This window comes from Lentzea sp. HUAS12, from assembly GCF_024125735.1.
GTDB lineage: Bacteria > Actinomycetota > Actinomycetes > Mycobacteriales > Pseudonocardiaceae > Lentzea > Lentzea albida.
In genome coordinates this window covers 3600384-3658054 of record NZ_CP099738.1, presented here as the reverse complement: position 1 = coordinate 3658054, position 57671 = coordinate 3600384, and the positions used below count along the sequence as shown (strand labels likewise).

The following is a 57671-nucleotide window of genomic DNA, read 5'->3' as shown; positions in this document are numbered from 1 at the left end:
GGGTCGCCTCACCGCCGATCTTCAAGGGGCGTGGGCGCGGGTTCGAGTGGCGCCCGCGCAGCACGCAGCTGGAGATGCGCGCCGTCGCGCGGTGGGTGCGCGTCGACCAGGTCAGGGACAAGGTCAAGATCACCGAGCGGACGCACGCGCACTTCGAACACTCCGGCAAGTACGCCGTGAAGCGGAAGTTCGCGTTGTCCGGCTTCGTCGGCGGTGGCGGCGAGCCGATCCCCGGTGTCATGGCGGCGGGTGGCATCACGGGCAGCGCGAGCATCGAGCGGAACGCGTCCGGGAAGGTCTCCGGCTCGACCGCGGGCAAGCAGGCGCTGAAGATCACGGGCGACGCCGTCCGCTACGAGATGGTCTACGACATCGAGGTCCGCCAGGTCGGCAAGGAGGGGCAGCGGCCCTGGAAGCTGGACGGCAACGTCAGCGCACTGCACTGGGCCTCCCGGCGCAACGCGGAACGGGCCGGGCTCGTCGAGCCGAGCCAGGAGGACGGCGGGTTCCGCGGCGGTGCCGACCGGACCGTGCAGGGACCGCCGGAGTTCGAGCGCGGCAAGGCGATCCTCGGCGTGGTGGAGGAGGTCGACAGCGGCCGGCTGCTCGAACAGGCGCTGGCGCCGCTGCTGCACGACGTCCCGCTGCAGAGGCGGTGGTACGTCAGCAGTTCGATGTTCGTCCGGCAGTTCACCGACGGCGACGTCGAGGACGGGCGGCTCACCGCGAAGGCGGTCGAGGCGATCCAGCGGGGCCGATCCCTCGCGGAAGCGCTGGACGAGAACGAGATCGCCCGCCTTACCCGGCGCCTGACCGACGGCGGGCTGCTGATCCCGTTGCGGCGCAAGGGCTGGTTCCACGACTACCGCACGACGGTGACCGTGACGGCACGGGTCGGCGACATCGAGGAGGGTGACCCGCTCACCGCCGACGAGCTCGCGGAGGTCTACGTCGGCAAGGCCACCGGCGGCATCGAGAGCGGTGGTTCACGGTCGGCCGAGGTCGGCGGCGGCCCCCAGCTGCGGTTCATGGGCCTGCTCCCCGGCTCGGGGCCCTCGACCACCGCGTTCGGCGTTCTGCTGTTCGGCGTGCGCGGGGCGCGGAATTGGTCGGAGGAGACGACCTTCGGCTCGAAGGCCAAGCGCAGAGTCGAACGGCGCAAGGGCGACTCGCTCACCGAAGAGGGTAAGATCGGCGACCGGGCGGTCCGCCAGTTCAGGTCCACGCTCACGATCGACTTCAGGGTCGACTCGGAGCGCCGCCACGCCGAGGCCGTGCGCAGGATCATCCCTGGCCGCAGCGGTCGCCAGCTGCCCACGCACGCGGAGATGCCCCGCGTGCCCGGCGAGATCTCGGTCGAGATGCGCACGCTGGTCCCCGAAGCGTTGCTGGCACCGGGAAACCCGTTCGACGCCGAGCCCGACGCGCCGGTCGTGCCCACTCCCACGCGCACGCTGCCCGACCCGCCCGCACCGCACGCGTTGCGCCCGCCGATGTCGCACCGCTTCGACGACGTCGAGATCGTGTCGTTCCACGGCGCGGAGAGGCTCCAGCAGGCCGCGCTGGAGACGATGAGCATCGCGTCCGGTCACGACCCCGTGGTGCACAGCCGCACCGGCGTCATCGCGCAGACGGTCAGCGCGGAGCTCGCCTCCGAGAAGCTGGCGCAGGACCTGCGCCTGTTCAGCGACACCCTGGTGATCGACTCCGCCAAGAAGCTGCACGGCCGCCGGGTGCACGACCTGTTCGGCAGCTGGGGCGTCACCTTCGCACCCCGCCTGTCGGCGACACCCGTGACCGCGCACGAGTACCAGCAGGTCGTGCGTGAGGTCCAGGGCACGTCGAAGGTCACCGGTGTCAGCGGCCCCACGGACACCTTCGGCGGTTACGTCATCGGGGTCCCGGTGCTGACCGACAGGAGCCTGACGGCCGGCGAACAGGGCACGCACGCGATGCCCCGCGGCATCCTGGTCCTCCTCGGATCGCCGTACAGCGGCAGCGACGGCAGGTCGGACTCCGGCTACGTCGAGACCACGGAAAAGCTCTCGATCAGCGAGTTGCCGCAGAAGATGTTCCTGGTCCGCCTGGACGTCGACGCGACCGTCGTCGCGGAGGCCGTCCACAAGAACAACCTCACCTTCGGCCTGACCGCCCCGAAGCCGCTCACCAGGGCCGGTGAGGTCGTCCACCTGCCGGAGTCCGTGCTCGCCTGGGTGACGGCGGACCAGCTCGCGGAGCTCGCGACCGGCACCCCTCCTGCCGCGTCCCGCCCCGACGGGACGCTCGCCGTGCCGCCGGGGCTGAGCCCAGGACGGACCGAGGGCCAGTCGGTCGGCCTCGGCGGCATCAGCCGGCCGATCGACCTCCAGCAGCACGTCGACGCCCTGCGCGACGAGCTGGCACGCCACCCCGCCATCGGCGCGGACAAGGCCCGCCGGTTGCTGCCGGACTCCACCCTCGACCCGAACAACGTCAACATCGCGAGCGTCAAGCGGTTCCTGTCGGACGCCAACCGCATGGTCAACAGCCTGATCAACGGCGGGCAGGTGGCCCCGAACAGGCTGGAGGACCGCTTCCACGGCGAGACCTACGACCTCGTGATCGACGCGTCGTTCACCGAGGAACCCTCCCAGGGCGCGGTGCGGAACGTCGCGAAGCTCAAGGCCGGGGTGAGCGCGGAGCTGGGCGCGAAGGGCGTCACGAGCCGGGTGCGGACCCTGTTCACGGCCATCGCGTCGTCCCGCGCGGCCGTCGTCGTGCGCAACCCCGGCACGACCGACCCGGGCAGTGGGCAGGACGAGAACGCCAAACCCCGGCGGACCGAGGGCCAGGCGGGTGCGGGGCCCGGTCTGGAAGGGATCTTCGGCCGCAGGGAGCTGAAGAAGACCACGGACGAACGGACCAAGTACAGCCAGTCGGCCACCGTCGAGGGTCCTGTCGCCGTCCACACCGGACGCCTGGACGTCACGCTGCGGATCCAGCGCCACGGACGTGACTTCGGCTCGGTCGAGGTGACCGAGGAGGCCGAGGTCACCAAGCTCGCGGAGGAGGCGTTCCCCCCGCCGGTGCGGGGAGGCCGGTTCGGCTCGGCCGAGGCGGACAGCGGTGTCCGCACCGGCCCGCTGAGCGACGACGACATGGCGGCGTGGCGGACGACGTTGCCGGACGGCACGCCCGTTCCGCCGATGAAGGACCTCGGCGCCCACTGGGCGGAGCACTACTTCGGCGACATCGAGGTCCTGCGCCGCGACGTGGTGGACGTGCTGCGCGCCGCGGACGTCGACATCACCCCGAAGGTCCTGCGCGTGCTCCGGACCGCGATCACGCCCACGAGCGTGCGCGCCGCGTTCCAGGCCGCGCTGGACGGCCGGTTCGTGCTCTCCCTGCGCGACGGCCTCGACCACGACGTGGAGATCCACTTCCGGCCGTCGCGCACGCCGAGGTTCGCCAGCACGAGCGCGGGCGTGCGGATCGACGCCCAGCACGTGCGGTCCGAGGAGACCGAGGTCGGTTTCACCAGCGGCAACGAGGCGGAGCTGCTCAACACGGCCCCGTTCGGCGCGCTGGGCCAGGCGACCGCGACCGGCTCCGGCAAGGGCACCGAGTCCGGGACGAAGCCGTTCCGCAGCCCGTTCGACGCGAAGGGCGCTTCCACGACGAGGACCACGCACACCGCGCTCGGTCCCGAGCTGGAGGAGAGCGAGCTGTCCCGGACGGACGAGTCCAGGACCGCCGCGCCGATGAGCTCCGAGACCAGGACGGACGAGAAGCTCACCCGCGCCTTGGTCGCCAGCGTGGACACCCGTGTCGTCGCCCGTCTCCGCACGCAGCACGGCGAGACGGAAGCGGTCGCCTACAAGGACCGCCGCGTGCACGACGCGTTCGCCGTTCGGATGTACGACACGAATGCCGCGCAGCTGACGGGCAGGCAGCTGCCCGACCAACTGGTGGGCTCCACGACGGCGCTCGCGGAGAAGGCCGAGGCGTGGCTGAAGGCCGAGCAGGCCCGGATCGCCGCGTCCGACCGGGTGGAGATCGCCGCCCGGCCGCTGGAGGCCGCAGACCAGCGGCGCTCCACCGCGATCGTGGACCGGCAGGAGATCCGGCCCCTCGTCCAGGCCCAGCGGGAACTGGCGCGCGTGCGTCGCGACGAGTTCACGCGGGCGCGCGAGGAGTGGAAGAACGCACCCGCCGAGTCCAGGGAGCACCACCGCGAGGAGGTGAAGCGGCGGCGCGGCGAGTGGGCGGCCGCCGACGCGGCTCTGCGCAGGCTCGTCGACCGGGAAACGCGACTCGCCCGCGTCATCGCGCAGTCCGGCGCGCTCGCCGTCGCCCACGCCGCCACCGTCGAGGCGGAACGCGCGGCCGTCCGCGCGGAGGAGAAGGCGAAGCAGGAGTGGTGGGCCGCCAAGGCCGAGCACGACCGCGAGATCGCCGCCGAGCAACGCCGGGAAGCCGCTGACGAGGTCGTTGACGAGGAGGTCGCCCCCGATCCGTCACCGGAGGTCGAGGAGCAGGAGGCTCCCCGCACCGCGCTTCCGGACCTGCTCTCGCGCTTGGACCAGGTGGGAGAGGTCGACCACCGCTGGGGCAAGGCGTCGGAACGCGAGGTGGACGCGCTGTTGAAGGAGGCGCGCCGGATCGTCGACCGCCACGTGCGCAGGCCTCCGCTGTTCATCGAGGTCCCCACGCAGGAGAACCTCGACCACGACGCCATCGTCACGCTGGTGGCCTACCGCAGGTACCAGGAACTCCGCGGTCTGGTCGGCGACGGGGACAGGCCGGCGGACCTGGCGGCCCAGCTGGCGACCGCCACCGGGACCCAACTGGTCGAGCGTGAGCGCGAGGGACTGTACGGTGGCGCCCCTCCCGCCGGTACCGCCGGGAGCCCCTCGACACCCCCGTACGCCGTCGTCACCTACCCGCCGACGAAGAATGCACGTCACGCGATCGCCCTGGTGTCCGACGAGTCGGAATCGGACGGGTGGCCGCGGCGCGTGCACGAGTGGCTCGGGGAGGGCGACTGGACCGCGACCTCATCGGCGTTCGTCCTGCTGGAGTTCGAGGACGACCACGTCCTTGCCGGTGGCGACATGCTCGACGCGGACACCGCCGCCAGGGCAGTGCTCGACTCGGGCACCTTCACCTCGCTCGGACGGGACCTGCCCGTCCACGTCCTCCTGGTCAACCGGGGCAGCGAACTGGCGAACAGCCCGGCCAGCGATCTGAGCGGGACCGACGACCTGGTCGGCGACCAGCGCGCCGAGGAGTTCGTCCAGCGGTTCTCCGAGGTGGTGCAGGCGGGTGCGCCGAACCGGCCGATGTGGACCAGGGTCGAGGAGGACGATCCGGACGACCTCATCTCCACGCTGACGCCTGCTGAGCTCGTGTTCGACAGGCTGTACCCGGTCACCCCCGAGAACCTGGTCTCCCGTGCCATCACCAACTCGTCCGGCGACCTGATCGGGTTCGACGTCTCCAGGCGGCGCTGGTTCACCCCTCCACCGGGGAGCATCCGGACGGTGCTCGCCGAGCGGAGGTCGGAGGTGCGTCCGCCGGACGAGTTCGACGCGGAAGGACGCGAGCTGCCGCTCCCGTGGGCAGCGCTGACCGCACCGGGGCGGGTGCGACCCCTGGCCCTGGCGCTGTCGTCGACCGAGGATCCGCGGCACTTCAACCTCAGCGCCGGGCCGGACGGCAAGAGCCTCCTGCACACCCCGCGGGAGACCGCCGAGCTGCTGGTGAAGAGGCCGGACTTCCTCGCCGCGGTCACGGCACCCGAGCAACCGGCCCTGGTGCTGCTGAACCGGAGCCCCTGGGGGAGCGAGCAACGCCCGCTCGACCTCACCGCCGAACTGGCGGCCGAACTCTCCAGACTGGTCGGGAAGTCGTTCGAGACCTACACCGTCGCCGGCAAGCTGCGGATGAGGACGGACGGCGTCACGATCGTGGCGACGGACGCTCTCTTCGACCACCAGCCGGCGCCGGTCGACGCGACATCGGTGTTCCGCTCCGGTTCGGTGTTCGGTCTTCCCGGTGCGGAGCCGGTGGGTCCGTGGTCGCGAGCCACGGTGCAGGCGTTCTCCGACGCGGTGGAGAGCGGCCGTTTCGTGGTTCCTGGGCCGTGGGGCGCGGCACGGCCGTTCTTCGTGGTCGCTCCCGGTGACGCCGCGGGTGCCGCCCGCGCGGGTCTCGTCGGTGGCGGGCAGCTCGACGTGGACGGTGCCTGGGTCGGAGTGGCGCTGTCCGACCCCGCCTTCTCTTCGGCGCTGATGGCCGATCCCACCCGTCCCGTGGTGATCGTCAAACCGCACCCGTCCGGTGAGCAGGACTTCGGCACCTTCGCGTTCGACGTCGTCACGCGATTGCACGAGGCCGGCCTGTTCCCTCCGGTGTACGCGTTGCAGGGCAGCGGCGACCTCACGACCATCGGCGATCCGGCAACCGCCTACGCGGACGTGTCCGGGCTGCGGGCCGGCGACCTCGACGTGACATCGGTGCTCGACCGGGAGGGCAACCCCAGGGCCCTGGTCGTGCGCACCCTGGGCGACGACGACTACTTCGCCGAGGTCAAGGCGTGGGCCGAAGCCGCGGAGGAACATTCGCTGCGGTTCCCGAAGGGCACGGACGGCACCGAGGTCGACGCGAGCTGGTCGAGCGACCACACCACGCCGGTGTTCGTCCTCGTGCGAACCGGTCCGGCCGGCTACCGCGCCTCCTCGCGAGGACTGCTCGACCTCGACGTCACCCCGCAGGTGCTGATGACGGTGCTGCGGAACGACCTGAAGCTGCGGTTCGTCCTCGGCAGGGGGACCAGTGCTGCCGAGGACACGGGCGTGAGGGAACCGTCGGTCGTGTTCGCCGCAGTCGACGGTCCCGTGGTGGGGCAGGACGACCTGGCGACGGGCCTCGCCGGAGGCGGCTACTCACGCCGGATCCACTGGTCCGGTGGGCGGACGCGGTTCTCGCCCGACGGTTCGGTCGTCGTGGAGGTGCCCCGGTTCGGCAGTGCGGCCACGCCACCGGTCACGGCCTCCGACCTCGTGTCCCACCCCAAGGTGAACGACCTCCAGGGCCTGCACGGTGTGATGTTCCCGTCGTCTGACTTCGACCTGGTCGACGACGTGGACGACGCGCACAGGGCGGGCGCCAGCCACCGCGACTTCTACTTCTCCCGCCGCGAGGTCCCAGGTTCGTCGGGCACCGACACGACGACCCTGGTGCCGAAGCTCAGTCCCTTCTTCGGGCTCAAGACCTGGTATGCCGGAGCACACGGGTCTTGGTCGGCCATGTACGCGGCGCTGGCGGGAAACCGGCCCTACCTGCTGGGTGACGAGGTCAAGCTGGACCCGCGCGAGGCGGCTGCCGTCCTCAGCGGTCACCACCTGTTCGCACAGGCGCATCCGAACACCACTCCGGCACTGATGCTCGAGATGTGCTACCTGGGCGGGGTCGAACCCGGTCACAGCGGTGAGAGCGTGGCCGGCGCGATCCAGCGGGCGTGGCGGTCGGTCGCGCCGCAGCCAGCGGTCCCGAGGGTGTTCGCGTCCACCCGCGAACTGCTGGTGGGCAACGGCGACAACTACGTGGTCTACGACAGCGGCGACATCGTCGAGGTCGTCGCTCCCGGCAGCCGCATCCGCCCGCCCGTCGAACTGCGGGAACTGGCGGCCAACGACGTTCCCGCAGTCATCGCCGCGTTCGACCCGGCCGGAACGGACGTCCTCGCCGGTTCGGACGCCGACATCGAGACGACCGCTCGTGCCGTCGTGCGGGCCGCCGCGTGGCGGCAGCTGAGGCTTGCGCAGGAGCACTGGGTCACGGCGATGCCGGCCGTGACCATCGTGGGCGGGGGGACGAACCGCGGTCCGGTGCACCCGCAGACCGGTGGGCTGCTCTCGTCCGCGCGGGTGGTCGAGGTCGAGCGCCGGTTCCGCGCGGCGCTGGCCGACGAGGCGCAGGACATGGCCCACCGCGGTATGCCCGTGGACGTCGACCACGTCCGGATCACGACCCGGGGGCCGCAGGGCGACCACGGCGTCGGGCCGCACGAGGTCAGGATCGAGGTGGCGCTGGAGGCACGACCCGACTCGGACGTCGTCGGCACCGGGAACCAGGAGAGCATCCGGGAGCTGTTCCGCGACCGGCGGGGTACCGCGGTCGGCGCTGCTTTCCCCGCGATGAGCGGCTCCGGCAGCAGGCGGGCCACCGTCGCGTTCTCGCGCGCGGCCTTCGACAGTCCACAGAGGATGGTGGACCGCTCGTTCCGCGCCGTCGAGGCGGACGGTGTCCGCACGACGCGCGGAGGTGACACCGCGCAGCCGGTCGCCACCTTGCCCCGGCCCGCGACGCCGATTCCCGGTGTGGAGGACGACGACTCCGGTTCGGACACCGCGAGCGAAGCGGGCTCCATCCCGGCAGGGTTCGAACTGGTGCAGCCACCGGTCACGCCCGCGCTGCGCGACGTCGTCGAAGAGCAGCTGGCGCAGGCGAGCATCTTCCACGTCGACCCGGTGTCGAACCAGCTCTCCGACCCCGCCGAGCAGGCGGACCTGGCGGTGCTCAGGTCCAGGCTGGCCACCGCCGTGACGCTCCAGCAGAACTCCGGCTTGGCGATGCCGGTCGTCCTGATCTCCGGCAGGCCCGAGCAGACGACCGTCGTCGCGGCCACGCTGCGGGACGGCCAGGCGGTGGACCCCTCCCAGCCGGCGCCGGACGTGCTGCAACTGGCGGTTCCGTCGGCCGCGGTCAGCGTCGTCGTGGACCTGCCGGACTGGCCTGTGGGCCACGAGCACGCACCGACCGGTGCCGCGGCAGGAGGCCTGAGCTTCGGCTCCGGCTTGCCGGACGAGCCGCCCTGGGTGTTCCTGCACGCGCGGCAGCCGGTGAACCCGCGAGCGCGCAAGTCGTTCTACGTCTACGCGACGCTCGTGGGGGACCGGTTCCTCGTCCGGGGCGTGCCGGTCACGCCGGCGACCCTCGCGTCCCGCGTCCGGAACTCGCCCGCCTACCGGCACTGGGTCACCCCCGCCACGCCGATCCGGCTCGTCGGCGCCGACCCCGACCGTCCCGAGGCGTCCCGGCGCGCGGCGCAGGAGTTCGCGGAAGCGTTGTGGTACGCCGGATCGCGCCACCTCGTGAGCGCGGCCACCGGTCCGCTCGGGCTCGGCCCGTCCAACAGCACCGTGGTGCTCAACGACGGCTACTACGAGCCCGTCTCCCAGGTCCGGCCGGGCGATGTCGGCTGGGTTCCGCTCACGAGGAACGACGGCGGCCTGGTGGGCATCGGGTTCGCCACCCCCGACGTCCTCGACGGGGACGTGCTGCGGTCGATGGCCCTGTCCACCGACCAGTCCCAGCGACTGGTGGCCGAGGAGTTCGAGGACGCGGACGGTCACGTGGTGCACCACTACCGCGCCGGGAAGTGGGCTCCCGCGACGACGGGCGCCCGGACCCGCCCGGTGACCCTGGTGGGCGAACACGGTCAGAATGGGTACACCCTGCCGCTGGTGGACGGTTCCGCCCTGCCCGTGGACGCCGAGGTGGCGGCGTACATGCTGGCGGGGTCGGCGTTGTTCCGCCAGGCGACGGCCGGTCCGGTGCGCCCGCAGTTGCTGCTGTTCACCCACGACGAGTCGCTGCCGACCGGCTCGGTGAGCGGGGCGAACGCGAAGCTGCTGGACACCCTCCGCGACCTCACCGGACCCGTGCAGGGCCACGACTTCGCGGGCGAGCTCGGTTTCTCCGACGTGGGCGCGCTGGTGGTTCCCCGTGACGCACGGGTCGAGGAGAGCGGGACACCGACGGCCGCCGACGTGGTGAGTGTCGCGGGCGGTCCGGTGACCGGGTTCCCCGTGCCGGGCCTGGACGCCGCGACGATCCAGGACTTCGCCGACGCCGTGCGGACGGGCCGCACGGAAGGCCCGACGGGTCCGTGGGCACCCGATTCGCCCCTGGTCGTCGTGGTGGACTCTCCCGATGGCACGTTCGCGCGCGTGCGGTCCAGGGCCGGGGCGGTGCTGGAGCTCGGAGGCGGTGACCTGGGCCGGTTGTGGCTGTCCGACAGCGGTTCCCGGGCCGCGCTGGAAGCCGATCCGAGCCGTCCCGTGGTGCTGCTCGCGAACTTCGCCGGCACCGAGGCGAACTTCGGCCAGCTGGGCTTCGACTTCGCCGGAGCGTTGCACGAGGCGGGTTTCTTCACCGACGTCTACGCCCCCGACGGTGCGGTCGAGATCAGGGACGACTCGGTCAGCCACGACCCCGCCACCGAGTTCCCCCTCGTGTCCCCCCTGCGCGCCGGTGATCTCCAATCGGTGGTGTTGCGCAACCGCGCCAAGGTCGCTGTGGCCGTTTACCTCAGAGCTCCCGGCGACGAGACCGAGTTCGAACGGGCGAGCCAGTGGGCGGAGAACGTCACCGCGGACACCGTGCAGTCGTTCCTCGGGGTCCACGGCAGCGAGCAGTCACCGTGGCTGGACCGGCTCCCGGTCTTCCTGATCGCGAGCTCTGGCAGGCGCGGGGTCCAGGCGGTGCGCCGTGACAACGCGCCTGTGGACCTGACCCCCGCGGCTCTGGCCAAGGTCATGCGCGCGGACGACGAGCTGCGCGCCGCGCTGAGCACCGAGACCGGCGAGCAGAACGGCCGCGGTGTCGTGCTGATCGCGCTGAACGGCGTGGCCGGTGACTTCGACGCGTTCTCCAGCGTTTTCGCGGCCGGTGGGTACTCCAGGTGGACGTACTCGCCCAGCGGTGTCACCACGTTGCACCAGGACGGCACGATCTCCTTGCAGAACGGGGATCTCCTCTTCTCTGCGCCGGTCAAGGCGTCCTCCGCCGACGTGATCACCCGTCCCCTGGTGAGCGACCGGCTGGGCGAGCACGGCCAGTACTTCCCCCTCACCCTGACCGACGACCACCACATGTCCGCCGCCGCGCGGCGCAGCGACGAGGTGGAGCTGCAGTACTACCTCCGCGAGCTCATGACCGGACCGGGCGGCACCGCCGTGATGAAGGCCTACGTCGCACCGTGGGCGGGCTCCAGTCGTGTTCCGTGGCTCGTCGACGGACACGGTGGGCGGCGTGGGCTCATGTTCGGCCTTCGGACCGATCGTCCCTTCGTCTTCGGCGACACGCAGACGTTGGACGGAATCGACAGCGCCGCGGTGGTGGCGGGGACGACGCTCTTCGCCGAGGCGGCGCCGGATTCGGACACGCCGGTCGCGCTGGTGCAGTGCTGGCTCAACTCCTCGAACTCGTCCACGACCCCCACCGCCGCGGAGCTGTTCCAGCGGGAGTTGGACCGGAACCACGAGTCCCGGGTCTTCGCCGCCACGAACGTCGTCAGCGTGCACACGACCAACGCGGTCAGGGCCGTCAAGGACGAGGGGAGCTTCACCGCGGCCGATCCGCAGGTACCGGTCCCCGAGGTACCGCTGTCCGACCTCGTAGCGTACCGGATCGACGACACCACCGTGCAGTTCGCCCCTGGCCAGGCCTACCTGTCGTACCTGCAGGACGCGGACGTGCGGGAGACGGCGCGCCTGGTGACGCGCGCGGCCGCGTGGCGGGCTCTCAAGCAGGCCGGTCTCCCCACGGTGGAGGTCATCGTGCACGATATGCCTCTCGCCGGCGTGGACCGCGCGCTGACGGAAGCGCGCGCAGAGGGCATCGAGCGGGTGTTCCGCGCGGCGGTGGCGGCGGAGAGCGCGCAGCTCGACCGGCTCGGCCTGGGCGTGGACCCCGGCGTCATCGGGGTCAGCGTGACCGTCGACATCGCGGCACCCGGCTCGGAGCCGCCCGCCCGCGTCGTCGTGACCCTTCCCCCTGAGATCCTCGGCGCGCGGCAGCTGATCGAGGTGGAGGCGAACCCCGGGTCCCTGCGGGCGATCCACGACATGAACGAGGCGTTCGCGCCGCTCGTCCGCCGCGGTTCGGCGACCGTGCAGTCCCCCCAGCCGGTCGAGCTCGACTCCGGTGCCCGGTCGCAGCCCGTCGGGCGCGGTCCGGCGGTGGACGAGAACCCGTCCGACGTCGAACCCGCCCGCCCGCGTCCGGTGGTCGAGGACGAGCGCTGGCGGCATTCCCTTGCCGAGCAGGCACCGTGGTTCGACCCCCAGGACGCGCCACTGCGGCCGTCGGACTGGGAGCACCTGCGAGCGGATGCCGAAGTCCGCACCGTCGACACCGAGCTGTTCGACCCTGCGCGGTCTCGTTCCGGACCGGTGGGGTACGTCCAGCGCGTGCGGTACGACGTGCGCCGGATCGAGGTGGGCGACCGGCACGTCCGCGAGCTCACGGTCCGGCTGCGACCGGTTGGCGACATCGCCCCGGACCTCCGGCTGGAGGTGGCGGCCGACGTCCAGCGCGGCCTCGACGCCATCGCGAACGCGGGGTACCGGCTTCCCGGTGGTGACCAGCTGCACGTCCGGGTCGAGTTCGCGGGGCCGCACGAGCTCGCGCACTCCGACGTCGACATCCGGCCGCGTGGCGACGACGACGCCAGCCACCAGACGCGGTGGCGTTCCGACGACCGCGAGGCGCTCGCCCACGAGGTCCTGCACTTCGTCGGGCTGGTGGACGAGCACGTCGACCCGCGCCGGGTGTTCCTCGCCGACGACTCGCGCAGGCGGGTCGTGACCGATGACGGCCCGATGGGACCGGCCGTCCACGACGGACTGTCGGTGCTCAAGCCGCGGCACGCCTGGATGATCGAGCGGACGATGGTCAGCCAGCTCGGGGCCGTCGAGGGCTGGAACCCCGTGCGGCCCGACCGCACCTCGCCGCTGGTGGACCCGGCTGCGCGGACCGCGGACGTACCGCTGCCACGGGACAGGTCGGTGCCCGAGCTGCTCCGGTCGATCTCCGACGGGCTCGCCCAGCTGGACCGGCACCTGACCGCGTTGCCCGGCGCGTTCGGCACCGAACTGCGCGACCGGGCCGCGCACTGGCGGCAGGTCGTGGCACGACCGGCGGAGACGTTCGCCCCGACGGCGGCCGAAGCGTTGCAGGACCGGCTGGACGCCCTCGACGCCCTGCTCGTCCGTGCCCGAGCCGTGCGGCTGCGCCACATCACCGGCAACTACAACCGCGCGCGAGCCGTCGTCGAGCGGGGCGGCAACCCGCTCGGCTTCCACCCCGCCGGCATCCCGGGCGGCCTGACCGCGGCGCCGGAGGCCAGGTTCGGGCTGGAGGTCGAGTTCGAGACGAGTGTGCCGGAGAAGATCGGTCACCGCCTGGAGGAGCAGGGCTTCCTGAGGTGGGACGACGGCGCCCGGTTCTTCGACGAGGTCCCTTCCGCACCCGACGGGCTCTACCGGTTGGTGGCGGAACACTCGGAGGACGACGGTGCCGAGCTGGTGTCACCGGTGCTGCGCGGTGGCCGGGAGGCGTGGGAGGGCCTGCGCACCGTGCTCAGCACCGTGCGGCGGCAGACCGACGCGGACGGTGCCAACCCCGACGCGAGCGCGATGGGCGGCCACGTCAACGTCAGCCTCCCCGGCGGTCTCACCGCGGAGCAGGCGGTGCGGCTCGCCCAGCTGGCCAAGGCCAACGAGGAGGTCCTCTTCTGGCTGGGGAACCGCGTCGAGGCGGACGGCCGGGACCGAAGGATCGACCTGCTGGGACCGAACCCGATGCCACCGCACTCCGTCGACGAGTACGCGGACGGTGCGCGCGCGGAGACCCACGACCAGCTCGTCGTGTGGTCGTTGAACGCGAACAGGAACGAGGCCGTCAACTTCGAGCACCTCGGGGAGTCCGACGAGGCGCTGCGCCGCGTCGAGTTCCGGTTCTGGACGGGCAGCCTCGACCCGGCGACGTGGCAGGTCCAGTCGGAGATCAGTGCGGCCGTGTACCGGGCGGCGACGGACGCGAGCACGCACGACCGGATCGCCGCGATGATGCGCGAACCGCTCCTCCTCGCGCCGGGCGGCCGGGTGGAGAACCGCGAGTTCTGGCTGGACCGCCTGCTGTCCTTCGCGGAGCTCCTGCCGCTGAGCCCGGTGGCGCAGCAGGAGCTGGTCAAGCGCGCGGCGATGAGCGGACCGTGGCACTTCAGCCCCGAGGTCGACGCCACGCTGCGTTCGCAGGAGGTGGGCAGGAAGGACGCGATCGTCTTCCCCGCGCCCGAAACCGAGCTGAGCCAGGTGCTCGCCCTGCTGGACCGGTTGCCCCGCCGCCGCGACGACCTGCTGCTGTCCGTGAGCCTGACACCGGACGGCCGGCACGTGCGGCTGTGGAACGGTCAGAGCCGGACGATCGAGGACTTCGCGGCCGCTGCCGAGGAACGCGGGATCGGTGAGCGGCAGAGCGTCGACTGGCAGGGCGGTACGCCGGCCGGTCGAGTCGTTCTGCTGACCTCCGGCGGAACCGAGCTCGCGCAGCACATGGCGAACCTGATCGGCGCGCCGGTGCTCGCCACTCCGGGGGACGTGCGGTTCGACTCGACCGGTGAACTGGTGGCGGCGGGGGAGAACGGCCCCGTCGAGTGGGTCGAGTTCACCCTCGCGAACGAGCCGTCCGGCACCGGCACGGACCGCCTGGAGGTCGCACTGCGCGTCGGCGATGGCTCCCTGGACGACGAGGCCCTGCCCGCGACGTCCTTCGTGCCGATGCCGCCGAAGCCCTTCACCGGCGACGTGGTGGCCGACGCGGTGCACGGACGCGAGGCCGAGCCGGACCTGAGCGGCACGCGGGAGGACGCGACCGCGCTGCTGCCAGACCCCGAGGCCGAGGAGATCCCGCTCGTCACCCTGGTCGGGTCCGAAGTGGACAGCACCGCCGCCGAGGACGGCGCACCCTCCACGGAGGAGTCCTCGACCGCCGGAGGCCTCGACCTGCCCGACGACCGGTCCTCGGGACTCTTCACCCAGCGCGGTGAGCTCACGGGCGGCGCGGCGGTGGACGCCGCGATCGACGCGCTGCTGCCCGAAGGCGAGCGCACGGGTGTCGAGCACTTCGTGACGGCGTTGAAGACCGGTGTCGGCGGGTTCCTCGGCGACGGGCGGTCGGAGGACGTCGAGATCGGCGGCAAGCACTACGAGCTGCACGCCAGGGCCCACTACCGCTGGGACGGCGCGACGGAGAGCGGGACGGCGTCGCGGTCGGTCGGGCTCGACGGTCCCACCGGCAGTGCGACGCTCTCGGCGGCGTCGAGCGCGGCCCAGGCCAACTCCGCGCTGGCGCTGGTCCTCATCCCCGCCACACCGGGCTTCACCGCGGTCGGCACCGTCGGGGCCTCGACCGACGCCGGCAACTCGGTCGCGGTGGGCGCCAGTGCGACGGCGAGCGGTGGCCGGCAGCTGGCCGTGGCGTTCCCGGCGCGGGACGTGTCGGTGCCGGTGTGGATCGAGCTGACCCTGCGCGACGCCCGGGGCCGGGTCGTCGGCGACCCCGTCCAGGTCGGGGAGGCCGGGGACGTCGTCGCCGACCTCTCGGTGCCCGATCTGCCGGGCGGGGAACCGGGAGGCGTTCTGGCGGACGGGCCCGTCTTCGTCGAATCAGTCCACATCGGACGGACCGCGCCGGGCAGCTACCGGGGCAGGCCGCTGCCGCCGGACGCGGACGGCGAGCACCGGCTGTTCGACAAGGTCGTCTCCGCGCTGCCGGGTTCGCTGGTGAAGCCGGGCCGGCCCGGACGCAGCAACCTGAGGGAGTTCCTCGACGACAGCACGTTCAAGAAGCGCTACCAGGACATGGCCGTGACCGCCGAGCAGGCCGAACGCGGGCACGGCTGGGTCCGGTCCGAGAAGTTGTTCACCGGCAAGCACCCGTTCGTCGCGTGGCTGCACACGCCCAGCGCCGTCGAGATGCGCCTCGTCGAGCGCGCGGAACCGGTGGTGCTCCGCACGGTCGACGACGTCACCTTCACCGACGTCGAGTCGATCGGTGCGGAGGTCTCCGACTCGGGCACCGCCAGCCACGGCGCCAACTCGAAGATGATGGCCGGCCCCGGGTTCGACCTCGGCGTCGCAGGCCTGGTCGCCGGTCCGGTGGTCATGGGCGGGGTGGAAAGCGCGCACAAGCAGACCATCAGCCGTTCCGGCGAGGTCAAGCAGACGAGCACCCGGCGCGGGCGCGCGCAGCAGGTCGAGCGCGTCTTCGACCTCGAGGTGCGGGTGCCGGGCAAGCCCGCGATGACCTTCGCCGGCGACGTGCGCGCGGTGGAGTGGCGTGAGGTCAGGGCCGAGGTCGCGCCGGAGGCGGAAGTCGTGCCGCCGCGCCGCCTCTACGGGCCGGAGGCGCTGGAGTCCGGCCGTGCGCTCGCGGGGGCGTCACTGGAGGTGTCGCAGGTCGCGTCCCAGGTCCTCGACCTGATCGAGAACTCGGTCCGCACCGTTCCCGGCCACAAGCGGTGGTACCTCAGCAGCGACCGGTTCCTGTCCCAGTTCGACGACCCCTCCGCGGGCAGGAAGATCGGCCGCAAGCTCCAGGAGGCGCTGGGCCGCAGGGACGCCCTGCGCAGCCTGCTCACCGACCGCGAACTAGGTCTGCTCGCGGACCGGGCGCTGTCCGTGGACGGTCTGCGCATCCCGGTGCAGCCCAAGCACGGCTGGGGCCACGACTACCATGTGTCGTTCACCCTCAAGGCGTCGCTGTCGGACCTGCGCGACACCGGGGAGGTCCGCACGGCCGCCGACCCTGACGTGGTCACCACCTCCGACACGCAGGCGACCCAGCACACCAATTCCCGCACCAGGTCCACCGGCGTCGGCGCGGCGGGCCGCGTCACCGCCACCATCACCGAACGCGCCGTCGTCGTGGTGGCGTCGCTCTACAGCGCCTTCGCCTGGACCAGGTCCGGGCTCTCCGGCGTCACGGCGAAGCGGGGCGAGGAACGGCGCGAGGGCGGCGCGCTCGACGACACCGGTGCCGTCGTGGCCGAGCCGAAGCACCGCTTCACCGCCACGGTCGACTGGACGCTCAGCGGCCAGACCTACAAGCGCCACAACGCGATGGTGCGCGGCCTGAGCATCGGCCGGCCCGGCCTGCACGTGCCGCGGACGGAGCCGGTCGCGCTGGTCGACCCGGAATCGGGCGCCACGTCGGAGGAGACGACGTTCCGGGTCGAGGCCGATGTGTGGGTTCCCGAGGCGCACGTGTCGCGCATGCGACCCGACCCGGTCGTCGTGGAGCGCACCGCCGGGCGCCAGGACCAGCCGCACATCACGTTGCGGCCGGAACCGGACGCCCCGGTGTCCGCCGACCCTTTGCGCCGCGGTCTCTCCCGGGACCTCGACGGCATCAGGGTGCTGAGCTTCGAGGGGCTGGCCCACGTGCGCGCCGCGGTGAAGGACGCCCTCACCCGCGCCTCGGGAGACCCGGCCTTCTCCTTCGCGGAGTCGGATAACAGCGTGCTGGTCAACACCGTCCTGTCGCCCGACTCGGTCATGGCCGACCAGCGCGTCTTCAGCCGCACCACCGGTGTCCGCGGACTGCAGTGGGCGCGGCGCCGGGTCAAGCGGTTCGCGGCGGCCGAGGTCTCCTTCCAGCCGCGTGACGTCGAGGTGCTGGGCGAGGGCTGGCGGCAGCCGGTGACGTCCGCCGCGGTCGAGACGAGCGTCGGTGCGGGCAAGGAGTCCACGGCGGCGCTGACCGCCGCGGCCGACCTGACGGCGTTCGCCTTCTACAAGGACGTCACGACCGACGGCAAGGAGGGCGCGACCGTCAAACCCGGTGCGCTGCTGGTGATCGAGGGCGACCCGATGGTGCTGGAGAAGTCCAGCACCGAGGACGTCGCCACCGACGTCGCGACCGGCACCTCCACCACCCGTCAGCCCGAGCGCCTGCACCTCGTGCGGTTCGGTGTGCGGACCACGGTCGTCGCGGAGGTGCGGTCGCGCCGTTGGCGCAACGCCTGGGGCGTGCTGCGGCCCGCAGCTCCGGCGACGGCCAACGAGCAGTTCGACCTCCCGCGTGCCGTCACGGCCTGGGTGACCACCGCGCAACTGGACGCCATCCGCACGAAGCAGGCTGAGGAGGACGCCCGCGTCCGCGACCTGGCCACGAGAAGCGATCCCGCCACGTCCGCGCTCGCGGCGCTCGCGGTCACCACGCTGGCCGGCACGGCACCGGCCGCCCCCTCCGCCGTCGCCGACGCGCTCGCGGACGACCCGGCCGCAACCGCGGACGACGAGACCGGGGAGACGGCAGGGGACCGGGCCGTCGCAGCTCCCGCGTTCCTGCGTCCCGGCGAACCGCTGTCGGTGGGCCTGGGTGTGGTGGACGGCGTGGTGGACCTGCGGTCCGTGCTGCCCGCGCTGCGCCGTGACCTCGAACGCTCGCTCGGCCCCAAGCGGGCCCGCCGGCTCATCCCGCTCTCACCGTTGAGCACGGGCCACGACAACTACGCGGCCATCAGCTCGTGGCTCTCCGACGCGCAGACCACGTTGGAGGACTCCGTGCGCGGCGGAGTCCCCCACCCGTTGCGCCTGGAGGACCGCACCACCGGTGAGACCTACGACGTCGTCATGACCAACGAGCTGCTGGACCGGCCGGTGTTCGCCGGCCTCGAACACGGCGACGTCAAGCAGACCAGGGGCACGACGACGCTCGGTTCCCGGGTCCGCACCTTCACCAGGACGGTGCTGCGGCTGGAGCCGGTGGTGCTGCCCGCACTCCAGGCAGGCGGCCCGGCGCCGGACGAGAACGTCTCGCGCAGCAACCCGTACGCGATGATGGGCGGTGGCGTCATCGGTGACGTCCTGCTGGGGCGCAAGAAGAGGACCACGAAGAAGACGCACAAGGTCGTGCGCGAGAGCAGCGCCGAGACCTCCGGGACGTTCGCCAGGTTCCAGGTTCCCGTCGGGTTCACCATCGCGATCGAACGCCACGGCCGGCGGGTGGCGGAGGCCGGTGCCGCGCACGACGTCTCGATCCTGCACCTGCCGGAGGACACGGTGCCCGCGCGACCCGCCTCGGTGGCCGAACCCGTTGTGCGACCGGAGGAAGAGGCGGATCCGGACGCGCTCACGCGCTGGCGCGGCGACGCCGGCCTGGGCCGTGGCTGGGCCGGGCACCTCAGGTTCGGCGTCGGCGACCTGGTCGCCGCGGCCGAGCTCGCCCACCGCGAGGCGACGGGGCAGCGCGAGGTCCCCGCGGACGTCCGCCGCGCCCTGCGCACCACGCTCACCGGGCCGCGCTTCAAGGCGTTGCTGCCGCTGCACGCCACGACCGGGACGCCCCTGGAGATCCCTCTCGCCGGTGGTCGGTCGCTCGAGCTGCACGTGCGCAGGACCGGCAACCCGACGCTGACCGGCGTCTCGGCGCGCACCACCGTCTCGACGCACGGCAACAGCTCCGGCACCGAGACCGTGGCGGAGGAGTCGGCCGCGGAGTTCGGCATGGCCGCCGGCCCCCTGCTCGGTCCCGGTGGCACGCAGCCGCCGGGCCACGAGAAGTTCGGCGAGCAGAAGACCCTCGGCGGCGGCGCCGCGTTCGCGGTGCCGCTGCGGGTGGTGGGCGGCATCGGCGCCGAAGATGAGGCCGAGACCGAGCACCACCACGACGGCGAGTCCGTTCCCGCGTCGAGCTCGACGGGCCCGGCGGAACTGTGGCTCAACGACATCGAGGTGCGGTTCGTCGCCAGGACCAAGGGCCGCAGGGGGAACCGCGACCGCGCCGCAGTCGTGGACTTCGAGGTCCGCGGCGCGGTCGTCCTCGTCGACGACGCCCACGAGGACCGGATCCCCGCCGAGCTCGCCGACACCGCGCGCACCCTCGCGGCGGCCGACGCGACGCTCGTGGCCGCGGTGTCCGCGCTCGCGGGAGCCTTCGATGCCGCCCGGCGCGGTGTCGACGGTTCGGCAGAAGCGTTGGCACGGGCGGAGAACGCCCACGCCGACGCGCTCGACGCCTGGTGGGACGCCCTGCACGCGCACGAGGCGCAGGTCGGCACGCTCACCGAACCCGCTGACGAGCACCTGTTGCCGCCGCTGGACCTCGGCCCCCGTGACACTCCGGCCGAGCTGCGGGACCTCGTTGACGGCACGACAGAGGCTCCCGTCGTCGTGGACGAGTCCGGTGCACGGGCACCCGCACCACGCCCTGAGTCGCATCCGAGCCTGAACCGGAACACCGAGCTCCGCCTGTCCCCGGCAACGCCCGGGCTGACCCCCGCAGACCGGGTCCGCGTCGGCCGGGTCCTCGGGTGGGCGGGTGAGGACGCGTTCGCCGGTCTGGAGGTCGTCGCCCACGGCGACCTCACCGGTCCGGCACCGGCCGCCGCGGTGTCGGCGGTGATGGCGGAGATCACCCGCTCCGCCCGGCGCGGTGCGGGCACGGCGCCGCGCCCGCCCGTCCAGGTGGAGATGAGGCACGTCGCGGAGGCCGGGGACGTCCGGGTGGAGTTGCGGGCCGTGTTCGCTGCGGAGGACGCACCGCCCGTCTCCGGTGACGTGCCGCCGAGCCCGGAGGAGGTGCGGCCGGCTTCGGTGGAGCTGCCGCCGGTGCTGGAGGAGGTGCCGCCCGTCTGGGACGACGTGTCGTCGTTGTCGTCGGAGGACGTGCTGTCGGTACCGGACGACGTGTCGTCGTTGTCGTCGGGGGATCCGTCGCCGGTGTCGGGTGATGTGTCGCCGTTGTCGGAGGACTTGCCGCCGGTGTCAGGTGGCGTGTCGCCGCTGTCGGAGGACTTGCCGCTGGTGCCGGACGACGTGTCGTCGCTGTCGTCGGGGGATTTCTCGCCGGTGTCGGGTGACGTGTCGCCGCTGTCGGAGGACGCACCGCCGGTCCCGGAGGACGCGCCACCCGTATCGCACGAGGACGTCTCCGTTCCGGCCGGACCTGAACAACGGCCGGAGTGGACGGATCCGCAGCAGCCGGCTCCGGTGTGGTGGCAGAAGATGCCCGCCCATGCGTTGAGCGCGTTCCACGACCACGCGCGCAAGATCGTGGAACGCCACTCGGTGCCGCCCATGTCCCTGGGAAAGCCCAGCGCGCAGCAGGTGGAGCAGCGGAACAAGCACGAGCTCGCCGTGGAGGTGGTCGCCCACCACCTCTACGCCACGGACCAGGGGGTGTCGGCGGTTCCGGCCCTGAGCCCGGACGACCTGGCGCGCGCACTGGCCGGGAGCCTGGATCTGGCGAGCCCGCGCGGGCCCCGCGGTGGAGCGCCCGGCGATCAGGACCTCCCGGTACGACCCGGTGCCTCCTCGTCGAGCGCGCAGGACTCCGCTGCCAGGAGGCTCAGCGACGAGGAAGTCGAGAACCTGATCCGGCTGCGACGTGCAGAACATCCCGATGAATCGAAGAAGGACACCATCGACGCTGTGCGCCGGCAGGGTGCCAGGCGCAGGGACGCGCGGTTCCTGGAGCTCTACAACAAGACCACGGGTGCCATTCCCAGGTCGGAACGGGCCTGGGCGGACGAGCAGATCGAGGAGCTGATCCGGAAGCACCTTCCCGGTCGGAGCACCGTCGAAGGGGTTCGTGATGCACTTCGCGCGGAGGGCGTCCACGTCGGGAACAAGCGGTTCCTGGACCTGTACCACGGGGTCACGGACACCGATGCCCGGCCTTATCAGGTCGGGGAAGACGAGGAAAAGATCGAGTTCATGCGGAGGCAGATCCTCCTGGGCAGGAACATGACGGACACCATCAACGCGGCGCGCAGCACGGGCATGACCGGCGGGAGGAAGAAGTGGCGGGACCTCTTCCACCTGGCCGAGGGAAGGGCTGTCCAGGACTTCAGGAGAGCGCGGCAAGAGTCGGGAACGGTCGGGCAGCAGGGTGCCGGGTCGAAGCGCCCGGCGGCTTCCGTCGAAGGTGTGGTGACCTCACAGCACAAGCGGAGCAGGCCATCGGTCGCCGGCGCGGTGGCGAACGAGCTGGTGGCCCTGTCCCTGGAGGAGAACAGCCCCGCTGCCACTGCCGCCGCACTGGGGTTGCGCGTCGTCGGCATCGCACCCGACGGCGACCACTTCTACGCTGCCGTGCTCGCGTCCGTGCCTGAGTCGGTGTGGTCGGACCGGCTCGACGAACTCGGCGTGGACGCGTCCGTGGCAGGGTTGCGCCAGGCCACGGCGGACGCCTACCGCCGCCTGAAGCTGCCCGAGCTGGGTGGACGGAGCCTGGAGGACATGGGGCGCCCGGCGGACGCGGTCGAGGACGGTCTGCGCACTTCGGGACAGTGGGACGGCGAGAGCGTTGCCGTCGCTGCGCAGTTGGTGCCGGGAGTGTTGAAGATCAACCTCAAGACGATCGCCCACGACGGTCGGCTGTCGACCAACGGCGTCGTCGTCGACGACAGCCTCGACACGTATTACGTGGTCCACGACGGTGTCAACCACTACCAGGCAACCGCATCGGACGTCCCCGCCCAGGAGAGGCCGGACGACGAGTGGGACCTCGAACTCATCCGTGAACGCATCGCCATTCGTCCCGATGACGACGACAGTGCGATTCTCGCGATGGTTCGCGCGTGGGGCGCCACCGGTTCCGACGACCGGCTGCGCGAGCTGATCGGCGAGGTCCGGGAAGAACGCTTGCAGCGCCTGATGCACGTTGTCCGGCAACGGGCGGACGAGTCGAGGGCGGTCGCGGAGCACGGCACCATCGAGCGTTCGATCCACGAACACCTCGTCGAGGATCCTCTCGCCGACAACGAGTCGATCGTTCAAGCCCTTCGTGACCAGGGTGTCGTCCTCGAAGGCTCGGAACTGACGAAACTGGTCAACGACACCAGGCTCACCACCGTCGCAAGCGACCTCGGGCTGCGCATCGTCGACGTCGCGACCGGCAGGGACTCCTTCTACGAAGCCGTGCTGAGGTCCGTGCCCGCCGAGGTGATGTCCGCCAAGCTCGGGCGGGAAGGGTCCGTGACCGCGTTGCGCCGCGCCACGGCGGAGGCCTACCGCCGGTCGAAGGCGCGTGAGTTCGGCGTGCGTCACCCGGACGAGCTGGAGCCGGACGAGGTCGAGAACGGACTGCGCACGTCGAGGCACCAGAACGACCAGAGCGGCCAATGGGCTCCGCAGCTGGTGGTCGACGTGCTGGGCGTCAACCTCAAGACGATCCGCGAGAACGGCTGGGTCTCAACGCATCCCGGCTTCGATGACGGGCTTCTCACCTACTACGTCGTCCACCGGGACGGTGACGACTACCAGGCGACCGAGCGCGCGACTCTGCCTGACGAGGTGCGTGAGCAGATCGCCGCTTTCGTGCCGGCCGCTCCCAGCAATGACACGCTGCTCGACACGTTGAAGCGCGTTCAAGCCCGCGAGTACCCCGCTCTGAACTTGACGAGGGAGCACGGTGGCGTCCCGGTCAGTCCCGTCACCCGGGAGCTGGTCGGTGAATGGGTGTCGGCCATGCGGGAGAACCGGCCTGCGCTCACGCCGGCGGAGATCGCGCGGCTCTCCGGCGGCCTGGTCACCGCGGAGGCGGTCGAGCGCATCCACCGCGCTGCTGCTCACGACACCACGCCTGCCGCACCCGCTGCGCGTGCGGTGCTGGGGGATGCGAATCTGCCGAGTGACGACCGGCTCAAGGACCTGGTCAAGGAATACCGCGTCAGTCACCCCGACAGCAGTCCAGAGGACGTGAAGAACGCGGTCGTCGACCTGGGCGTCGTCATGGACGACGAGCGCCTGCGCGCCTTGGTCTACCAGGTCGTGGCGGAGTCGTTCGAGCGTCGCGCCCAGGTCGGCGACGGCCGGGTCAAGGACTTCATCCGCCAGCACCTCGACCAGTACCCCCATGACACCAAACGAACGGTTGAACTGGCTGTTCGTGCGCACGGCTTCGCCATCAAGACATCGCGGTTCGCGGACCTGATCCGCGATGTCAAGCAGTCCGCCACCGCCGCCGCACTCGGGCTGGGCATCGTCGACGTCCCACCCGACGGGGACTCCTTCTTCGCGGCCGTGCTCAGGTCCGTACCCGAAGACGTCCTGACGGCCCGGCTCGGTCGGGGAACGTCCCCGATGGGGCTGCGCCACGCCGCGGCGGATGCCTACCACCGCGCGAGGCTGCGCGCGATGGACAAGGAGCCGGGGGACGACGTCGAGCCGAACGAGGTCGAAACCGACCTGCGCACCCCAGGGCGCCTGCCCGAGCACAACGAACTGTGGTTCCCGCGGTTGATGGCCGAAGTACTGGGCGTCGACCTCACGGTGATCCGCAAGGACGGCCGGCCGTCGCCCAGCGTCGCCGTCGCCGACGACAGCCTTCCCGCCTATCACATCGTCCACGTGGGTGGTGAGCACTACCGGGCGACCGTCCCGCTCACCGCTGCCCAGGACGTCCCCGCTGACCCCGTCCCGGGAGAGCAGGACGTCCGCGGCGGAAGTGAGGACCAGCTCAAGGCTGTGATCGAGGACTACCGCGACGGTCACCCCGGCAGCCGTCCCGAGGACGTCGTGAAAGCAGTCGTCGACCGTGGAGTCGCGACCGCCGGCGACCGGCTGCGCGCCTTGGTCTACGACGTCATGGCGGACTCGTCACAGCGTCGTGAGCAGCCCGGCGGCGACCGGCTCAAGGACTTTGTCCGCAAGCACCTCGCCGAGTACCCGAACGACAACCACAGGATGATCGCTCGCGCCGGCCGTGCGCACGGCATCGCCATCAGGACGTCGCGGTTGGCCGATGTGATCCACGAGGTGAAGCGGTCCGCCGCTGCCGCCAGGCTCGGGCTGCGCATCGTCGACGTCGCGCCCGACGGGGGTTCCTTCTTCGAAGCCGTGCTCGGTTCCGTGCCCCAGGACGTGTGGGCGGACCGGCTCAGGGGACTGGGCAGGGAAGCGTCCGCGGCGGGTTTGAGCCACGCCGTCGCGGACGCCTACCGCGAGTGGAGGCTGCGCCAGCTCGACGAGCCGCGCCCGGACGAGCTGGAGGCGGACGCCATCGAGATCGCTCTGCGCACTCCGGGGCACCGAGCCGGGCGACACAACCTCTGGGCTCCACGGTTGGTGTCCGAACTGCTGGGCGTCAACCTCAAGACGATCGAGAAGGACGGCCGGCTGACGACCAGGGTTAGTTCCGATGACCACCTTGCCTCCCATTACGTCGTCCACGACGGTGACAACCGCTACCAGGCGACCGTCCCGCTCGGCGCCACCCCGCCCGCCTCGGTCCCCACGCCGGTCGGTGGACCCGGCCCGCTCACCGGGGAGGTTTCGCACGAGGTCTTCGAAGCTCAGAGCGGGCCTCGCAGGAAGCTCGACGACCCGCAGATCCTGGACCTGGTCCGCGACCACCTCGCCCTGCACCCGGCTGACAGCGATCAGGCCGTTACCGACGCTGTTCGTGCGCAGGGTGTCGCCGGCAAGAACACGCGGCTGCGGCACCTGGTCCACATCGTCAGGCAGTCGGCCGTCGCTGCCGACCTCGGGCTGCGCATCGTCGACGTCCCACCCGACGGGGACTCCTTCTACGCGGCCGTGCTCAGGTCCGTGCCTGAGGACGTGTGGTCGGACCGGTTCGGCCGGGAACCGTCCGTGGTGGATCTGCGTGCGGCGACGGCGGACGCTTACCGGCTCCTGAAGCTGCGCGAGTCGGGTGGCCCGAGCCTGGACGAGCTGGAGGCGGACGCGGTCGAGAACGGCTTGCGCACTCCGCTGTACTGGGACAGCCGGAGCGGTGTCCTCGCTCCGCGGTTGGTGTCGGAAGTACTGGGTGTCACCCTCATGACGATCCTGAGCGATGGTGGGCTGTCGGCCAACGGCGTCGTCATCGACGACCGCCCCATCCACTACGTCGCTGTCGACGACGCCAACCGCTACCGGGCGACCGTGCCGCTCGGTCCTGGGACGTCGGACGACGGGCAGCTCCCGAATCTGCGCGAGGAGGCCCGCGCCCGGCACGCCGGCAACCGGGCGGTTGCCGGAAGTGCTCCTGCACGGCGCATCATCGTCGGCGGCGAGGGGGTGCGGCCTCGGAAGAGGCTCGATGAACACCAGATCACGGAACTGATCCGCGCGCACTTCGCGAAGCACCCCGACGACGGTGACGATGCGACCGCCGACGCTGTTCGGCTGCAGGGCGCTTCCCTCAACAACATGCTGTTCCGGGACCTGATCCACGGTGTTCGGCGGTCTGTCGCCGCGGCTGACCTCGGGCTGCGCATCGTCGAAGTCCCACCCGGCGGGGACTCCTTCTACGAAGCCGTGCTCAGGTCCATGCCCGCGGAGGTGTGGTCGGACCGGCTCGGCCGGGAACCGTCCGTGACGGTGCTGCGCGAGGCGACGGCGGAGGCCTACCGGCTCCTGAGGCTGCGCGAGTCCGGTGGCCGGAGCCTGGACGAGCTGGAGGTGGACGCGGTCGAGACCGGTCTGCGCACTCCGGGGCGCTGGGACCACGACAGCGGTGAGCTCGCCCTGCGCTTGATGCCGGGGGTCCTCGGTGCCAACCTCGTGACGATCGCGAACGACGGCCGGCTGCGGACCAACGGCCTTGCCGTCAATGACGACCTCCCCATGTATTACGTCGTCCTGAGCGGTGTCAACGGCTACCAGGCGACCGTTCCGCTCGCAGGCGCCCGCGACGCCGCGGCCCGCACCTCGCCGGGCACGGCATCACCCGCCGTGCTGCCGGGTGTGGTGGAGTCGAACACCGAGCAGATCATGGCTTTGGTCAAGGAGCACCGCGCGGCGCGTCCCCATGACAGCGTCAACGCGGTTGTGGAGGCTGTCGGTCGTGCACGGGGCACCACCGCCGGCAGCGCGCAGGTGCGCGACCTGCTCCACAGGTCGGTGAACACCTCGGGCCGATCTCGCAGGAAGCTCGACGACCAGCAGATCACGGAACTGATCCGCGAACACCTCGCCGCGCACCCCCATGACGGCTACGTGGCGGCCGGCGCCGCCGTCAGGGCGAAGGGAGGTGCCGTCAAGGACACGCGGATGCGCCACCTGTTCTTCGCCGTCCGGCGATCCGTTGCCGCGGCTGACCTCGGGCTGCGCATCGTCGACGTCGCACCCGACGGGGACTGCTACTACTCGGCTGTGCTCAGGTCCGTGCCCGAACCGGTGCGCAGCGCCTGGAGCGAGCGGTCCGGCCGGGAGTGGACCGTGAGGGGTTTGCGCGAGGCCACGGCGGACGCCTACCGCCTCCACCGGCTGCGCGAGCTCGGCGTCCGGAACCCGGACGAGCTGGAGGCGGATGCGATCGAGATCGGTCTGCGCACCGAGGGGCACTGGAACAGCGACAGCGGTGACTGGGCTCCGCAGCTGATGCCGGGGGTGCTGGGCGTCAACCTCATGACGATCACGAGGAACGGCCAGCTGTCCACCAACGGTGTCACCCTCTACCGCGAACTTCCGACCTACCACGTCGTTTTCGACGGGGTCGACCACTACCAGGCGACCGAGGCCGTCCAGCGCGAGGTCGCACCGGAGACCCGGACCCGGCGTCCTGAGAAGCTCACCCCCGACCAGATCAGGGGTGTGATCCGCGAACACCTCGCCGCGAACCCCTTCGACGACAGCAGGTCGACTGTCGCGGCTGTCAGTGCGCGGGGTGCCGTCCTCGGCGACGTGGAGCTCGCGAACCTGATCACGGACGTCAAGCAGTCCCTCGCCGCCGAGCGGCTCGGGTTGCGCGTCGTCGACGTCGCGGCCGGCCCGGTCTCCTTCTACGAAGCCGTGCTCAGGTCCGTGCCGGAAGACGTGTGGTCTGCCCGGCTCGGGCAGCTCGGCCGGGAAGCGTCGGTGACGGGTTTGCGCCAGGCCACGGCGGATGCGTACCGCCGCGTGAAGCTGCCCGAGCTGGGCGAGCGGAGCCTGGAGGAGCTGGGGCGCCCGGCGGACGAGGTCGAGACGGGTCTGCGGACTTCGGAGCGTCCGATCCCGCGGAGCGGCTACTGGGCTCCGCAGCTGGTGGTCAAGGTGCTCGGGGTCAACCTGATGGCGATCCTCAAGGACGGCCGGTTGTCGACCAACGCCGCCTTCGACGACAACCTCCCCACCTACTACGTCGTTCACGACGGCAATCACGAGTACCGGGCGACCGAGCGCGCGGAGATGCCGGTCGTGGTGCGGGAGCGGGTGATCGCTTTCGTGCCGCCCTCGCACGGCCTCGGCACGTTGCTCGACGCGCTGGAGGACGTCAGGTCCAACGCGTACCCCACCTTGGACCTGGCGAGGGACTCGAACGGTGCCCCGACCGACGCCACCACCCGTGCGCTGGTGGGCGAGTGGGTGCTGGCCATGCTGCGGCACCGGCCCGCGTTCACGCCCGCGCAGATCGCGGAGCTCTCCGGTGGCCTGGTGACCCAGGGAATCGTCGAACGCATCCACCACGCTTCTCAGGGCACCACCGCACCCGAAGTCGCCGTTGCGCCTGCCGCGCCGGTGGACACGGCCCTGCCGGACGAGGTACGCGACCGGATCGTCACCCTGGTGCCGCCCGCGCACGGCCTGGCCACGCTGCGCGATGCGTTGGAGCACATCCAAGCCACCGTGCACCCCGCCCTGGACCTGACGAGGGACCCCAGCGGCATCCCGACCGACCCCGCCACCAGGGAACTGATCGGCCAGTGGACGTGGACCATGCTCAAGCGCCAGACCGGGTTCACACCCGCGCAGGTCGTGGAGCTCTCCGGCGGCCTGGTCACCGAAGCCCTGGCCGAGCACGTCCACACCCTCCCGCACGAGACCCCGTCCGAGGCCGCACCCACTGAACCGGTGCGTGCTGATCTGCCGGACGAGGTGCGCGAACGGATCGTCACCCTGGTGCCGCCCGCACACGGCTTGGCCACGCTGCTGGAGGCGTTGGAGCGCCTCCAAGCCAACATGCACCCCGTCCTGGACCTGACGAGGGACTCCGGTGGGGCCCCGGTCGACCCCGTCACCCGCGGGGTGGTGGGGCAGTGGGCGCTGGCCATGCTGGAGCACCCGTCCAAGTTCACGCCCTCGCAGGTCTCGCAGCTGTCCGGCGGCCTGATCGCCACGCACCAGGTCGCGCACCTCTACAACATCGCCGACGACGCCCCGCCCGACGTCGAGGGCATGACGTGGTTGGACCAGGGACGGCGAAAGCAGACCTTCGCGGCCGAGGAGGGCGCGCTGTCCCAGGACCTGTACGTCTCGCACGCGATCGCCCACGGTCTGCAGCCGGTCATGGGGATGGACCAGCAGTTCCCCTGGCGCGACCCGGCCAACCCGCTCTACGCGGTCACGCCGATGCTCGCCGGGCCCGACGGCGACATCCACCCCGTGATCCGCGCCGAGGTCGACCAGATCACCGTCCGGATCACCAGGGGCAAGAAGCTGGTCGAGCGCATCGCCAACGACCACGACGACCACCGCCTGCCCCCGATGACCCCGCAACAGCTCCGCGCGCTGTGGAAGGAGCTCGAGTACAACATGACCGAGCGCTTGCGCCACATCGTGGCCACCGCGCTGAACCCGACTCCGGAGAGCATCACCATCGCACCCCCGCGGCCCCAGCACCCGACCGACCTCATCTACGTCGGCCGTGTGAAGCAGCGTCACGTCCAGCCCCGGGAGGAGGTCCTGGTCGGCCAGTACCAGCTCCTGCTCGCCAACCCACCCGGCAGCGTCCCGGTCGAGCAGCAGCCGCTGCTCAGCCAGGCGAAGTTCCTGCAGTTCTACGAGGGTGGCATGTTCGACTTCCGCAAGGACCACGACGAGCAGCTGGAGGAGGAAGCGCAGTGGAGGGAACTGCACCCGCACTACCCGGGATACCTGTTCCACGGAGGTTCGAGGACGAAGCAGAACCTCATCAGCGCCGAAGGAGCAGGCAACTCGACCGCCTTCGCGAACTCCGTCCTCACCCCTGACGGCAAGATCGACCACGATCGCGTCAACGTCGTGTTCCTCGGCATCGAAGCCCTGTTCCCGGACCCGAACCACCCCGAGGGCCTCCTCCAGGTCGGTGGCGGCGTCCAGGTCGCGTTCGACAACGCCGTCGACCCCGACGCGAACCCCTTCGGAATCCTGCTGGCCGACTACTCCGACGAGTACGAGTTCCCCAAGATCAAGGAAGAACCGCAGGACCAGTGAGCACGAGCGCTCCCGGCAACAGGGCGTCGGCACCGCCGGCGGAGACGTGAGGGACGAGGATGGAGAACATGACCGAGAGCACCGAGGACACCGGGGACAGCGGACCGCTCGAGAACTGGTTCCTGCTCATGGACCCGGCGTGGGCTCCGTCCGAAGAGGACGAACCGCCGCCGGCGGAGGCCGTCGTCGGGCTGTGGCCGGTGGAGGCCGACGGTCGCGTCGGCCGGTTCCGCGCCAACCCGGACTACGTGCCCGCCGACGAGCACTCGCCGACGGACCCGCTGGACGCCGTGCTGAGGCTGGTCCTGCACGGCGGCGCGGAGGTGGAGCACGTCCAGCTGATGCTGCGCGACTGCCTGTTCGACATCGCGATGAACGGGGACGGCAAGCCGTTGGTCGTGCAGTCGCCGGACGACATCGCCTGCGTCGTCGTGGCCACCGCGGAGCCGCACCGCAGGAGGGTCAGCTCGCCGCAGTGGCGGCGCATCGACCTCGACGAGCTCGTGATGCTGCTGGCCGATGGCGTGGACGTGCTGTATAACCCCGGCGGCCCGGCGTCGGTCCGGCTCACCGGCGACTTCATGCGCGAGACGTTCATGATGAGCGACGACGAGGTGTCCGCCGTCCACGAGCGGTTCCGGCAGGAGTCGGGCATGCGCGTCGTTCCGTGGGGGCCGGGGCAGGACGAGACGCCGGCCGCGCAGACCTCCGCGGACACCGCCGCACCGCGGTTCAGCACGGAGACGGAGGCACCGACCGCTCCGGAGGCGCGACGGCCGTGACCGGGGTGCGGGAGGACCGGTTCCCGCTCGCCGGTTCCGCCACCGGCTCGTCCCGGGGTGCGTCTCGCGGGCCGTTCTGCCGCTCCGCGGCGCAGCGCAGGAGCAACCGGGGGTCGATTCCGCTGGGCGACACGGTGTCTCCGTCCACTGGCGAGCCTCTCTCGCGTGCCCCGCGGCGCGGCCTTCGGTGCAGCTTTCGGAGACTGGAGGGGCCGATCACGACTTCGGGCCTCGTTCGGTCGTTCGCCGCCCGTTAGCTTGATCTTTCCGCGCACCGGCAGACCCCGGTCCGCCCGTGCGGCGGAGGGGGAAGAGGCAGAGAGCACGCGCTGCGAGGAGACGAAGCGGTGAACCGTTGGGGCCGATGTGGCGACGAAGGCATGATCGGTGTGCTGTCCCGGGGTGAGGCCGAACTGCTGTGGTCCCACGCGGACGGCCTCGTCCTGCTGGCGGAGCGGTGGCTGGCCCGGTGCCGGTGGGTGGACGGCAGCACCCGCGGGTCGGGTCGCCTGGTCGCCGACGAAGCGGTGAACGACGAGCGCATCACCGCGATCGTGCGCGAGCACGTGCCGGCGGGTGCTGCCGACTGGGAGATCTCGTGGTGGGCGCCGGTGCACCTGGCGGAAACCGCGGAGGCGGCACGACGCGTCCTGCACACGCTGCCGGAGTCCGGCGGCGTGGTGCTGCTCGAGACCGCGCAGGACGTTGACGCCTGGTGCCGGCTGATCGGCGACGTGCTCGCCGCCCTCCACCCGTGCGGCGACTGCTGCGAGGACGGGCACACGAGCGCTCAGACGTGGCTCGAGTCGTTGCTGGGGCCATTGCTGGTCGGCGTCACGGCGCTGTGACCGCGGACGGCGGGAGGCCGTCCGCGGCCGGTCTCAGATGAGGCCGTGGCGCAACGCGTAGGCGACCGCGTGGGCGCGGTTGCGCAGGTTGAGCCTGCTGAGCAGGTTGTGCAGGACGTTCTTCACGGTGCGCTCGGAGTAGATGAGCCGCTCCGCGATCTCGGCGGTGTCGAGGCCGTCCGCGAGGAGCCTGATCACCTCGGTCTCGCGCAGCGACAGACCGGCGAGGGTGAGGTCGCGCGGCCCGAGGGTCGTCTCCTGCAGCTGCTTGAGCCCCCGCAGGACGTTGCCCAGCTGCTCGGCGGGCAGGTCGCCCCGTCCCTCGCGGGCGTCGGTGATGGCGCGCAGCAGCCTGGTCCTGGCCGTGGCCTCCGCACGCGGCACCAGCACGACCAGTCCGTGCTCGATGGCCGTCCACAGCTCCGCCTGGCGGAGGTCGTCCGCGATGAGGACGAGGCGGGACGTGCCTGGCTGGAACGCTTCCTGCAGGCAGTCGTCCGCGACGGCCACGGTGACGTCGGCGTTCTGCGGGTCCGTGACGATCTCGATGCCGGGCGTCGGCCGCAGCATCGCGAGCAGGCCCGATGCGATCAGCGGGTCTGAGGCGTGGACCAAGACCCGGATGGCCGTGCGGCTTGCGTGCCCTGGTGCCAGGGGGCGCCGGCCGTCCGGCCAGGCGGTCTGCGAAGTCATGTGCACAGGAGACCGTGCGAGCCGCGCGGAAGGCCAGTCAGAACGGGGGGCAGGTTTTCGAAACGACAAAGCTGCCTGTCGACCGCCGGTGCCCGGACACGGCTGCCGGGTGCTCGAACCTACCCCTGGTCAACCGGGTTCGGACACGGCTGTTCGGAGCCATACCGCCCGTCGGTAATCGATTTCCCGCTTCCGCAAGCCTTCTCGTGGGCCGCGTCTCAATCGGCACGGCGGTATCGGGTGCGTTTGGGCACCATGCGGTTCCTTTCAGGTTCGGAACCGGTCCGTTCGGGATCGGGCGCTGTGCTCCTGCCCGTTTACTGCTGGTGTCCGGTCACGGCGAGCAGGCCTAGGGAGGCGTGCGGTGTCATATCCCCAGTCCGAACAGGTCGAGCAGCTGAGGAGGCAGTACGAGCAGCAGTTCGCCGAGCTGCGCGAGACGCAGCGACGGCTCAGCGAGCTGTCGTGCACCGTCACCGCTCCCCGCCGGGTCGTCGCTGTGACCGTCGGGCACGGCGGCGTGGTGAAGGACGTGAAGTTTCCGAGCGGCGCCTACAAGCGCATGACACCGGCAGAACTGGAGTCCGCGGTCCTGACGACCATCACGGACGCGCAGCAGCAAGTGGCGGACGAGGCGGCGGACGTGATCGCGCCGACGCTCCCTCCCGGGGTCGACGCGCGCAAGCTCTTCTCCGGGGACGTGGACCTGCAGTCGCTGCTTCCCCCCACGCCCGAGCTGCGCCCCACCACCCGCGACGTCATGAACATCAGGGACTGAGTGCGATGATCAAGTCAGAGAACCCCGGCGAGGACGCTTCCGGTGATGACCGGAGCGGAGGCGGCAGCAGGCCGGCCCCGTTCAACCTCGGGGACGGTTCCGGGCGGATCTCCGTCGACACCGACCAGCTGAACCGGGGCGCGGCGGGCTTCGAGTCGGCCGCGGACCGGTTCCGCCACTACGCGAACAGCAACAGGGAGCTCGCCTCCTACGCGCCATTGCCGTCCGGTGAGGGCGACGAGAGTTGGAACGCGTTCGCCCCCAAGTACTACAAGCGCTCGGAGGAGTACCTGAACGGCCTCGCCGGGCTGGCGAAGGCCATGGGCATCATCACCACCAGTGTGAAGCAGTTCAGAGTCTTCTGCGTGGGTACGGAGGCGAACGCCACGGACATCTCGCTGAAACTCAAGGATGCAATGGGCCCTGGGAACGTGCCCGGCCAGCAGCCGGACGGTGACGGCCGCCGCTGACACCGCTGCTGCTGCTGCTGCGAGGATTTCGACGTATGTCTGTTGAGGAACGGTGAGCCTGCACTTCGATCCGTCGTTCGACTGGCTCTGGGTCCTCGTGGCCGGGCAGCAGGCACCGAAGGTGGACGTGGCGGCCGCACGTGCGCTCGCGCAGAACTGGCTGGACAGCGGCCGGACCCTGCAAGAGATGGCGGACGGCGTCGCGCGGCTGGTGGGGTCGGTCGAGCACGCCATCGGCGGCCGCGCCGGACGCGCGTTCCGCGAACAGGTCACCCGCGTGCTCGGCCAGGTGCCCCGGATCGCACTGATCACCGGGGCGCAGTCGAGCAGCCTGCTCGACCTCGCGTTGAACGTCGAGCACTCCATCTACGCGATGATGGTGGAGATCGCCTTCTTCGCCGCGTCGATCCTGTGGGCGCTGTCGAGCTCCTTCACCACGCCGCTCGTCCCGTCGTTCATCACCTCCGCGCGCATCGCCGTGTAGCAGATCTCGATGCGGCTGCACTGGACCATCAGGTTGATCGGCGAGGCCCTCGAGGGCGGCGTCGAGGAGGTCGCGCAGGACGCGATCGCGCAGCTCTCCCAGGTCGCCGAAGGCAACCGCCACCACTGGGACGACACCAGCTCGTTGATCAGCTTCGTGGCCGGTGGTGCGGCGGAGGGCCTCGTCGGCGGCATGCACCTGGGCGCGAGCCGGTTGAGACCGCGCGTCGAGGACACGGCGGCGTTCCACGGTGCGACGGGGGCGGTCGCCGACGTCGTGGTGGGGGCCGGCACCGCGGGGGTCCTCGGCGGCAGCCTGAACGACCTGTGGGCCGGTGCGGTGGGTGGTGCTTTCAGCGGTGCGGCCGAGAAGAAGGCACACGACACCGGGGACGCGATCGACCGGCTGGTCAACGGGGACGCGGTGGAGGTGCCCGTGCTGGGGGCGATCGGCGATCCCGGAGGAGCGCCGGCGAACGGGCCTGTCGCCGATGAGGGCGGGACAGGGGCGCCTGGTTCTGTTGCGGTGGAAGGAAATCCGCCGGCGACCGGTGGGGCAGGGACGCTGGAGGGTCGCGGTGACCCGGTTCACCGCCGACGGCTGGCGCTGGTACTGGCCGGACGGGAAGCAGAGGGCGGACACGTACGCGGTGGAGGTGCCCGACGAGGTCGCGGAGCGGTTCGGGCTCCCCGTACCGCAGGACCCGGCTGCACCGGTTCAGCCGCCCGGGCGGTGACCGGAGAACAGCGGAAGGGATTCCGCAGAGCCTTCCGAAAAATTCACTGAAAGGGAGCAACGTGGTGCCGGAGGGTGTGTATAAACGTACATTGATCATGGTGTGGAAGTGCAGAGTGAATTCACCCCCTGAGGTGCTCCGGCGCACTCAAGGAACTGACCTTGATGCTGTTTTGGCTGGTGAAAAGCACGATCCGCGTCGGTGCTGATCTCCGCGGCAGTCGTCATCCGGGCGAACATCAAGGAATTGTCAAGTCGCTGTTCTATGTCTAATGCTGACCGTGAGCGTCCCGGATGATGCGATTCCCACCTTCGGTCAGGTGCTGCTCAGACTCCGGCGCGCGTCCGGTTTGTCCCAGGTCGATCTCGCCCGTTCGTCGGGGATGAGCGTGCGCGCCCTGCGCGACTTGGAACGGGGCAGGGCCAGCTCCGCCCAGGAGCGTTCGGCCGCGGTGCTGGCGGACGCCCTCGAACTGTCCGGCGAGGACCGGGAGGTCTTCCTGACGCTCGCCAGGGAGGGCCGTCGCCGCACGGCCAAACCCGTGGACCCCACCATGCTCCACTCGTTGCCCGCGATCCCCGAGCTCGTCGGCAGGGAACGGGAGCTGTGCGAGCTGATCGGGCTCGGCACCACGGAACCCGCCGGCGTCGTCGTGGTCACCGGACCGCCCGGTGTCGGCAAGACCTCGCTCGCCGTCGCGGCGGCCCATCGGCTGGCCGCCCACTTCCCCGACGGCTGTCTCGCGGTCGACCTGGGCGGTTCCGGTGACCGGCCGAGGGCGGCGAACGAGGCGCTGGAGTTGATGCTGCGGGCGCTCGGCATACCCGCCAGGGGTGTTCCCGATGCCGAGGCGGACCGCGTCGAGCTGTTCCGGGCGCTGCTGCGCGACCGGCGGGTGCTCGTGCTGCTGGACAACGCGGTCGACGAGGAGCACGTGCGGCCGTTGCTCGGCACGGGTCACCGCGGCGTGACGCTGGTGACGTGCCGCCGGGTCCTGGCCGGTCTGACGACCGCGAGCTGGGTCTCGGTCTCGCCGCTGACGACGGAGAGCGGGGTGGCCCTGCTCGCCTCCATCACGGGCCACGACGTCGTGAGCGCGGAACCGGGTGCGGCCGCCGAGCTGGTGGGGCTGTGCGGGAACCTGCCGCTGGCGATCCGCATCGCGGGCAACCGGCTGGCGACGCGGCCGCACTGGTCGCTGTCGTACCTCGTGTCGCAGTTGCGCGACGAGCGGATGCGGCTCAGCTCCCTGTCGGCGGGTGACCTGCAGCTGCGGTCCGCGTTCGAGGTGTCGTTCCGGCGGCTGTCCCCGTTCGCCCGCAGGGTGCTCCGGCGCCTCGCGGTGATCCCCGGTGAGCACTTCGACGAGGCGCTCGCCGCGGTGGCCACGGGTGCGCCGCGGCCGGCGGTCGGCGCACTGCTCGACGAACTGGTCGAGGCGTCCCTGCTGGACACCGCGCGGTCACCGGGACGCCTGCGGTTCCACACCCTGCTGCGCCTCTTCGCCGCCGAGCGGCTGGCCGAGGAGGAACCCGAGGACGTGCGGGAACAGCTGCGCGACCGCACCCTCCGGTACCTGCTGGACACGGCCACAGCCGCGGGGGCGTCCACGTTCCACGGCCCGGACGGCGCGGACGGCTCGCCGTTCTCCTCGCAGGAACGCGCGGGGGACTGGCTGGTGCGGGAGGGCACGAACTGGTCGGCCGCGCAGCGCGAGGCGGCGGCGCTGGGCTGGCACGCCGAGGTGCTGGGCCTGGCGCGGGCCATGCACTGGTTCGCGGACAGCCGGGAGTTCGACTACCGCTGGGACGAGGTCTACCGGCTCGGTCTGGAGGCCGCGCGGCGGCTCGGCGACCAGGTGGCCGAGGTGGACATGCTCAACCAGCTCGGCTGGGCGCAGTACATGTGCCGCAACGACAACGAGCTTGCCCTCCGCACCAGTTCGCGTGCGCTGGCGCTCGCGGAGGAGATCGGCGACCACCGCGGGAAGGCGTTCGCGCACTGCTACCTCGGCGTCGAGCTGACCCGGCTCGGCAAGGCAGAAGAGGGCCTGGCGCACCTGCGCACGGCCCACGAGCTGTCGGCGGGGTACGGCTTCTTCGAGATGCGGTACTGGATGCGCAGCACCCTCGGTGTCGCTCTCCAGGAGGCCGGCCACCACGAGGACGCGCTGGCGGTGCACCAGTCCCTGTTCGCCGAGGCGCGCGAGCACCGGCACGAGGCCGGCCAGGAGGTGGTGCGCTGGGTGCTGATGCTGGTGGCGGAGAACATCGGCCTCTGCCTCGCCGGTCTCGGCCGGTGGCGGGAGGCGGCCGAAAGCCACCACGAGGCGCGCCGGCTGTCCGCCGAGAACGACGCACCCCACCACGAGGCGGACCAGGCGGTCAGGGAAGGGCTCGCCTGGCGCGCGGCGGGCGAACCGGACCGCGCGCGGCACTGCCTGCTCCTCGCCCGTGAGCTGCTGGATGGTCCGGTCTACCGGGCCGACCGCGACTGGGTGGACGCCGCACTGGTCGGGCTGGTGGCGCGGCCCGTGTCAGGATGTGATGGAAATGAATTGGTCTGAACGGGTGTCGCCGTCTCGATCGGCTCGGAGCGGCCGGTTACGTTTGGCCCGTGCGCGACTCGGATGGCCAGACGACTTTCGGTGAGCTGTTGCTGGGGTACCGGCGTGCGGCTGGGTTGAGCCAGTCGGGATTGGCGGAGCGGTCGGGTATCAGCGTGCGGGCGTTGCGGGAGCTGGAGCAGGGCCGGGCTCGTGCGGCACAACGGCGTTCTGCCGAGGTGCTGGCGGACGCGTTCGAGCTGGACGCCGTGCAGCGGGAGGAGTTCCTCCGGGTCGCGGAGCAGGGGCGCAGGCGGCGGTCTCCGGTGTCCGCCTCCGGCTCGGCCGAGATGCCGCCGCTGCCCTCCCACCCGGTCGGGCGGGTAGCGGACCTCGCGGAGCTGCAACGGCTGTTGCAGGCGAACCCGACGGTGGCGATCGTGGGGCAGCCCGGCGTGGGCAAGACCGTCCTGGCGACGTACGCGGCGCACCTCAGGCGCGAGGACTTCCCCGACGGGTGCCTGGCCGTCGACCTGCGCGGGATGGACGAGCTGCCGTTGCCCGCAGAGGTCGTGTTCGACCGGTTGCTCCAGGCGCTGGGCGTGGGACCGGGGGACGTCCCCGCGGTGCTGGACGAGCAGTCGAGCCGGTACCGGGCACTGCTGGAGAAGCGGAAGGTGCTGGTGCTGCTGGACAACGCTGCTTCGGAGGCGCAGGTCCGGCCGTTCCTCGCGGCGGCTCCGGGTTGCCGGACGCTCGTGACGTGCCGCCGGACGCTGGCGGGGCTCGAGGGTGTGCGGTGGTTGCACCTGGAACCGTTCGACGACGGGGACGCGGAGGCGTTGCTGGAGGCCGTCGTCGGGGCGGACAGGGTGCGGGCCGAGCCCGGTGTGGCGGGTGAGCTGATCGAGCTGTGCGGGAACCTGCCGCTGGCGTTGCGGATCGCGGCGAACCGGCTGGCGACCAGGCCGCACTGGACGTTGAGGTACCTCGTGGGCCAGTTGCGCGACGAGCGGACGAGGCTGTCGTCGTTGTCCGCGGGGGACCTGCAGGTGCGATCGGCGTTCGAGGTGTCCTACCGGGGGTTGTCACCGGAGGGCCGGACGTTGTTCCGGCGGCTGGCGGCGGTGCCGGGCGCGGACTTCGGCGTCGAGCTGACCCAGGTCGTCGGAAGCCTGACGGAGTCGGAGGCCTTCGGCCAGCTCGACGAACTGGTGGACGCGAGCATGGTGCTGGCCGGTCCGGCGGAGGGCCGCTTCCGCTTCCACGACCTCCTGCGGCTGTTCGCGCGTGAGCGCTGGGAAGCCGAGCACGACGAGGCCGACCGCGCGCTGACGACCGAAGCGGTGGTGGAGCACCTGCTTGACATGGCGACCGCGGCGGGGACGAGGTTCTCGCCGGAGGAACCCGCGAACGAGGTCTTCGACACGCTGGACGAGGCGCGGTCGTGGCTGGAGCAGGAGCGGTCCAGCTGGCTGGCCGCGTTCCGGGAGGCCGTGCGGACCGGTCTGCACCGCGAGGTGCTGACACTCGCGCAGGCGATGCACTGGTACTCCGACGACCGCTGGCAGGTGGTCGAGTGGGTCGAGGTCTTCGGCGCCGGTGTCGAGGCGGCACGGGCGCTGGGCGACGTGACCGCCGAGGCGCAACAGCTCAACTTCCTGGGGTGGGCGCATTCCATGGTGGCCGACACCAAGGCCGCGCTGGAACAGCACCTGCTCGCCCTGGGCCGCGCCGAGGTGGCCGGCGACCGGCTGGAACGGATGTGGGCGCTGGCCTACGCCTCCTACTTCGAGTACTCCCAGGTCGACCGCGCCACGGCGATGGAGCACGCACGGGAGTCCGTGGAACTCGCCGCCTCCTACGACTTCTGGGCCGTGCAGCTGCCGGTCCGTTACCGGTTCGGTGCGCTGCTGTTGCTCGACGGACAGCACGAGCAGGCGCTTGCTCTCATGGAGGCGCTGCACGAGGAAGCGGTGCGCCGCGGCCGGGCGGGTGAGGCGACGAAGTCCCGCAACCGACTGACGGCCATTCTCGTCGAGGGGATGGCCCGCTGCCTGCACGCGATGGGCCGGTGCGACCAGGCCGTGCCGCTGTTCGCGCGGTCCCGCGTCATGCAGCAGCAGGTGGGGGCCACGGGGCTCGCGGCCGATGCGGCGCTGTGGGAGGGCCGGTGCTGCATCGACGCGGGTGCGCTCGACGAGGCGCGCGAGCTGCTCGAGTACGCGTGGACCGTCTTCGACGAGATGGCGATGCCGACCCGCTGCGCCAGCGTGGAGATCGAGCTCGCCCGGATCTCGTGACCGCACCGCCCGTCTTCTGACCGGGTGGGAAGGACCGGGCGGTCGAACGGGCTCAAACACGGCCGGCCCGCTCCACCCCTGCCCGGATCGGTGTTCACTGGTGTCATGCGCATGCCGCAGTTCCCGCTGTCGACGTACGACTTCGAGGTGCTGTGGGCGGACGTCTGCCCAGGCCCGATGCCGTACCCCCTGATGGTGCCGAAGAGCTCGGGGCGGCCCCAGTGCGCGGCCGTGCTGGCCGAGGAGGTCTACCGGGAGCTCGTCAACCGGGGCATGGCCGACCGCGGTCACCGCGCCGACGCCCGGCTCACCCGCATGCTGCACCTGCTCGGGGACTACCGCGAGGCGGTCGACCTGGTCGCCTTCGTCGGATACCCGCTGCAGGCGCTCGCGGCCCGCGGTGCGGACGACGCTGTACTCGCCGTGCTCGCCGGTGGTGAGCTGTGGCTCTCCACGATCAGGCCGGACGAGCTCGCCGTCGCGATCACCGACCTGCTGGAGGAGGGACGGTGGTCCGCGGCCCGCTCCGGTGCCGCCGGTCCTCCCGCGACCGGCCGGATCGGGTTCTCCGTCCGCGGCCGGTCCTCGGTCGTCCCCGCCCTCACCTGGTGCGGCACGGACGACGAGCACTACCTCGTGGCGGAGACCGGCTCGGGCGAGGCCGAGCTGATGGCGCACGAGCACGTCACGCGCCGGGTGGACGCGCTGCTCGCGTCCCACGATTCCGCCGCGGTGAACTCCTAGGTCTTGCCCTCGCTGTCAAACACGCGTGTCTTTTCGGGCAATGCCGTTCTATCGCACCGCGCGCTCTTCGTCGTGTGTGGTCCTTTCGCTGTTCTCACACTTTCGCGGAACTCGCGTTTCGTCTGGGAATGGTGAAGTCGTCCGCTCCCGCGTCTCGATCGGTTGACCGCAAACGCTTCTTGTTCGGATCGAGACGAGCCCGTCACCTGCGGTTCGTCTCTTTTGGTGCATGCGTGGAGAAGCGAGGGTGAACGCGCCACCCGAGGTGTGTGGAAGGGAAAGAACTGCCGCTGACTGCTGATCGGTTCGGCGAGGGGGAGCAAGCTCTTCTGCGGCGGGGCGCTGCTTGAGCAAGCTTCGTTTGTCAGCGACCACTAGCTCGTTCACATAGGGAGACAGCCAATGGCCGGAGTGTCAACTACTACCCCGGGAATGCAGGCGGCGGCGGGCCACCTCGGCAACACGCAGAACGTGGCCAAGAGCGGTGTCCAGACCGTCGGCGACGCGCTCGGTGCCCTGAAGTCGACGTGGAGCGGTGACGCCTCCACGGCCTTCGACACCTCGATGCGGGCCTGGATGGACGACTGCACGTTCATCGTGAACAAGCTCGGCGAGATGATCGAGGTCATGAACGGCAACCGGCAGGTCATCACCGCCGGTGAGAGCTCCAACACCGAGACCGCGTCGAACATCCCCGTCGGTCCGGGCCTGGCCGGCCTCTGATCACCGCCGCACCCCACCCCGCTCAGCCACTGAAAGGACAGTGCTTTGCCCACTTACACCTTTGACCGCGGCATGGCGGACTCGGTCCGCGACCAGATGGCCGCGGTCACCAAGCGCCTGCAGACCGAGCTGGAGAACATGCACCAGCAGATCCTCCAGAGCCTGGGGGACTGGCAGGACGGCGCCAAGGACCAGTACATGGTGGCGAAGTCCCAGTGGGACGCTGCCGCCGCGCGCATGCCCCACAGCCTCAACTCGGCCGAGGTCGCCCTGAACAACATCACCGGTGGCTACCTGAAGATCGAGCACACCGGCATGAACGCCTGGGGCGGCTACAGCGTGAAGTAGGTCTTCGGGGGCGTCGCCCCACACCCCGGCGACGCCCCCGATCCGCTGTGACACCGACCGAAGAGAAAGGGCTGTGAGCATGCCAGGCACCACGCGACAGCTGACCGAGGACGAGAAAGCGACGATCAAGGAGCGCATCGAGAAGAAGGAGTCGTACGAGGAGGCCAAGAACAATCCCGAGGAGTACGACGCCAAGGGGCCCAGGGACGGTCTCGGCGACTGGGGCGGTCCCGAGGGGGAGCACTTCGCGAACAAGTACCCGCCGCCCAAGGTGCCGCGCAACCGAGACCACTCCGGCCGTGGCATCCGCGTGAGCACCGAGGCGCTGAAGACGTTTGCCACCAACGTCCGTTCGCTCATCCCGACCCTCAAGACCGCGCTGGAGCAGATCGAGAAGGTCAAGGTCGCCCCCGGCATCTTCTACGACGCGCACCAGCTGCAGGTGAAGGTCGTCAGCGGCGGTGAGGGCACGGCGATCCAGCCCACGACCCGTGACTTCCTGCGCAGGAGCATCGACGCGATCACGGCGGTGGCCGACGAGCTGGAGAAGCTCGCGCGCGCCTACGACACCGCCGAGGAGCTCAACGCCGCCACCGGCAAGGACCTCAACGAGCACATCGCCGGCGCCAAGGCCGAGATCAGCAAGGCGATCAGCGGAGCCACCCCCACCGCCTAGGGCGTCGGCGTTCACCCTGTCGGTTCCCGCGGGCAGCCCACCCGCGCAACGCGAAGGCACCACCATGGCTGAAGACCCGCCCAAGGCCGGCGGCAAGGAAGTGGAAGTCAAGGACAACGGTGCCGTGGTGGCGACCGGTGACGGGTCTGGTTCGTCCACATCGGACTACGACTCGTGGGGCTGGAAGGAGATCATGGCCCGGATCACCGGGTCGGCCGCGATCGGCGCCGAGGAGCGCGCCGAGCTGGGGACGAGCGGTGCCTCGGACCCTCAGACGCTGTGGGACGCCGCGCTGAGCTTCCGCATGGTCAAGGAGATCCTCGCCTCCACGGGCAGGAGCATCGCCGAGCAGGCCAAGGCACTGGGCGGCGAGGGCGGCCCGTGGCAGGGCGAGGCGTCGAAGGCCTTCATGGGGTTGATGGACGAGTTCTCCAAGTCGTTCACCGCCCACGCCACGCAGATCGACGGCGGCAGGTCCCGGCTCTCCCCGGTGCCCGAGCAGCTGTGGGCGGCGGGCAACTACCTCGCGTGGGCGATCAAGACGGTCCACGACATCGACCAGTTCTACGCCCGTGAGGCGCAGCGCATCGCCGCGATCAAGGGCGAGGACGTCATCATCGAGAGCGACAAGGGAAACCTCGTCCACATCAGCAAGTTCCCCGAGATCGTCAAGCTGCTCGACCGCGACATGCGGCAGGTGCTGAAGACCCTCGCGGCGGAGTACGAGAAGCAGGCCTACGACACCACGCTGACCACCATCCCGAAGCCGGACCCGTTGGGCGGCGGGCCCGACTCGAAGCCTCCGAAGATCAAGGTCCCGCCACCGCCCGAGATCAAGATTCCCCCACCGCCGAAGGTCAAGATCCCGCCGCCGGCCAAGATCGAGGTCCCGCCGCCACCGAAGTCCGAGATCCCGCCGCCGCCCAAGGGCAAGGTCCCCGAGGTCAAGACGCCGGAGATCCCCGAGGTCAAGGCTCCCAAGATCCCCGAGGTCAAGTCCCCGGAGATCCCCGAGGTGAGGACGCCGGAGATCCCCGGTCCCAACTCGGGCGGTCTCTCCGGTGGCCCCGGGAACTTCTCCGCCACGCCGCCCCCCGGCAAGTTCGACCCGGGCAGCCTCGGCGGTCCCGGTTCAGGGAGCGCGAGCGGGAAGATCCCCGAGCCCAACGCGTTCGTTCCGGGTACGGGCCCCGGCTCGGGCGGCCTCCCCGGTGCCGGAGGCACGCCTTCGCCGAACTCGTTCAAACCGGGTGACTTCGTCGCTTCCCAGATCCCCGGTGGGAAGCCGGGCGGTGGGAACGTGCCGCAGCCGCCCGGTCTCAAGCCGGGGGACTTCACGCCGGGCGAGTTCACCCCCGGCAACGGTCCCGGCGGCGGTGGCCTGCCCGGTGGGAACGGGGCGGTTCCGCCTCCCGGTTCGTTCGTGGGCTCCAAGCCGCCGGCGTCCGGCCGTGGCGGTGGGAACACGCCTGTTCCGAACGTGCCCAAGCCCGGTGAGTTCAAGCCGGGCGAGTTCAAACCGGGTGACTTCAAGCCGAGCGAGTTCCCCGGTGGGAAGACGCCGCCCGGCGGGAAGGTCGCGCCTCCTGGCGAGTTCAAGCCCGGCGAGCTCAAGCCCGGCGAGCTCAAGCCGGGTGAGCTGAAGCCCGGTGACTTCAAACCCGGCGAGTTCCCCGGTGCCAAGGTGCCGCCTGGTGGCCAGGGTGCGCCCCCGGCCGACTTCAAGCCGGGCGAGTTCAAGCCGGGCGAGTTCAAGCCGGGCGAGTTCAAGCCGGGTGACTTCAAGCCCGGTGAGTTCAAGCCGGGCGAGGTGCCCAACCCCAACGACTGGAGCGCGGGCAAGGGCTCGGGAGCGTCGAACGACGACCGCAACGGCCTCGGCGGCGGCGGGATGCCGATGATGCCGCCGGGTGCGCCCGGTGCGGGTACCGGTGGTGGTTCGGGTGCTGCGGAGCGCCCGGACGCCTCGGGCCTGATCGGTGGCGAGGTCAAGCCGTGGGAAGGCTCGAAGGCCCCCGGCCTGGGCGACCCGCACGGCAACGTGCCCCAGCTGCCGTTGAAACCGGAGGACTGGGCGTCGTCCCAGCACAACACCCCTTCGCTGCCCGGTGCGGGCATGCCCGGCGGCGGCGGGATGCCGATGATGCCGCCCGGTGCGCCCGGCGCGGGTACCGGTGGTGGTTCGGGTGCTGCGGAACGCCCCGACGCCGCCGGTCTGATCGGCGGGGAGGTCAAGCCGTGGGAGGGCGTCGACGCTCCCGGGGTCGGTGAGCCGCAGGCCATCGGCCAGGTCGGTGGTACGCCGGAGGACTGGGCGTCGTCCCAGCACAACACCCCTTCGCTGCCCGGTGCGGGCATGCCCGGCGGCGGCGGGATGCCGATGATGCCGCCCGGTGCGCCCGGCGCGGGTACCGGTGGTGGTTCGGGTGCTGCGGAACGCCCCGACGCCGCCGGTCTGATCGGCGGGGAGGTCGAACCGTGGGAGGGCGTTGACGCTCCCGGGGTCGGTGAGCCGCAGGCCATCGGCCAGGTCGGTGGTACGCCGGAGGACTGGGCGTCGTCCCAGCGGAACGCGTCCGAACTGCCTGGCGGTGGGATGGTCAGCGGCGGGATGCCCGGTGCCGGTATACCGGGCGGGATGCCGATGATGCCGCCGGGTGCGCCCGGCGCGGGTACCGGTGGTGGTTCGGGTGCCGCGGAGCGCCCCGACGCCGCCGGTCTGATCGGCGGGGAGGTCGAACCGTGGGAGGGCGTCGAGCTGCCCGGCGTCGGCGATCCCGACACGCCCGGTCAGGAGAAGAGCGCGCCGGAGCAGTGGAGCGAGGCGTCACCGAACGCCGGCTCGCCGATGCTGCCTCCCATGCCGATGGCGCCCGGTCAGGGCGGTGCGGCAAGTGGTACCGGTGCGGCCGAACGCTCCGACGCGTCCGGTCTGGTGGACGGGGAGCCGGCGCCCTGGGAACACGCATCCGCAGTGCCCACCGGTGATCCGGGTGGTGCGGAGACTCCGCGTGCGCGGCCCGAGCCGTGGACGCAGGACGGGTCGGGGCCGCAGGTCCCGGTGCCCGAGGTGGCGCCGGAGGTTCCGGCGGCTCAGGCCCCTGCGCCCCAGGCCCTTTCGCCCCAGGTTCCGGTGGCACCGGTCGCCTTGCCGGCCCCCGTCACCCCAGCGGCTCCTCCGGCTGCGGCGGTCCCGCAGGCTCCGGCGGCCTCGGCGCCCTCGGCACCCCTGGTGTCCCCTGCTGTCCCGGCGACCCCAGCGACCCAGACCGCTCCGGCGACCCCGGCGAGCCCGGCAGGGCCGGGGGAGAAGCGGCGCGAGGACGCTCTCATCGGCGTGCCGTTGCCGATCGCCGACATCCCGTCCGCAGCGCATCCGGCGGCGCCACTGGCCACGACGTTCGACGACGACCGCGTGGCACTCGTCTGCGTCGGCGGGGACGAGGACTTCAGCGCGTGGGACGCCGGAGCGTCCGGTGGGCTGCCCTGGCTGCCCACCGCCGCCGCACTGCGCGACGACCCCGAGGGCGCACCGGAGAAACCCGACTACACCCAGCGGGACTCGACGGCGTGGGGGCACAGCGCGGGTCGTGAGGGTGCGGTGCGCCTGCAGGCCGAGACGGCCGCGCGGCCGATCGAGATGTCGGCCTACCTGCCCCGGTTCGACCCGCACGTGTCGGAGCTGGGGTGCGCGGGCCTCGACGCGCCCGAGCACGAGGAACCCGAGCAGGCGGACGAGGAGCAGGACGAGGAGGACGAGCGCACGTCGGCGGACCTGCTCAGGCAGGACACCGGGGTGTGGGCGGACGGCGGCAGGACCAAGGCGGCACCGGGAGTGATCGAATGAGCACCGTCACGGCGAAGCGGGGGCCTCGCGCCGAGGGTCCGGCGATGCCGGAGGGCCAGGAGGAGCTCCAGGAACCCCCGGTGATGCCCGAACCCGCCGTGCGCGACTTCAGCTCGGTGCTGATGTTCCTGCCCATGGCGCTCGGGCCGATCGCCATGATCCTGATCTTCTCCTCGATGGGCTCGGGAGGAGGATCGCCGTTCATCTTCATCATGGCCGGCGCGATGTCCATCGGCATGGTCGCGATGGCGATCAACCAGCTCCTGCGCAACGCGGGGGAGCGCAAGCGCAAGCTCGACGCGGAACGCCGCGACTACCTGCGTTACATCGGGCAGTTGCGGCGTCGCGCCAGGGAGACGAGCAACGAGCAGCGCGCGGCCGTCGCCTGGGACAACCCCGATCCGTCGTGGTTGTGGTCGATCGCCACCGGGCCGCGGCTGTGGGAACGGCGCGGCAGCCACGACGACTTCGGCCGCGTGCGGATCGGGCTCGGCACCCAGCAGGCGGCCATGGAGTTCCTGCCGCCGTCGACCAAGCCGATCGAAGACCTCGAACCGCTGTCCGCGATCTCGCTGCGGCGGTTCAGCGAGACCTACCGGACCGTCACCGGCATCCCGATCTCGGTGGGGCTGCGCAGTTTCACGAGCGTCGAGCTCGCCGGCGAACCGGACGCCGTCGTCGGGCTGGTGCGCGCGATGGTCGGTCAGCTGGTCACCTTCCACGCGCCGGACGAGCTGCGGATCGCCGTGCTGACCGCGCCCTCGAACCAGGCGGACTGGGACTGGGTGAAGTGGCTGCCGCACCTCGCGCACCCCACCGCCCGCGACGCCGCCGGCCCCCTGCGGATGCTCACCTGCGACCACGACGAGCTGATCGACCTGCTCGGCAAGGACGTCACGGACCGCGGCGACCACGACAAGTCCGTCCTGCCCGGTGTGGTGGAACCGTTCGTGGTCGTCGTCGCGCACCTGGCGTCGATCCCCGAGCACTCCCCGCTGCTCGGTCCCGGCCTGCGCAACACGGTGCTGCTCGACGCCACCGGCGCGTTGCCCGGTGGTGCGAAGGTGCTGCGTCTCACCTGCCGCGACGGCGAGGTCACGTACCCGGTCGGTGAGGAGACCGGCACCGCCCGGCACGACTCGCTGGGTGCGGTGCAGGCGGACGCGCTCGCCCGGTTGATCGCGCCGAAGCGCACCAGCGGCACGGTCGACGTCGTGGACCGTCCTTTCGAGACGGACTTCGAACTGCCCTCGCTGCTGGGCATCCGCGACCTCCACACGTTCGACGTCAACGCGCTGTGGCGGCAGAAGACCCCGCAGCGAGCTCGCCTCCAGGTGCCCATCGGCGTCACCGAGGACGGCGAGGTCGTGGAGATCGACCTCAAGGAGTCGGCGCAGGGCGGCATGGGACCGCACGGCATGCTGATCGGCGCCACCGGTTCCGGCAAGAGCGAGCTGCTGCGCACCCTGGTGTGCGGGCTCGCGGCCACGCACTCGTCGGAGACCCTGAACTTCGTCCTGGTCGACTTCAAGGGTGGGGCGACGTTCCTCAACATGGAGAAGCTGCCGCACACCTCGGCGGTGATCACGAACCTCGCCGACGAGCTCCCGCTGGTCGACCGCATGCAGGACTCGATCAACGGCGAGATGACGCGGCGCCAGGAGATCCTGCGCGAGAGCGGGTACTCGTCGCTGTTCGAGTACGAGAAGGCCCGCATGACCGGTGGCCAGCTGCCGCCGCTGCCGACGCTGCTCGTGATCGTCGACGAGTTCTCCGAGCTGCTGAGCGCCAAACCGGAGTTCATGGACCTGTTCGTCTCGATCGGACGGTTGGGACGCAGCCTCGGCGTGCACCTGCTGCTGGCCTCGCAACGCCTCGACGAGGGGCGCATCCACCGCGTCGAGGGCCACCTGTCGTACCGCATCGCGCTGCGCACCTTCTCCTCCATGGAGTCGCGCAGCGTCATCGGTGTCGCCGACGCCTACGAGCTGCCCCCCGGTCCGGGCAACGGGTACCTCAAGTTCGACACGACCACGTTGACGCGCTTCAAGGGCGCGTACGTGTCCGGCCCCTGCCTCACGACCGCGCCCGAGCAGGGTGCGATCAGCGGTGAGGACCGCGCGGCGGGGGAGATCGTGCCGTTCTACACCCAGCCCAGTCCGCGCGTGCACGAGCTTCGGCAGAGCGAGCCCGCGGAACCGGAGACCCGGCAGGACAAGGCGGAGACGCCCGCGGAGGACGCCCCGAGCGTGGTGGAGGTGCTGATCGGCAGGCTCGCCGGTGCGGGACCCGCCGCCCGCCAGGTGTGGCTGCCGCCGCTGTCCGCGTCGCCGAGCCTCGATGCCCTGCTGCCCAGCGTGGTGCCGCACCCCGAGCTCGGCATGTGCGTGGACGACCCCGGCACCCGAGGACGCTTGCGGGTGCCCGTCGGCGTGGTCGACCTGCCCTACGAGCAGCTGCGCGAGCTGCTGGTGGCCGACCTGTCCGGAGCCGACGGCCACGTCGGTGTCGTCGGCGCCCCCATGAGCGGCAAGTCCGCGTTGCTGCGCACGCTGGTCCTCGGCCTGGCGCTGACCCACACCCCGGAGGAGGTCCAGTTCTACGGGCTCGACTTCGGTGGCGGCGGCATCATGTCGATCAGCGGTCTGCCGCACGTCGGCTCGGTCGCGACCCGCATGGAACGCGACCGCGTGGTGCGCACCCTCGAGGAGGTCGTGCAGGTCATGGAGCTGCGCGAGGCGGCGTTCGCCGAGCACGGCTTCGAGTCGATGGCCGACTACCGCGCCGCACGGCACGCCGGTCGCGTGGAGGACGCCCACGGTGAGGTGTTCCTGATCATCGACGGCTGGTTCACCCTGCGCCAGGACTTCGGCGACCTGGAGACGAAGCTGACCGAGATCGCCGCCCGCGGCCTCTCCTTCGGCGTGCACCTGGTGGTGTCCTCGACGCGCTGGTCGGAGATCCGGCCGTGGTTGCGCGACGTGCTGGGCACGCGGTTCGAGCTGCGACTCGGCGACTCGATGGAGTCGGAGGTGCAGAGCCGCAAGGCCGCCACCGTGCCGAACCAGCCGGGCCGCGGCCTGACCAGCTCCGGGTTCCACTTCCTCGCCGCCCTGCCGCGGCTGGACGGGTCCTCGGCGACCGAGGACCTGGCGAGCGCCACCAAGTCCTTCGTGGAGGAGGTCCGCACCTTCTGGCCGGGCCGCAGCGCGCCTGGTGTGCGGCTGCTGCCGACCCGGCTGCCGGTCGTCGACCTGCCGAAGCCGCAGAACGGCGGCCTGAAGGTGTGCCTGGGCCTCGACGAACAGCGCCTGAACCCGGTGTGGCACGACTTCAACGCCATCCCGCACCTGTTCGTGATGGGGGACGCGGAGACCGGCAAGACCAACGCGCTGCGGCTCGTGATCCGGTCGATCGTCGAGGGTTTCCGGCCGGGTGAGGCCAAGATCCTCGTCGCCGACTCGCGCCGCGACCTCGACGACATGATGCCGGACGAGTACAAGATCGGCCACGTGGTCAGCTCGGACGCGCTGACCGACCTCGCGACCAAGGCGGCCGTGTCGCTGCACAAGCGGGTACCGGGCCCGGACATCTCGTCCGAGCAGCTGCGCCGGCGCGACTGGTGGGAGGGGCCGCAACTGTTCGTGGTCGTCGACGACTACGAGCTGATGACCTCGGGCACCGGCATGGGCACCCCGCTCGACACGCTGCTGCCGTTGCTGGCGCAGGGCGTCCACATCGGGTTCCACCTGATCGTCGCGCGCAGCAGCGCGAACGCCCTGCGCGGCATGATGGACCCGGTCATGCGCCGGCTGTGGGAGCTCGGTTCTCCCGCGCTGCTCTTCTCCTACCCCAAGGAGGAGGGGAAGTTCCTCGGCGAGGCCGCTCCGCGCACCCTCCCGCAGGGCCGCGCCCAGCTGGTGACGCGACGGGGCGTCAAGTTGATCCAGACCGGTCTCGTGCCGGTCGACAAGTCGCAGGACGAGCCGGCCGGTGTCGGCGCGTTCGCGCGGAACGAGGGCATGTGACGACGACCTCCGAACTCTGTCGAATCACCGTGCACGGTCCCAGCGGCAAGGCCGACCTCTCCGTGCCGGTCTCGACGACGGTGGCGGTGCTGCTGCCGACGCTGGTGCGGCACGTGGTGCGTGACCACGACCGGGGTCACGAAGGTGAGCTGTACGGCTCGTGGGTGCTGCAACGGCTCGGCGGTGCCCCGTTCGACCCGGAGGGCACGCCGGAGACGCTGGACTGGCTCGACGGAGAGCAGTTCCACCTCTCCCACGCCGAGGACCCGTTGCCGGAGCTGGACTTCGACGACGTGGCCGAGGGCATGGCCACGGCGGTGAACCGGCAGGGCAACCGCTGGAACGAGGCGGTGAACCGGAAGCTGTTCCTCAGCCTGAGCGGGTTCGTCCTGCTCGCCATCGCCCTCTCGCTGTTCGAGAACGCGAGCGGGGTCGCGGCGACGACCACGGCCGGCGTCCTGGCGCTGGTGCTGTGCCTGGCCTCCGTGCTCGTCGCGCGCACGATCGAGGACGGCGTGCTCGCCGGGCTGGTCGGGGTGGCTGGCTGCGGGTACGCCGGACTGGCCGGCCTGATCGGTGTCGCCGGTGTGGACGGTGCGCTCGCCCTGGACCCGCACGGCGTGCTGATCTGCGGCGTCGCGCTCATGGCCACGTCGGTGGTGTTGCTGGTGGTGCAACGGCTGCTCGCGCCGAAGCTGCCGATCGTCCCGTTCGGGTGCGCGGCGGTCGCGGGCGTGGCGATGGTGCTGGCGGTGTGGCTGCACCTCGGGCTCGAGCTGACCCGCCTGCAGATCGCGGCTTCGTTGATGAGCGCCTTCTTCGCACTGCTGCTGTTCGCGCCGAAGCTCGCGACGAGGGTCGCCCGGTTGCGCGGCCCGCAGCTGCCCCGCAACGCCGACGAGATGAAGATCGACGTCGAGCCCATGCCCGCGGCACAGGTGATCGAGCAGACCGGGACCGCCGACCGCTACCTGAGCGTGCTCGCGACGGGGGCGTCCGCCGTGCTCGCCGTCGGGTTCGTCTACCTGGTGGCGGACCCCGGCTGGCTCGACTACACGCTGAGCGGGCTCTTCGCGGCACTGGTGCTGCTGCGCTCACGCGAGTTCCTGAACGTCGGCCAGCGCACGTCCCTCGCGCTGGCCGGCACCTGGGGCGCGGTGCTGCCCGCGCTGCACATGTTGTCCGGGATGAGCGACCTGGGGCGCCTCTTCGGCGTGCTGATGCTGTTCGCCGCCGCCCTGCTGCTCGTGCTGGCGGCGCTGCGCCCGTCTCACCGCCGAGTGCTGCCGATCTGGCCGCACCTGAGCGACGTCGTGGAGAACCTGCTCTGCCTCGCGCTGGTGCCGTTCGTCCTGCACGCACTGGGCCTCTTCGCCTGGGCCCGCGGACTGGCGGGGTGAGCGGTGCAGACCAAGAAGGACCACGTCCACGCCTACCAGACGCTCGTCGGCCGGATGAGCTCGGCGTTGCTGCTGGGGGACACCAACTACAGCGAGGCACCCGCGCGGCGCGCCCTGATGGGCCTGGTGTTCGGGGTGGTGCTGGCGCTGTTGATCGGCGTTGCGTTCTGGGTGTACGGCCTGATCAACCCCGGCGGCAACATGGCGTGGAAGAAGCCCAGCGCCATCCTCGTGGAGAAGGAGAGCGGCGCGCGGTTCGTGTACGAGCGGGGACAGCTCGTGCCCGTGCTCAACCACGCGTCCGCGATGCTCCTCAAGGGCGCCGGCGCCAAGGTCGAGTCCATCTCCCGGGCGTCGCTCGCCGACCTGGAACGCGGCCAGCCGGTCGGCATCCCCGACGCGCCCGACCCGGTGCCCCCGGCCTCCTCGCTGGTGGCCGGGCACTGGCTGTTGTGCCTGCCGCGCAGCGCGGGCGTCGAGGTGGAGGGCACCGGCCTGATGAGCATGACCGTCGACCCCGACGTGCCCTCGGCTCCCGTCGCCGGGACCGAGTACCTGTGGGTGGCGTCCGCTGAAGGGCAGCAGTACGTGGTGTGGGGCAACCGGAAGCTGCGGCTCACCGAACCGATCGTCCCCCTGGCGCTCGGACTCGGCGGGGGCAAGCCGCCCGTCGCGCCGCCCGTGTGGCTCTCCGCGCTGCCGGACGGCCCCGAGGTGGGACCGGCGGTCATTCCCCAGCAGGGCAGGAAGAACGTGGACGTCGGGGGTGTCGCGCGGCCGGTCGGGACGGTGTTCCGGCACGTGGCCGGCAACGGCGTCGAGAACTTCTCCGTGCTGCGCGAGGACGGCCTGGCGCCGGTGTCGCGCACCGAGGCCGTGCTGCTGCAGGCCAAGGACGGTGGCGCCGCCGTCGAGATCGGGTCCGAGGTGCTGGCGAGCGCGCCGCACTCGGGTGACGACTCGCTCGTGAAGCGCGTTCCCGACCTGCTGGCCGCGAAGCCGGTCCCCGCCGGTGAGCGCGCGTTCTGCCTGCGCCAGCAACCCGACGGCGCGGAGGTCGTGAGCCAGGCCGTCACGGTCGACCGCTCGGACGCGGGGTTCGGCATGAACGAACGGGTCGGGGTGCGCGCGAAGCCCGGCACGGGTGTGCTCGCCGCGTCGGTGCCCGCACCGAAGGGTGCCGGTGCCAAACCCGACCGCTACCTCATCACCGATCGCGGCCTGAAGTACCGGCTGGCCGACGACGACAGCATCAGCGCGCTCGGGTTCGGCGGTGTCGCACCGGTACCGGTCGCCGCCGGGGTGCTGGCGCAGATTCCCAGCGGTCCGGGCCTCAGCCGGGCCGCCGTGGGCGTGAGTGGGAAAGGACGTGGCTGAGTGAGCCTGCTGACCAGGAGGCCGGATCACCGCGGTGGTGACCGGGACATGACCAGTCACACGATCGGCAACGCCCTCGTGGTGCACCCGTGCGACGTCCTGCGCGACGAGGTGCGCGACATGGCGCTGAACCTCGCCGCCGACCCCGACCACGAGCTCGTCGTGGTCGACCTGCCCCCGTCGAGCTCGTTCACGACGTGGGAGTCGGCGGCGAAGCTGTTGCCGCGCAAGCGACGTGGCGTGCGGCTCGTCATCGGTGGCCGCACCAGGGAGACGACGGTGCTCGCGGGCCAGTGGTTCTCCGAGCGGCTCGGCCGCACCGTGATCGCACCCGACGGCGCGGTGATGCCGGGCGTCGGCGGCTCGCTCTTCGTCGATGCGGGGTGGGGCACCGGGTGGGTGCGGTTCCAGCCGGGCAAGCCCCCCAAGCGCGACGGCAAGCGCTTCCCCAGGCCCACCTGGGAGAACGTGTCCGCGCTCGCCGAGGTCATGCCGACCAGCGCGAGCGCCGTGAGCGAGCCGTTGCCGGGCGGGGTGTGGCTGCGTCCGCGCGGGTCGGAGAGCCTGCTGATGCAGCACCGGCAGCGGCTGATCGAGACCATGCCGTGCCAGCCCGACGTCTGCACGATCGTGCTGGGCTGCCCCGGCGCCGCTCCGATCACGCTCTACGACATCACCCGGTTCTGGAGCTGGTTGCCCCAGGACCTGCGGGCCAAGCTGCGCGTGGTCAGGTTCGGCCCGATGACGCTGCCCGACAGCGGCCCGTACGGCCAGCACGTCGCCGACGCGCTGGGCGAGCAGATCACCTGCTACAACGGTCTGCCGGTCGGGTCCCGCACCGATCCCCGCATCGTGACCCTGCGTTCCGACGGCACGCCGGGCTGGCAGCCGTTCGCGCTGGAGGTGGCCTACTTCCCCGCCCAGCAGGGACAGCCCGCACCGCTGCCGGCCCTGCTGAGCTACCGGGACCCGCTGTTCGGCATCGAGGAGGTCGAACCGGCCGTCTACCGGTACACCCAGGACGTGCTGCTGGAGGTCGTCCCGGCGGGGCTGTGGGTGCGCCTGGAGCAGGAGGCCGCGCACGGCCCAGCGGTCCGCACGGCCGAACCGGACGGCGAGCGGCACCTGGTGCTGTTCGAGGAGGGCGTCGACGCGGTGGCGCCGGAGGTGCGGCGCGCGGCCCAGGACCTGCTGGGCCGGCTCGACTCGCAGACGCGCCGGGTGAGCGAGCTGGTGCCCGCGCTGGCGGTCGCACGGCAGCGCAACCAGGTCGGCGGGAAGGCGTGGGGCGTCGTGGAACAGCAGCCGGCCGAGCCGGTCGCCGCCGCCCCGGTGCCTGCCCCGGTCACCGAGGTCGCGCCGCAGCCGGTGGCCGAGCCCGTCGTTCCGCCGCTGCTGACCCCCGAACCCGCACCGCACGTCCCGCGCGAGTTCGCCACGGCGCCGACCGACGCGCCGTTCGCCCTGGAGCCGTCGTTCGAGACGGCGACGGTCCGCCTGGAGAACGGGCAGCTGGTCGCGGACCCGCTGCCGGTGCGGTCGCCGCTGGTCTCCGAGCCGGCGCCGGCGGAGGCGGTTCCCACGCCGATGCCGGACTTCGCACCGGTCTCCGCGCCTCCGGCGAGCACGCCGCCGCTGCTGCCGCCCTCCGCACCCGACCTGACCGTCGCCGAACCCGCTGCCGCTCCGCCACCGGAGCGTCCGGCCGAACCCGCGGTCACCGAGCCTGCCGCGGCCCCGGCCGAAGAGCTGCCCCCGGCAGAAGAACCGGCACCGCCGCAGGCCGCGGCACGCCCGGTGGTGACCGTGGTGCAGCCGACTCCTGCGGCAGCCGCGGCGGCGCTCGTTCCGCAGCGCGGGCTGGAGGAGGAACGGGGCTGGCTGCGCCGCACGCTCAGCCAGGAGTACGCGGCCGTGGCCAACTCCGTGAACCGCGTGCTGTCCGAACACCCCGGGTTCCAGGGCGCGATCGAGCGGTCGTCCGGCGCGGTGCTGACCGACGCCGTCGCGATCCGGCTGTACCTGTCGCCCAGCGGTGACGGCCTCGACCAGTCCCTGCGCTCGGGCGGGGTCGGTCCGCACGTGCCGTTCGCGCGCTGCGTGGTGTCGGGGCTGAGCAGGCTGCCGTCGCACCGGGGGCCGGCGGTGTTCTCCACCTCCCTGACCGAGCAGGAGCTCGACTTCTACGGCGGTCGCAAGCTGCTCACGGAGTGGGGCTTCATCAACGCGCTGAGCGCGCCCTGTGCGCGCCAGTCCGAGCAGAACGACGTCGACGTGCTCGTCTGGTCGATGACGGCCCGGCGGACGAAGCTGCTGGAACCGGACGCCGACGCCGTCACCGACCGCGTGCTCTTCGTCCCGGGCACGAGTTTCAAGGTGCTGGAGCTGACCCCTCCCGCGGACGGTGCGCGCGGCCGGTTGCTGCTGCGCGAGCTCGCCGCCGGCGAGATCGACCCGACGGGCAAGGTCGACCGCAACCGCGAGGCGCTCGACGAGCTGGCGCTCAACTCGTTGCGGCGGTGCGTGCAGACCTGGGGGTCGGGCACGCAGGAGGCACGGGTCCCCGAGTCGTCGCTGGCGCGCTTCGTCCAGCGGCCGGGGCTCACCAGGACCACGACCCACGAGGAGGGCTGATGAACCGGCAACTTCTGGTGGTCGCCGCCGACCGGCCAGGCGCCTACCCGACGATCGGCGCCGCGCTGCGGGACGCCCGCGACGGCGCCACCATCAGCGTCCTGCCCGGCCGCTACGAGGAGAACCTCGTCATCGAGCGGATGGTCACCATCACCGCCGAGGACGGAGCCGGCACGGTGGAGCTCGTCGCCCAGGCGGGCAGCGTCGCGGTCGTGGCCGCCGCGGCGGCCCAGTTCTCCGGCCTGGTGGTCACGTGCACCGACTCCGGTGTGCCGGCCGTCGACATCCGGGCCGGCGAGGTCGCGCTGAACGACTGCCGGGTCTCGGCGTCCTCGTGGGCGGTGCTCGTGCAGGGACGGGGGAGCCTGGTCCTGCGCGGGTGCGCCATCACCAGCACCGGTGGCGCGGGCATCGTCGTCACGTCGAGCGTCCTCAGCACGGTCGAGGACACCGAGGTGGTCGGCAACGCCTCGTCCGGCGTCGTGGTGACGGAGGAGGGCAACCTCGTGCTGCGCCGGGTCGCCGTGCGCAAGGCCGGCGGCAACGGCATCTGCGCCAACGGCCGCGCGCGGCTGGTCGTCGAGGACTGCGAGATCGTCGAGGCGGACAAGCCCGCGCTCGTCGTGGAGCAGGAGGCGAACGCGGACGTCCGGGGCCTCAAGATCAGCCAGAGCGCGAGCCTCGACCTCTACGTGCGCAGCACCGGCGACGTCACGGTCACCGACTCCGTGTTCACCGGCGCGGGCGTGCAGTCCGCGCACATCGCGGGTGGTGCCTCCCCCCGGTTGCGGGGCTGCCACTTCACCTCGGCCGGCCGCAACGCCGTCTACGTCACCGGCGGGGCCTCGCCCCGGTTCGACGACTGCCGCGTCGGTGCCAGCCCGGTCGGGGTGGTCGTCGACACGGCGTCCAAGGCCGTGTTCGGCAAGCTCACCGTCGAGGGCAGCGACCGCGGGGCCGTGCTGGTCGACTCCGGGTCCGCGGTGGAGCTCAAGGGCTTCCGCACCAGCCCGGCGAGCGGTCCCGCCGTCCTGGTGAAGGGGCAGTCCCGGCTGCTGCTCGCCGATGCCGTGATCGACGTCGGTGACGCGGCGGGCATCTCGCTGGCGGAGGCGGCGCAGGCCGAGGTGACGGACGTGCGCGTCACCGGGTCCGCAGAGCACCTGGTCACCGTGCTGAGCGGAGCACGGGGCGAGTTCGCCTCCACCCTGGTCCGCGGCGGCGGTGTCCACGCGAACGACGCCTCACTGTCCATGAAGGACAGTGAGGTGGTCGCTGCGGCGGGAGATGGCCTCAGCGCCGGTGCGGGCAGCGTCCTGCAGGCGGTGCGGTGCCGGGTGAGGTCGGCCCGGCGGCACGGCGTGCACCTGCTCAGCGGTGCGCGGGGAGAGGTGCGCGGGTGCGAGATCACCGACAGCGCCGGCGACGGCGTCCTGCTGGACACCGAGGAGGCGGTGACCGTCGCGGACTGCACCGTCACCGGCAGCGGTGGCAGCCCGGTGCGCCGCGCGGTCGAGCACGAACGGCTGTCGGTCACGGGGATCGCCACCGGTGAGCAGGCCTCCCAGCGGCCCGCCCAGCCCACGGCCCCGCCACCCGCGCCGGCCGGGCCGGAGCACTCCTCCGGCACCGGGTTGCCGGCGTCGTCCGCGCTCGGCGGTGCGATGGGCGCCGAGCTGGACGGCCCGCTGGCCGAGCTCGACTCGCTGATCGGCCTGGACGGCGTGAAGCACGAGGTGCTCGGCCTGATCAACCTCATCAAGATGTCCCAGCGGCGCCAGCAGATGGGCCTGCCGATGCCGCCCATGAGCCGCCACCTCGTCTTCGCCGGTCCTCCGGGCACGGGCAAGACGACGGTCGCACGGCTCTACGGCTCCGTCCTCGCGGAGCTCGGCATCCTCGCCAAGGGGCACATGATCGAGGTCGCCAGGGCCGACCTGGTGGCCCAGTACATCGGTGCGACGGCCATCAAGACGGCCGAGGTCGTCACGAAGGCGATGGGCGGCGTCCTGTTCATCGACGAGGCCTACACCCTGTCCAGCGGGTCGGGCGGCAGCGGTCCCGACTTCGGTCAGGAGGCCATCGACACGCTCATGAAGATGATGGAGGACCACCGCGACGAGATCGTGGTGATCGTGGCGGGCTACTCCGAGCTGATGGAGCAGTTCCTCGCCTCCAACCCCGGTCTGGCGTCCCGCTTCTCCCGCACCATCGAGTTCCCCAACTACAGCGTCGACGAGCTCGTCACGATCACCACGAACCTGTGCCGCAAGCACTACTACGAGCTGACCGACG

The 57671-nt window shown here is 71.5% G+C and carries 20 protein-coding genes (2 of these 20 cut by a window edge); 19 read left to right on the top strand and 1 reads right to left on the bottom strand.

Going from position 1 to position 57671, the window contains the following annotated elements:
- The 3 genes from ND450_RS15890 to ND450_RS15880 form a co-directional block, all read left to right on the top strand.
- Positions 1 to 29960, top strand: the 3' portion of a protein-coding gene (locus ND450_RS15890; RefSeq protein ID WP_253326891.1) for a hypothetical protein. 5254 nt of this gene lie to the left of the window's left edge; 29960 of the gene's 35214 nt are visible here — the last part of the coding sequence; the start codon falls outside the window, past its left edge; its stop codon occupies positions 29958 to 29960.
- 68 nt (positions 29961 to 30028) lie between these two features.
- Positions 30029 to 30742 carry a type VII secretion system-associated protein gene (locus tag ND450_RS15885; RefSeq protein WP_253326890.1) on the top strand — a complete coding sequence of 238 codons (714 nt, stop codon included), beginning with the start codon at positions 30029 to 30031 and terminating at the stop codon, positions 30740 to 30742.
- 347 nt (positions 30743 to 31089) lie between these two features.
- Positions 31090 to 31590: a hypothetical protein gene (locus tag ND450_RS15880; RefSeq protein WP_253326889.1), complete on the top strand. Its 501-nt coding sequence runs from the start codon at positions 31090 to 31092 to the stop codon at positions 31588 to 31590.
- Positions 31591 to 31623: 33 nt separating this feature from the next.
- On the opposite strand, the gene ND450_RS15875 is transcribed toward ND450_RS15880, so the two are convergent.
- On the bottom strand, positions 31624 to 32283 hold the full coding sequence (locus tag ND450_RS15875; protein WP_253326888.1) for a response regulator transcription factor: 660 nt from the start codon (positions 32281 to 32283) through the stop codon (positions 31624 to 31626).
- A 364-nt stretch (positions 32284 to 32647) separates the two neighbouring features.
- On the opposite strand from ND450_RS15875, the gene ND450_RS15870 reads away from it, so the two are divergent.
- From ND450_RS15870 to ND450_RS15795, 16 genes are all read left to right on the top strand, one after another.
- On the top strand, positions 32648 to 33061 hold the full coding sequence (locus ND450_RS15870) for a YbaB/EbfC family nucleoid-associated protein (RefSeq protein WP_253326887.1): 414 nt from the start codon (positions 32648 to 32650) through the stop codon (positions 33059 to 33061).
- Positions 33062 to 33066: 5 nt separating this feature from the next.
- Positions 33067 to 33531: a hypothetical protein gene (locus tag ND450_RS15865; RefSeq protein ID WP_253326886.1), complete on the top strand. Its 465-nt coding sequence runs from the start codon at positions 33067 to 33069 to the stop codon at positions 33529 to 33531.
- A 52-nt stretch (positions 33532 to 33583) separates the two neighbouring features.
- On the top strand, positions 33584 to 34015 hold the full coding sequence (locus ND450_RS15860) for a hypothetical protein (protein WP_253326885.1): 432 nt from the start codon (positions 33584 to 33586) through the stop codon (positions 34013 to 34015).
- Positions 34016 to 34024: 9 nt separating this feature from the next.
- Entirely contained in the window at positions 34025 to 34801 is a 777-nt protein-coding gene (locus tag ND450_RS15855) for a hypothetical protein (RefSeq protein ID WP_253326884.1), read from the top strand.
- 269 nt (positions 34802 to 35070) lie between these two features.
- Positions 35071 to 37317 (top strand): NB-ARC domain-containing protein, encoded by a 2247-nt coding sequence (locus tag ND450_RS15850; protein WP_253326883.1) that lies wholly within the window; start codon positions 35071 to 35073, stop codon positions 37315 to 37317.
- Positions 37318 to 37367: 50 nt separating this feature from the next.
- Positions 37368 to 39599 carry an NB-ARC domain-containing protein gene (locus tag ND450_RS15845; RefSeq protein WP_253326882.1) on the top strand — a complete coding sequence of 744 codons (2232 nt, stop codon included), beginning with the start codon at positions 37368 to 37370 and terminating at the stop codon, positions 39597 to 39599.
- A 105-nt stretch (positions 39600 to 39704) separates the two neighbouring features.
- Entirely contained in the window at positions 39705 to 40343 is a 639-nt protein-coding gene (locus tag ND450_RS15840; RefSeq protein WP_253326881.1) for an ESX secretion-associated protein EspG, read from the top strand.
- Positions 40344 to 40745: 402 nt separating this feature from the next.
- Positions 40746 to 41066: a WXG100 family type VII secretion target gene (locus tag ND450_RS15835; protein ID WP_089919639.1), complete on the top strand. Its 321-nt coding sequence runs from the start codon at positions 40746 to 40748 to the stop codon at positions 41064 to 41066.
- 45 nt (positions 41067 to 41111) lie between these two features.
- Positions 41112 to 41414, top strand: coding sequence for a WXG100 family type VII secretion target (locus tag ND450_RS15830; protein ID WP_253326880.1), 303 nt, complete (start codon positions 41112 to 41114; stop codon positions 41412 to 41414).
- A 79-nt stretch (positions 41415 to 41493) separates the two neighbouring features.
- Positions 41494 to 42090, top strand: coding sequence for a hypothetical protein (locus tag ND450_RS15825; RefSeq protein WP_253326879.1), 597 nt, complete (start codon positions 41494 to 41496; stop codon positions 42088 to 42090).
- Positions 42091 to 42154: 64 nt separating this feature from the next.
- Positions 42155 to 45937 carry a WXG100 family type VII secretion target gene (locus ND450_RS15820; protein ID WP_253326878.1) on the top strand — a complete coding sequence of 1261 codons (3783 nt, stop codon included), beginning with the start codon at positions 42155 to 42157 and terminating at the stop codon, positions 45935 to 45937.
- Positions 45934 to 49965: a type VII secretion protein EccCa gene (eccCa, locus tag ND450_RS15815; protein ID WP_253326877.1), complete on the top strand. Its 4032-nt coding sequence runs from the start codon at positions 45934 to 45936 to the stop codon at positions 49963 to 49965. The genes ND450_RS15820 and eccCa overlap by 4 nt, the downstream gene beginning before the upstream one ends.
- Positions 49962 to 51365 carry a type VII secretion integral membrane protein EccD gene (gene eccD, locus ND450_RS15810; RefSeq protein WP_253326876.1) on the top strand — a complete coding sequence of 468 codons (1404 nt, stop codon included), beginning with the start codon at positions 49962 to 49964 and terminating at the stop codon, positions 51363 to 51365. The genes eccCa and eccD overlap by 4 nt, the downstream gene beginning before the upstream one ends.
- A gap of 3 nt (positions 51366 to 51368) precedes the next feature.
- On the top strand, positions 51369 to 52742 hold the full coding sequence (gene eccB, locus ND450_RS15805) for a type VII secretion protein EccB (RefSeq protein WP_253326875.1): 1374 nt from the start codon (positions 51369 to 51371) through the stop codon (positions 52740 to 52742).
- Between the two features lie 48 nt (positions 52743 to 52790).
- The gene (locus tag ND450_RS15800; RefSeq protein ID WP_253326874.1) at positions 52791 to 55376 is read left to right on the top strand and encodes a hypothetical protein; all 2586 of its coding nucleotides are present in this window, start codon (positions 52791 to 52793) and stop codon (positions 55374 to 55376) included.
- On the top strand, positions 55376 to 57671 hold the 5' portion of the coding sequence (locus tag ND450_RS15795; protein ID WP_253326873.1) for a right-handed parallel beta-helix repeat-containing protein. It continues 1049 nt past the right edge of the window; the window shows 2296 of its 3345 coding nt (coding positions 1-2296); its start codon is at positions 55376 to 55378; the stop codon falls past the right edge of the window. The genes ND450_RS15800 and ND450_RS15795 overlap by 1 nt, the downstream gene beginning before the upstream one ends.

Coding starts and splice junctions, on each gene's coding strand:
- ND450_RS15855 (WP_253326884.1), top strand. CDS start 34,025: ATGCGGCTGCACTGGACCATCAGGTTGATCGGCGAGGCCCTCGAGGGC.
- ND450_RS15825 (WP_253326879.1), top strand. CDS start 41,494: ATGCCAGGCACCACGCGACAGCTGACCGAGGACGAGAAAGCGACGATC.
- ND450_RS15875 (WP_253326888.1), bottom strand. CDS start 32,283: ATGACTTCGCAGACCGCCTGGCCGGACGGCCGGCGCCCCCTGGCACCA.
- ND450_RS15885 (WP_253326890.1), top strand. CDS start 30,029: ATGACCGAGAGCACCGAGGACACCGGGGACAGCGGACCGCTCGAGAAC.
- ND450_RS15835 (WP_089919639.1), top strand. CDS start 40,746: ATGGCCGGAGTGTCAACTACTACCCCGGGAATGCAGGCGGCGGCGGGC.
- ND450_RS15865 (WP_253326886.1), top strand. CDS start 33,067: ATGATCAAGTCAGAGAACCCCGGCGAGGACGCTTCCGGTGATGACCGG.
- eccCa (WP_253326877.1), top strand. CDS start 45,934: ATGAGCACCGTCACGGCGAAGCGGGGGCCTCGCGCCGAGGGTCCGGCG.
- ND450_RS15840 (WP_253326881.1), top strand. CDS start 39,705: ATGCGCATGCCGCAGTTCCCGCTGTCGACGTACGACTTCGAGGTGCTG.
- ND450_RS15820 (WP_253326878.1), top strand. CDS start 42,155: ATGGCTGAAGACCCGCCCAAGGCCGGCGGCAAGGAAGTGGAAGTCAAG.
- ND450_RS15800 (WP_253326874.1), top strand. CDS start 52,791: ATGACCAGTCACACGATCGGCAACGCCCTCGTGGTGCACCCGTGCGAC.